The following is a 57,671-nucleotide window of genomic DNA, read 5'->3' as shown; positions in this document are numbered from 1 at the left end:
TGCCGCGACCTCACCCACACCGGATACGGCATCTCGGCGATCTCGCACATCGCCGAGACCAGCCGCATCCAGGGCCAGGACCTGTACGGCACCGACGTCGGCGAGCGGCTGCGGCACGCGCTCGGTCTCCAGGCGAAGTACGAGCTCGGCGAGGCGGTCCCGGGCTGGCTGTGCGGCGGCTCGCTGCACCTCGGGCTCGGGCCCGTCACCGAGGTCGGCCACAACGCCCTGCACAACCGGCTCGGGCACGCCATGACCAACACCGAGCTGCTGACCGCGCGGAACCGCCCGGCGGGCGGCAACAACCTGTTCGTCGCCTGGGAGACGCTGACGCACGGCGACAACCCGAGCTGAACCGTTGCAGGTCCGGGCGCCGGACGGTGATACCGGCGCCCGGTCCACGGGGGAGGGGCATGAGCACTCGGATCGGCATGGACGCGGTCGGCACGGCACGGCACGGATGCGGTCGGCACGGACACCATGGTGCGGGTCGAGGACGTCCACCGCTCGTGCGGGAGCGGCACCACCGCCGTACACGCCCCGCGCGGGGTGTCGTTCGACATCCCGCGCGGTGAACTCCTCGCCCTCAAGGGGCGTTCGGGGTCGGGCAAGACCACCCTGCTGAACCCCGTCGGCGGGCTCGACGAGCCGGACGCCGGGCGCATCACCGTCGACGGGCTAGACCTCTCCGGGCTCGACCTCTTCGGGCTCGACCTCTCCGGGCTCGGCGGGAACGGGCTGCTGGAACTGCGCCGGGACCGCATCGGCTTCGTCTTCCCGTCCTTCGGGCTCGTCCCCGTCCTGGCGGCCGCCGGGAACGTGGGCGTGCCCATGCGGCTGCGCCGGACCGACCCGCGTGCGCGCGAGGAGCGCGTCGAGCTGCTGCTCTCGCCGGCCGGACTCGCCGACCACGCCGCCCAGCGGCCCGGCGAGCTCTCCGGCGGCCGGCAGCAGCGCGTCGCCGTCGCCCGCGCTCTCGCGAACGACCCGGCGCTCCTCGTCGCCGACGAACCCACCGGCCGGCTCGACGCCGAGGCCGGCATCGGGGTCATGGAGCTGCTGCGGGCGGTCGTCCGCAGCGAGCGGGTCACCGCGCTCGTCGCCACGCACGACGCGGCCCTGCTGGACCTGGCCGACCGGGTCCTGGAGCTGAGCGACGGCGGGGTCGTGGAGAGCTGACGTCCCTGGCGTCGGAGCCCGCCCGGGCCAGGGCCCGGCGTCAGGGTTCCGTCAAGGAGGCCCGTACCCGGGCCTCCCGCCCCTTTCGTCCCGATCGCCGGCCGTAAGGTCTGATCGGCGTGCACGGGGTGTTCGGGAAGACAATGAGGCCATGGGACGCGGCAAGCTTCGGATCTACCTCGGTGCGGCACCGGGCGTCGGCAAGACGTACGCGATGCTGTCCGAGGCGCACCGCCGCCTCGAGCGGGGCGTGGACTGCGTGGTGGCCTTCGTCGAGCACCACGGCCGACCGCGTACGGAGGTGATGCTGCACGGCCTGGAGCAGGTTCCCCGCAAGGAGCTGGCGCACCGGGACGCCGCCTTCACCGAGATGGACGTCGACGCCGTCCTGGCGCGCGGCCCGGCCGTCGCCCTGGTGGACGAACTGGCGCACAGCAATGTGCCCGGTTCGCGCAACGCCAAGCGCTGGCAGGACGTCGAGGAACTGCTGGCCGCCGGCATCGACGTCGTCTCGACGGTCAACATCCAGCACCTCGAGTCGCTCGGTGACGTCGTCGAGTCGATAACCGGCGTGCGCCAGCGCGAGACCGTCCCGGACGAGGTGGTGCGGCGGGCCGACCAGATCGAGCTGGTCGACATGTCGCCGCAGGCGCTGCGCCGCCGGATGGCGCACGGCAACATATACAAGTCCGACAAGGTCGACGCGGCCCTGTCCAACTACTTCCGTCCCGGGAACCTCACCGCCCTGCGCGAACTGGCCCTCCTGTGGGTCGCCGACCGCGTCGACGCGTACCTGCGGCAGTACCGGGGCGAGCACGGCATCCGCTCCACCTGGCAGGCCCGCGAACGCATCGTCGTCGGCCTGACCGGCGGCCCCGAGGGCCGTACGCTGATCCGCCGGGCCGCCCGGCTGGCCGAGAAGGGCGCCGGCGGCGAGGTGCTCGCCGTCTACATCGCCCGCAGCGACGGACTGACCTCCGCCTCACCCAAGGAACTGGCCGTCCAGCGGACCCTCGCCGAGGACCTCGGCGGCACCTTCCACCACGTCGTGGGCGACGACGTCCCGTCCGCGCTGCTGGAGTTCGCCCGCGGCGTCAACGCCACCCAGATCGTGCTGGGCTCCTCGCGGCGCAAGGCCTGGCAGTACGTGTTCGGGCCCGGCGTCGGCGCCACCGTCGCCCGCGAGTCGGGGCCCGACCTGGACGTGCACATCGTCACGCACGACGAGGCGGGCAAGGGGCGCGGTCTGCCGGTCGCGCGGGGAGCGCGCCTGGGCCGGTCCCGGATCATCGCGGGCTGGCTGGTGGGCGTCGTCGGCCCGGCGGTCCTCGCGCTGCTGCTGATCAACTCCGACGCCGACCTCGGGCTCGCCAACGACATGCTGCTGTTCCTGACGCTGACCGTGGCGGCGGCCCTGCTCGGCGGACTGCTCCCGGCGCTCGCCTCGGCGGCCTTCGGCTCCCTCCTGCTGAACTACTTCTTCGCCCCGCCGCTGCATCAGCTGACCGTCTCGAACCCCAAGAACATCGTCGCCATCGTGATCTTCGTCGGCGTGGCCATCTCGGTCGCGTCGGTGGTGGACCTGGCGGCCCGCCGCACCCACCAGGCGGCCCGGCTGCGTGCCGAGTCCGAGATCCTCTCCTTCCTCGCGGGCAGCGTCCTGCGCGGCGAGACCAGCCTCGACGCCCTGCTGGAGCGGGTCCGCGAGACCTTCGGCATGGAGTCGGTCGCCCTGCTCGAACGGGCCGGCGACGTCGATCCGTGGACCTGCGCGGGCAGCGTGGGCCCGCACCCGCCGGCGCTCCCCGAGGCCGCCGACGTCGACATGCCGGTCGGCGACCACACCGCGCTCGCCCTCTCCGGCCGGGTGCTGCCCGCCGAGGACCGCCGGGTGCTCGCCGCCTTCGCCGCCCAGGCCGTCGTCGTCCTGGACCGCAAACGCCTGCAGAAGGAGGCCGAGCAGGCGCGCACGCTCGCGGAGGGCAACCGCATCCGTACCGCCCTGCTGGCCGCCGTCAGCCACGATCTGCGGACACCGCTGGCCGCCATCAAGGCCGCCGTGTCCTCCCTCAGGTCGGACGACGTGGCCTGGTCGCAGGAGGACGAGGCGGAGCTGCTGGAGGGCATCGAGGCGGGCGCCGACCGGCTCGACCACCTGGTGGGGAACCTGCTCGACATGTCCCGCCTGCAGACCGGCACGGTCACCCCGCTGATCCGCGAGATCGACCTGGACGAGGTCGTCCCGATGGCGCTGGGCGGCGTGCCGGAGCACAGCGTCGAGCTGGAGATCCCCGAGACCCTGCCCATGGTCGCGGTCGACCCGGGCCTGCTGGAGCGCGCGGTCGCCAACATCGTCGAGAACGCCGTCAAGTACAGCCCCGCGGACGAACGCGTCCTCGTCGCCGCCAGCACGCTCGGCGACCGGGTGGAGGTGCGGGTCGTGGACCGGGGCCGGGGTGTCCCGGACGAGGCGAAGGACCGTATCTTCGCCCCCTTCCAGCGCTACGGCGACGCCCCGCGCGGCGCCGGGGTGGGCCTCGGCCTCGCGGTCGCCCGCGGTTTCGCCGAGGCCATGGGCGGCACCCTCGACGCCGAGGACACCCCGGGCGGCGGCCTCACCATGGTCCTCACCCTCAGAGCGCGCCCCGCACGCCCGGCAGCCCTCGCGGCGGCGGCGGAACCCGCACAACCGGAAAGGCAGGCCTCATGACCCGCGTCCTCGTGGTCGACGACGAGCCGCAGATCACCCGAGCCCTCGTGATCAACCTCAAGGCACGCAAGTACGAGGTCGACGCGGCCCCCGACGGCGCCACCGCGCTGCAGCTCGCGGCCGCCCGGCACCCCGACGTGATCGTGCTCGACCTGGGTCTGCCCGACATGGACGGCGTCGAGGTGATCAGGGGGCTGCGCGGCTGGACGCGGGTACCGATCCTCGTCCTCTCCGCCCGGCACTCCTCCGACGAGAAGGTCGAGGCGCTCGACGCGGGCGCCGACGACTACGTCACCAAGCCCTTCGGCATGGACGAGCTGCTCGCCCGGCTGCGGGCGGCCGTCCGCCGGGCCGAGCCCACCGGCGGCGAGGACGACGTGATCGTCGTGACGGAGGACTTCACCGTCGATCTGGCCGCCAAGAAGGTCGCCCGGGACGGCCGCGACGTACGCCTCACCCCGACCGAGTGGCACCTCCTGGAGGTGCTGGTGCGCAACACGGGCCGCCTGGTCGGCCAGAAACAGCTGCTCCAGGAGGTCTGGGGCCCCTCCTACGGCACCGAGACGAACTACCTGCGCGTCTACATGGCCCAGCTGCGCCGGAAACTGGAGGCGGACCCGTCGCATCCCCGGCACTTCGTCACCGAACCGGGGATGGGGTACCGGTTCGAGCGCTAGTACGACGGGTACGTAGCAGACGGCGCCCTCCCGGTACGCTTTGTGACATGAGTGCTGTCCCTCGTTCCGAAAAGCCGGCGGGCCGGTTCCGGCGCATGATCGACCGGCTCTCCTCCTCCCAGGAGGACCTGGAGTCGGAGGAGCTGCGCGAGGACGCCGAGACCGCGGGATGTACCCGGATCGGTGACTGCCACGACCGGCAGGTGGTCACGGTTACTGGTACCTTGCGCACGGTCACGCTGCGTCCGAGGGCCGGTGTCCCGGCCCTGGAGGCCGAGCTGTTCGACGGTTCGGCCGCGCTGGACGTGGTGTGGCTCGGCAGGCGTTCCATCGTGGGGATAGAACCGGGACGCAAACTGATGGCGTCGGGCCGGATCTCGATGAGCCGGGGCCGCCGTGTGCTGTTCAATCCGAAATACGAACTCAGACCCCTCGGACGGGAGTAGCCGGTGACGTCGCTCGACAAGCCGACCGAAGACGCCCAGCGGGACGCGCAGGACTCGCGGGCGGTGACCGAGGCGGCCCTCTTCGAGGCCTTCGGCGGTCTGCGGGGCATGATCGAGACGGTCCTGCCGGGCCTGCTCTTCGTCACGATCTTCACGATCAACAAGGACCTGCACTCGGCGGCCATCGCGGCCCTCGGCGTGTCGATCCTGCTCGTCGTGGTCCGCCTGGTCATGAAGGACACCGTCAAGCACGCGTTCAGCGGTGTCTTCGGTGTCGCCTTCGGCGTGGTCTTCGCGATGATGACGGGCAACGCGAAGGACTTCTATCTGCCGGGCATGCTGTACACGCTCGGACTCGCCCTCGCCTATCTCATCACCACGCTCGCCGGAGTCCCCCTGATCGGCCTGATCCTCGGTCCGGTCTTCAAGGAGAACCTCTCCTGGCGTACGCGCAACCCGGGCCGCAAGAAGGCGTACGCGAAGGCCAGTTACGCGTGGGGCCTGATCCTGCTCGCCAAGTGCGCGATCCTCTTCCCGCTCTACTGGTGGGCCGACACCACCCAGTTCGGCTGGGTCCTGATCGCCCTCAAGATCCCGCCCTTCCTGCTCGCGGTCTGGCTGACCTGGGTCTTCCTCGCGAAGGCTCCGCCGCCGATCGACGTCTTCGCCGAGCTGGAGGCCGAGGAGAAGGCGGAGAAGGAGCGGCGCGCCGCCGCCCGGTCCGCCGACTAGGGCTGTAGGAGGAGAAAGAGGGGGCGCCCGGAGAAATCCGGGCGCCCCCTCTTTTCCTCGTGTGTTCCGGTGCCGGCCGGTCGGCCGTACGTCCCGGTGTCAGCCCGTCGCGTCCTCACGGCGGACCGACAGCAGGTCCTCCAACTGCTCCTCGCGGGCCTGGGCCGCTACGAACAGGAGTTCGTCGCCGGCCTCCAGGGAGTCCTCGCGGGTCGGGGTGAGCACCCGGGTGCCGCGGATGATGGTGACCAGGGAGGTGTCCTCGGGCCAGGCCACGTCGCCGACCTGGGTACCGGCCAGGGCGGACTCCGGCGGAAGGGTCAACTCGACGAGGTTGGCGTCGCCGTGGCTGAAGCGCAGCAGGCGGACCAGGTCGCCGACGCTCACCGCCTCCTCGACCAGGGCCGACATCAGGCGGGGGGTCGAGACGGCGACGTCCACCCCCCACGACTCGTTGAACAGCCACTCGTTCTTGGGGTTGTTGACGCGGGCGACGACCCGCGGGACGCCGTACTCGGTCTTCGCGAGCAGGGAGACGACGAGGTTGACCTTGTCGTCACCCGTGGCCGCGATGACCACGTTGCAGCGCTGGAGCGCCGCCTCGTCCAGGGACGTGATCTCACAGGCGTCGGCCAGCAGCCACTCCGCCATCGGGACGCGCTCGACCGAGATGGCGGTCGGCGCCTTGTCGATCAGCAGGATCTCGTGCCCGTTCTCCAGGAGCTCGCCCGCGATCGAGCGGCCCACGGCGCCGGCACCGGCAATGGCGACCCTCATCAGTGACCGCTCTCCTCTTCGGGGCCCTCGGCGAACAACGCCTCGACCTTGTCGACGGCATCCGTGCGCATCATCACGTGCACCAGGTCGCCCTCCTGCAGCACCGTCTGCGAGCTGGGCAGAACGGCCTCGCCCAGCCGGGTGAGGAAGGCCACGCGCACCCCGGTCTCCTCCTGGAGCCGGCTGATCCGCTGGCCCACCCACGCCGTCGACGCGTGCACCTCGGCGAGCTGCACCCCGCCGGTGGGGTCGCGCCACAGCGGCTCGGCGCCCGACGGCAGCAGCCGGCGCAGCATCTGGTCGGCCGTCCAGCGGACGGTGGCGACGGTGGGGATGCCCAGGCGCTGGTACACCTCGGCGCGGCGCGGGTCGTAGATGCGCGCCGCCACGTTCTCGATGCCGAACATCTCGCGGGCCACCCGGGCGGCGATGATGTTCGAGTTGTCGCCGCTGGAGACGGCGGCGAAGGCGCCGGCCTCCTCGATGCCCGCCTCGCGCAGGGTGTCCCCGTCGAAGCCGACACCGGTCACACGACGGCCGCCGAATCCGGAGCCCAGTCGTCGGAAGGCGGTGGGGTCCTGGTCGATCACGGCGACCGTGTGCCCCTGTTGCTCCAGGGTCTGGGCGAGAGCGGAACCCACTCTGCCGCAGCCCATGATGACGATGTGCACGACCGTCCTTCCGGTGTGAAAAGTTACTGCTCAGGCTGAAACAGGGTCTCAGACCGACGCCCAAGCTACACACGCGCGGTCCGTCCGCGGCACCCCTGTGCACATCCGCCCACGATGCCACGGTGTTCAGCGGCGGCCGATGCTGCGCACGCTGGCGAGGGTGAGGATCCCGAGGCCGACAAGTCCGGCCGCGGCGCCGATGAGTTCAGCGGTGGCGTGCATGGAACCTCCATGAATGGGCAAAGAGCGGCAAAGTTTTGGCTTTTTTCATATAGGCATGGGGATGCGTCCGGCCAGCGATTACATAAGCGGGCGCGCACCGTATTTCACTCATAGAGCAGATCGCGGTCACGGAACCTGCCGATCGGGCGCTCCGGTGGGCGGGGGAGGGTGGGCGGGGGCCTGTTCGAGCGCTTACGATCCTCACCGTGTCCAAACTGACCGACGTGCCCAAACGGATCCTGATCGGGCGCGCACTGCGCAGTGACCGGCTCGGAGAGACACTCCTGCCGAAGCGCATCGCCCTCCCCGTCTTCGCCTCCGACCCGCTCTCCTCCGTGGCGTACGCGCCGGGAGAAGTGCTGCTCGTCCTGTCCATCGCGGGCGTGTCGGCCTATCACTTCAGTCCCTGGATCGCCGTCGCGGTCGTCGTGCTGATGTTCACCGTCGTGGCCTCGTACCGGCAGAACGTGCACGCCTACCCCAGTGGCGGCGGCGACTACGAGGTCGCCAACACCAACCTCGGCCCCAAGGCGGGTCTCACCGTCGCCAGCGCGCTGCTCGTGGACTACGTCCTCACCGTCGCCGTGTCGATCGCCTCGGGCATCGAGAACCTCGGCTCCGCGATCCCGTTCGTCGTCGAGCACAAGGTCCTGTGCGCGGTCGCCGTGATCGTGCTGCTCACGCTGATGAACCTGCGCGGGGTCAGCGAGTCGGGCAAGCTCTTCGCGATCCCGACGTACGTGTTCGTGGCGGGCGTCTTCCTGATGATCGCCTGGGGCGCGTTCCGCGGGATCGTCCTCGGCGACACCATGCGGGCGCCGACCGCCGGCTACGAGATCAAGCCCGAGCACCAGGGGCTCGCGGGCCTGGCTCTCGTCTTCCTGCTGCTGCGCGCCTTCTCCTCCGGCTGCGCCGCGCTCACTGGTGTCGAGGCGATCAGCAACGGCGTCCCGGCCTTCCGCAAGCCCAAGTCCAAGAACGCGGCGACGACGCTGGCGATGATGGGCCTGCTCGCCGTCACCATGTTCTGCGGCATCATCGCCCTGGCCATGGCGACGAAGGTGCGCATGGCCGAGCACCCGGCGGACGACCTGCTGGAGAACGGTGTCGCGGTCGGCTCCGGCTACGTCCAGAACCCGGTGATCTCCCAGGTCGCCGAAGCGGTGTTCGGTGACGGCAGCTTCCTGTTCATCGTGCTCGCGGCGGCCACCGCGCTCGTCCTCTTCCTGGCCGCGAACACGGCGTACAACGGCTTCCCGCTGCTCGGCTCGATCCTCGCGCAGGACCGGTACCTGCCGCGCCAGCTGCACACCCGGGGCGACCGGCTCGCCTTCTCCAACGGCATCGTGCTGCTCGCCGGCGCGGCCATCCTGCTGATTTGGATCTACGGCGCGGACTCCACCCGCCTCATCCAGCTCTACATCGTCGGTGTGTTCGTCTCCTTCACACTGAGCCAGACCGGCATGGTCCGGCACTGGAACCGCCACCTGGCCACCGAGAAGGACCAGGCCAAGCGCCGCCACATGGTCCGCTCCCGCGCCATCAACGCGTTCGGCGCCTTCTTCACCGGGCTGGTCCTGGTGGTCGTCCTCGGCACCAAGTTCACGCACGGCGCCTGGGTCGCGCTGCTCGGCATGGTGATCTTCTACGCGACGATGTCCGCGATCCGCAAGCACTACGACCGGGTGGCCGAGGAGATCGCCGCGCCCGAGGGCCCGTCCGACGACAGCCTGCGCCCGTCCCGCGTCCACTCCGTCGTCCTGATCTCCAGGATCCACCGGCCGGCGCTGCGCGCCCTCGCCTACGCCAAGCTGATGCGCTCCGACACCCTGGAGGCGCTCAGCGTCAACGTCGACCCGGACGAGACGAAGGCCCTGCGGGACGAGTGGGAGCGGCGCGGCTTCGCCGTGCCGCTGAAGGTCCTCGACTCGCCGTACCGCGAGATCACCCGGCCGGTCATCGAGTACGTGAAGGGGCTGCGCCGCGAGTCCCCGCGCGACGTGGTGTCGGTGATCATCCCCGAGTACGTGGTCGGGCACTGGTACGAGCACCTGCTGCACAACCAGAGCGCGCTGCGGCTCAAGGGGCGCCTGCTGTTCACGCCGGGCGTGATGGTGACGTCCGTGCCCTACCAGCTGGAGTCCTCCGAGGTGGCCAAGAAGCGGGCCCGCAGGCGCTCGGAGTGGACCGCCCCGGGCTCGGTGCGACGCGGCCCGGCGGAGCACCGGCCGAAGGAGCCGACGACGCCGAAGCGCTGAGGGGCCCACCGGCGTGCAGCGAGTGCCCCAGCGATGGGCGACGAGTGCCCCAGCGGTGTGCGGTGAGTGCCCGAGCGGTGTGTGGTGAGTGCTCGGGCGGCGTGTGGTGAGTGCCCGAGCGGTGTGTGGTGAGCGCTCGGGCGGTGGCGACGTAGACTGGTGGGCTGTTGTCCGGCCGTCGTGGCCGTTCGTTCCCCTTTCGCATCTGGAGTCACCCCGCCATGCAGGCAGAACCGAAGAAAACGCCGGCGGGGTCGCTCGTGGGGCAGGAGTACGAGGTCGAGATCGGCCCCGTCGCGCACGGCGGGCACTGCGTCTCCCGTACCGACGCCGGCCAGGTCCTCTTCGTGCGGCACGCGCTGCCCGGCGAGCGGGTGATCGCACGGGTGACGGAGGGCGAGGAGGACTCGCGCTTCCTGCGCGCCGACGCGGTCGAGGTCCTGGAGGCCTCCAAGGACCGTATCGAGGCCCCGTGCCCCTACGCCCGCCCCGGGCGCTGCGGCGGCTGCGACTGGCAGCACGCCAAGCCGGGCGCGCAGCGGCGGCTGAAGGGCGAGGTCATCACCGAGCAGCTCCAGCGGCTCGCGGGCCTCACCCCGGAGGAGGCCGGCTGGGACGGCACGGTGATGCCGGCCGAGGGCGACAAGCTGCCCGCCGGTGAGGTGCCCTCCTGGCGTACGCGCGTGCAGTACGCGGTCGACGCGGACGGCAACGCCGGTCTGCGCCGCCACCGCTCGCACGAGGTCGAGCCGATCGAGCACTGCATGATCGCCGCGGACGGCATCTCCGAGCTGGGCATCGAGGAGCGCGACTGGGCGGGCATGGAGTCGGTCGAGGCGATCGCCGCGACGGGCTCGCAGGACCGCATGGTCATCCTCGAACCGAAGCCCGGCGCGCGCCTGCCCCTCGTCGAACTCGACAAGCCGGTCTCCGTCATGCGGGTCGAGGAGCACGACGGCGGCATCCACCGGGTGCACGGCCGCGGCTTCGTCCGCGAGCGCGCCGACGGCCGTACGCACCGGGTCGGCAGCGGCGGCTTCTGGCAGGTCCACCCGATGGCGGCCGACACCCTGGTCAAGGCCGTCATGCAGGGCCTCCTGCCGCGCAAGGGCGACATGGCGCTCGACCTGTACTGCGGCGTCGGCCTCTTCGCCGGCGCCCTCGCCGACCGCATCGGCGACAAGGGCGCGGTCCTCGGCATCGAGTCCGGCAAGCGCGCGGTGGAGGACGCCCGGCACAACCTGGCCGCGTTCGACCGCGTGCGCATCGAGCAGGGCAAGGTCGAGGCGGTCCTGCCGCGGACCGGCATCACGGAGGTCGACCTCATCGTCCTGGACCCGCCGCGCGCGGGCGCGGGCAAGAAGACGGTCCAGCAGCTGTCGGCACTGGGCGCCCGCAAGATCGCGTACGTGGCCTGCGATCCGGCGGCGCTGGCGCGGGACCTGGCGTACTTCAAGGAGGGCGGGTACCGGGTACGGACGCTGCGGGCGTTCGACCTGTTCCCGATGACGCACCACGTGGAGTGCGTGGCGATCCTGGAACCGGTGGCGAAGGGCGCCTGACCTGCGGTTTCGCGCGTGCGTGTTATGTGCGGTGTGGGCGTTACGAGCGATATCTTGACGCCGAAATGACGCCCGTGATGCTCATTTGACGCTCGTTCTGATGGGGCGTCAGGTGTGTTGCGTCGCTGGTCAGGCGGTTTGACGGGTAGGGCTGTAAGGCATGGGTGCCGGGAATTCCATGGTGCTGAGAAGCCATGCTCCGCCATATGGGTGGAGCGCCCAGGTCCTTCCTCCGTTGGTGACGTCAACGGGGTGCTGACCAGAGGGAATGGGGGAGTGAGGGGCAAGTGCTGAACTTTGGCCTGTGTGCGGTTCGGATTTTGATCGACCGGAGGGTTCGGCCGGGCGGGCAAAGGTCGTAGTACGTCGACGACGAGTCGCGCAGGCGGAGGCGAAGAGAGCTTCTTGAAGTCGTCGCCCTCGCGGCACCAACCTGCGGAAACTGGCTGCAGAGGGTGTGTGGCCTTCGGCGATCCGTTTTCCGGCCCTTCCGCCGTGCTGCCAGTTGATGCGCCCGATTCTCCCCAGCTACTTCCCCAACGGGCCTTCATTCTCCCCGGATTCTCCCCAGCCAAGATGCCTTCTATGGCGATTTGCCGCTGGTCAGAGGGGTGCCTTGAACCGCGAGCTGTCATGGTCGGCGACGCGTCAGTCCCCTCGTCTAGCCTGTGAACCGCACGTTGGCGCATGGATCGAGCGGGGGTTAATTCAGTGCGGTCCTCACGACAGCCCGTGGTAATCGACAAGAAGATCGATTTCCTCCCGTTCCATGACATGCCCTGGGGACGACTTCGAGCGGTTGGTCTGCGAACTCGTGCAGGCGGTGGAGTGTCTGTCGCCGTGCCACCGCTACGGAACGCCCGGGCAGGCGCAGGGCGGTGTCGACATTGTCGGGCGTGCACCGGACGGCGGCTGGCACGCCTTCCAAGTCAAGCAAGTGACCCGGTTCACGGACACAAACGCCAAGAAGGCGCTGGACACCTTCGTCCACGGTCCGCGCCCTCAGGGCGTGGCGCGCCTGGTCATCGTCACTTCGTGCAGGGGGACGCGCACCCAAGTGCGCGATCTGGTCCACGACTACCAGGATCGGTATCCGGGACTGTCTCTCGGTGAGATCTGGGACGCGGAGCACCTGGGGATCCTGCTGCGTAGTCGGCCGCTCATCGTGGCCCGCTACTTCGGAGACGAAGCGGCTCGCCGGTTCTGCGACCGCGAAGCATTGGGAGAGCTCTCGCCCACGGAGAGCGCGGGCGGCCTGGACCGTCCGGGCATCCCAATCGCCGCCGCCGACCCCTTCGACCTGGAGGTCCACGAGGCGATCATCGTCGACCACGCCACTGACGATGCTGGGCCACTGCCCTCATACTTCCGCAGGCCCTTCGACGATGAACTCGGCAGCGCCGTGAACCAGGCCCTCGCAGGGCGAAGCATCATGAAGGTGCTTCTTGGAGACTCCTCCACGGGGAAGACGCGAGCGGCATGGGAGGCGATTCAGCGGCTGCCCGGAGAGTGGCGACTGTGGCATCCGGCTGCCCCTGAGGACCTGCTCGCCGCGATCGACTTGGTAGGCCCTCGAACGATCCTGTGGCTCAACGAGATCAACCGCTACCTCCTCTCCGGCGACACCGATCGGGACGAGCAGGTCGCTTCCAGGCTGACGGGATTGCTTCGAAGCGCCCGATGCGTACCAGTGCTCGTCCTCGGTACGGCTTGGCACGAGCACTGGGCCACGATGACCACCGCGCCACAGGACGAACGCGCACAGACGAAATCCCTGCTGGCCAGGTGCCCGATCCGAGTACCGGAAACGTTCAGTGAGGACGAGCTCACCGCTCTCACCGTGGGGCCCGAGGCCGCCGATGAACGGATGCTGCAGGCAGCACGCCTCGCCGAGAGCGGACATGTTATCCAGTACCTGGCCGGTGGCCCGGCCCAGTTGGAGCGTTACGAGACGGGATCCCCCACCGCCCGCGCAGTGTTGCAGGCCGCCATGGACGCCCGTCGGCTGGGCCACGGCCTCGATCTCCCGCATGCCTTCCTCGAGAACGCTGCCGCGGTGTACCTCACCTCGCTACAACGCGACCTGGCACGGCCCGACTGGTTCACGCGAGCGGTGGAGTACCTGTCAGCTCCGTGTCGTGGTGTACGTGGGCCTCTGACGCCGGCCCCGGGCCCATCTCTGCCGGACCTACCGGAACCGAGCCATTATCGACTCTCGGACTTCGTCGAACTGCACGCGAGAAGGCATCGCCAACTGGAATGCCCGGGTGAGGGGTTCTGGTCCGCCGCCGTACGACATGCCGCCAGCGCGGGGGACAAGGTCACGCTGAGCCGCGCAGCCTTGGCCCGTGGCATGAGGGCGGACGCCGAGGCCCTGGCCATGGCGGCGGCAGAGGAAGGCGAGGGCGCGGCGCTGTCCACGTTCGCCCTATCGCTCGAGGACCGCGGCAAGGGCGAGGATGCTCTGTCCTATTTCGAGTTGGCCGCCGATCTCGGCGATGCCGAGGCTCAAGTCCACCTGGCCTGGCGGTACGAGCGTGCGAAACTGCTCGACGAGGCAGAACGTTGGTACCGGAAGGCCGTGGAATCCAGCGGCAGGTTCGACGCTGCAGCGGGGCTCGCGTCCGTCCTGTCCCAGCGCGGAGACGACACGGCCGCGGAGCGGCTCTACGAGGCAGTCCTCGACCGCGGCTTCTTCGGAGCCCGGGCCGTCGAGTACCAGGCTCGCTGGTTGGCAGATTGCGACCACCACGAGCGCGCCCTCCACCTCGCGACGCGATCGTTCGAAGCGGGCAACAGCGAAGCTTTCACCGGGCTTGCCTGGACCTATAGGTACACGGACACGCCTCGGGCAATCGAGGTGTTCCTACATGCCATGAAGTCGGGCGACACGAACGCTCCGCGCGAACTCGCCTGGGTGTATGAGGAGGAGGGTGACACGGCCCGCGCCGAACGCTTCTGCGAGATTGCCGTGTCCATGGGTGAGACGAATGCTCTGCGTGGTCTGGGCATGATCCGTCGTAGCAAGGGTGACTATCGATCGGCCGCTGGCCTTCTCTGGAGGGCTTACAACCTCGGCGTGGGCCACGCCTTGCCAGAGCTTGCCAGACTGCGGGAGGAGGAAGGCGAGCTCAAACGAGCGGAACGGCTCTATCGGCGCATACTCCAGGAGGGGGACCCGAGCGCGGAGGCGGATCTCGTCCGCATCCTGGAGGCGACGGGAAGAACACGCCAAGCTGAGGAACTGGCCGCTCGTTCCGTGCCCCTCATCGAAGCTCTCGCGCGCGCCTGCGCCGCCCGTGGAGAGCGCGAGGCGGCCGAACAGCTCCTGCTCCCAGCCATCCGCCAGGGAGACCCGCACCTCCTCTTGACTCTCGCTGCCCTCCGCCTGCAACGCGGCGACACCGCGGGCGCGGAACGAGCCCTGCGCCAGGCACAGGACGCAGGTATCCGCTTCGCCGCAGAGCGGCTGACGGAGCTGGAAGCCGAAGCCGCCCGACCGGAGGCGTCCTGAGGTTCGAGAACGATCAAGAGCGTTCTCCTGGAGTGGTACGAGCCATGGTCTTCGCGAGGAATGGCACGACGAGGTCGACGCTAACGCCGGTTGCGCATCGCCGGTTGAGTTGGACGAGCTTGTCCTCGGTCCCGGCGAGATCGATAGAAGTCCTTCGCCTTCCCCGAGCCATCCTCGGAGGTCGGCTCGGATATCGACGAGTCGGTCACGCTGAGCGGGTTCGGGCCAGAGCATCGGGCAGTGGATACAGGCTTCTCTGAACCAGTAACTACGGTCTGTTGAGGCAGTCGGCAAACCTGTGGCACATGAGTACCGTCCCGGGCCAGGATGCGGCTATGCGTGATGTCCGGAGCGATCCCGAGTTGCAGGATCTGGTTCGGCGGTTCGTCACGCCTGATCGGCGATACCTTCGGTTGGGCGGGAGCGTTTTCCGGTTGAGCCCGGTCGAGCGCTCCGCGTTTGTGCGGGATCTGGCTCAGGCTGCGTACGAAATCACTCCGGCGGAGCTCGGCGTTCTCTTCGAGGGTGGATGGCGCGAGCGCAAGACTGCCGCTTGGCTGGTTGCTGCGGCCCACAGGTCCGAGTTCCGCGAGCTCATAGGCCGGCTCCTGCTGGCCAGCGAGGGGCCGTATGCGGGCGCGGCATACTGCGTCGCCCTTGCGAAGTTCGGTACTGCAGCGGATGCCGAACTGCTCAGCGCATACCTTGATCACTACTTGTCGCGTCCCGACCTCGACTACGACCAGGCAGTCGTCCTTGGGACGCTTCTGTACCTCGATGAGATTCTCGGCTCCGAGTACACGACACGGTTCCTTGCCCCGGCCGGTCCCTGGGACCGATGGCTCGAAGTCCGGGCCGTGGCGGCTCTCGACCCGCATGACTGTCGGCAGGCCGTGCAGCAACTGTGCGCTTTCGTCGACGAGACCGCTGAGGTCTTCGCCTCGCTGGCCTGCGGGAGCTGATCATGACCGAGCGGGACATCATCCTCAACGAACTCGCCCAAGGACTGCGCCCGATGTCACAGGGCATCGAGTGGTTCGACACCCACAGCCCGCAGGAGCAGGCCAAGATACTCCTGTTCCTGCGCCACCACTGCGTGCAGGCGCGCGCCGTCACCGAAGACGGACCGGAGAGCATCCGACGTGCCGGGCTGCGCCCGACGCACACCCCGGCGGCCTTGATCACCTGCGGCCCGATCGACCAGCAACTGGGGAAGATCGCCGGCCTCACCCCTGTCGACGAACGACGCAAGGCGTTCCGGCTACTGGTCGAGGTCCTCGCGGTCGCAGACGAACGGCGCCGCGAACGCTTCTGCTCCGGCGGATGCGGTCACTGGTGGCACGACTTGCCCGTCGCCGACGGGTGAGGACGAGTCCCCCGCCGCTGGCCTCCGCCCCTGGACTCCATGTGCGGCAAGACGGACTGACGGCAGTGCTCATGCGCTCGTGTCGTCGGCGGCGGAGCCGATCACCGCGCTCAGGGCCTGCAAGGCGTCATCGTATTGGTGGCGGTCGAACTGGAACGGACCGAATGCCACGTAGTCGCGGGTCTTGCGGTGGGGTTGCTCGAAGGCGTTCCAGATTACGAGATCCGCTGTCGCGGTGATGTGGGCCATGAGCGGCCAGCACCCCCACTCACCGCATTCACAACCGAGGACGGGGGTCTTCGGCCCCATCGCGCTAGTGGACAGTCCGAGGAAGTGGTCCTGTATCGGGCCGAACCGGAAGAACTCCGGAATCAGACCACCGTAGGCATCACCTGCAGGCTGCATCCCGGCCGAGATCTCGTACTCATCGATCAGCTCGGTGAGTGGTGCTCCGTCGATGTGAGGGACGACCACGAGCGGACCCCTGTCGCCACGGTGCCGGCAATCGAACCGGATCTCCTTGCTGATCATCCCGCGATCGTCTCAGCGACCCTGCTCCCTCCTTCTGGGCGGGGTGAGCCGGGGCCTTGCGCGACATGCCGAGGTTGATCGCCACGCTGCCGGGCGCGGAGTCGATCTGGTCGATTCCGGATTCGGCGCCGGCGAGGCTGACGCGCAGGCCCTCGATTTCGCCGAGCCAACCCTCTTTCTCGGCTTCGGCGATCCGGTCGAGGAGGTTGTCGCGGATCTCCACCAGGCGGCCGCGCTGGGCGGGGTCGAGGCGCAGGAGGGAGCAGCGGACAGGGTCAGGAGCGCCCGTGCTCCCGGTTGAGCTCGTGGTAGCCGCGGAAGTCGAAGAACCGCAGGCCGTCGATCACCGCTCCAGACAGGATTTCCGGCAAGGTCCAAGGGTGGGGGGTGTAGTCGTCCGTTGCCACGCCTCCATACTCAAGCAACAGCGCGATCATTCGGTGAACCTCTGCGGTGCCGTCGATCCGCCCGGAGATGTCGATCTGCACCGCCCAAGTGGGGTGATGTCCGACAGCCGCTTCGAGGATCGCCACATCCTCGGGATCCCAATCGGAGAAGAGGTAGCCGGTCTGCTCATCGTCGATGTCGATGTAGAGGTTGCCGTGCAGAGTCCATGGATTGCGCTGCTCGGGCAGATGCCGATTGAGCGAGGCGACGGTCGCAGCTCGCTCACCTGCGGGAAACACGAAGACAGTTCGCATGGGTTGGAGCGTAGGCAGTTCAGCTTCGTGGCGACCATGGATTTCAGGGACGGTGCTGGTCCGTCGACGTAGTGGTGGTGCGGATGGCGACGTCGGCGAAGGTCGGCATGCCGAGATCGACTGTGGAGGGTCGGCGGGCTGCTTCGGCATCGAGCTGGTCCAGCTTGCCTTGCGCGCCGGTGAGGCTGACCTGGAGGCCCTCGACTTCGCCCAGCCATCCTTCCCGCTCCGCCTCAGCGATCCGGGCGATCAGGTTGTCACGGATGTCAGTTAGCCGTGACCGTTGGGCTGGATCAGGCCGGAGGAGCGAGCATCTGACACAAGCGTGCTCATGGATGCAAGGGGATCCGAAGGCGCGTGCGCATGTACCGATGGACACCTTCCGCTTCTCGAAGTGGGAGAGGAAGGCGTCCCACTCCTCCTCTGTCGGGATGCGGTACTCCTTCCCGGGGCGGGAGGCTCGTCGGCGGGCGATGAAGGCTCGGTGGGCCTCGATCGTCTCGGCAGGGTAGACCGCCTTGTATCCGATTGTGGTGTCGATGTTCTTGTGACCGCAGATGACCTGGGCAATGTGCGGGGGCAGTCCGTTCATGATGGCGTCAGTGACGAAGATCCTCCGGAAGTCGTGGGGAGAGAAGAACAGTGCCTCACCGTCGGCGTTGGTCAGCCCGGTCGCGGCCAGCGCATTGATCAACAGTTTGCGGATCGCGGTCGGTGTGAAAGCGCGGTGCTCGGAGCCGACGCAACGCTGGAACAGCAGTGGCATCGGCGGGTTCCGGACTTTCTCACGGACGTCGTAGGCGGCCACCAGCGGAACCATCCCGCTGGGGCGACGCAGCCGACTGATGATGGTGCTGAGGACGTCGGCGAGTTCCGGGCTGACCAGCAGGAGTCGCTCGGTGTCGGTCTTGGACGGAGAGATCTGCGGAGGAGGAGCGAGCCAAGGCGGACCACGAGGTCCGGTGGAAAGCGGCCAGGACGGAGGCGAGGGAGCAGGCTGTGCAGGCTCGGTTCGCCGAAGCGCTCCGTGAGCAGGCCGGCGACTGGCACGAGGCGATGTTGCTGCGCGCCTACTGCGACGCATTGGAGCGCCGACTCGTGAGCGTCGAGGAAGCGGACAGCGTCGACACGGAAGAGGCGAGTCGGTGGCTGGACTGGGCTCGACGGTACGTTCAGGCCCTCGACCCGCTCAGCCGGCTACCGGTCGTACCGAGTCGCCGCGAACCGACGCCGGACGACCTCAAGCCGTACCTGAAGGGCTGGACCCTTACGGCCCTGAGCCACGTCGCTTCGGACGGGATCCTCACCGAGAGCACCGTTGATACCAGACTGGTATCATGGGCGTATGGCGATGACACTTCGACTCCCCGACGACCTTGACGCGAAGCTCACCGAGCGGGCTCGCCGGGAGGGCCGCAGCAAGCAGGAACTCGCCATCGAGGCCATCCGTGACGCCCAGAACCGGGCGGAGCTGAAGGTCGATGACGTCCTGGTCGAGCTCATGGACAGCGATGCGGAGATCCTGGACTACCTGAAGTGACCGACGTGCGCTACATCCAGCTCGACGAAATCCTGGCCATCGCCCGTACGGTCAACGGTACGGAGCACAGCGTCCGTGACATGGGCCTTCTGGTGTCAGCGGTCGAGCGACCCCGGACGAACGTGTTCGGAGCCGAGCTGTATCCCACGCTGCACGAGAAGGCTGCGGCACTGCTGCACTCCGTCGCCCGCAATCATGCACTGATCGACGACAACGAGCGCACCGCTTGGCTGGCCATGCGCGTCTTCCTGCGCTTCAACGGCGTCAGTACCAGTACCGCCCCACCGCCCGTCTCCGTTGCCGGCCCATTCGTCGAGGACGTTGCACAGGACAACATCGATGTACCGGTCATCGCCAAGCGCCTGGCGGCCTGGTTCCCCGTTTCCTGATGGTCGACGACGTGAGGGCAGGGAACGCGCATGTCCTGCCCTCATGCGTGGCCCTGCCCTGCTCAGGTCAAGCCGGCATGGAACGCTGTGCACTGGAAGGCGTGGCTCCCTTGTCATCCGCGCCGGGGCAGGAACGGGTTGACAGAGCACAGGAGTGCGCGGTGCCCTGCCTGCACTGGCGCTACTGGCGCTACTGGCGATCGACGTGATCCACGTGGAAGGTCAGCCCGGCAACGGTGCCCGACTGGACGACGGGACCGTGCTGGACTCCTCCGCTGATGCGGTTGTCCACCGTGCGCCAGGTGCCTGTCGCGGACGCCGAGAGTTGCAGTAACGAGGTCAGCAGAGCGCGCAGGGCTTCGCCGCTGCCGTCGTCAGCTTCCGCGAATCGGCGCAGACGGTCACCGTATCGTCGGCTGATCTCGCGGGCGGTCCGTTCACGTTCCTTGACGTCGGCGGCGAGGAGCCGGGTCCTCGCGTCCTGCATGTCGTCGAACGTGTCGGGGTCCGCGCCTGTGCGGGTCAGGTACCGCCCGACGAGTTCCCGGGCGTGTGTCCAGGAGTCGGTGACCATCAGGGAGACCAGTGTGGTGGCGCCCGACGCCGCGAGTACGGCCAGTTCGCTGTCCATGTTTCTTCTCCTAGGCGAGGGCGGAGCCGGAGGCGGGCGCCTCGTCGTCGTCCGGAGCGAGGGACGCCGGCGGATCGAAGCGGTGCTGGATCTCCTCGGCGGTCTCGTGGCGGTTCTGTTCCTTGATGAGGCCGGCGATCTGCGCGGCGAGCATCGGACGGCGTACATCTCCGTCGGTGAAGCCGATGCTGTCGAGGAAGTCGGAGAGATGCATCGTGGCCGTCTCCCGTCCCTGCGGCGCTGAGGGAGGCTCCTCCCTGGGAAAGTCCGACGTCGTCGGCTCGCCGGCCTGCTGAGAGATCAGATCCCGAAGCCGTTCGGGAATGTCGGTGTCATTGGCCGCCGAGGTGAGCTGAGCGAGCAAGGCCAGGTCGTTCACCGTGTGTTCCACGTGTTCGTCGTTCTTGGTGAGCCACCAGACCACGGCACTGCCGGTGTTTTTGAGGACGTCCTCGCCCAAGTACCGGCGCCTGCTCTGCTCGTACTTGCGCTGGTGCGCCCAGACTTCCTCGTCCTTGCGTACGTCGGCGAGCTTGTCGAGGCGCTCCTGGTCCTGCTGTACCAGGACGAGCTGGACGTTCTCCGCCATCGCTTGGAGGTGCCCGGTGAGCTCGGGCAGCATCCGGCTGAGGGCACCGGACAGTTCCTGCTCGACGAGCGAAGCCCGGACCGGTTCTCGTTGCTCGGTGATGGCGCGGGCCCGCTTCAGGACCGCGTCGACGGCAAGGCCCGCCGGGTTGAGAACGGGGGCACTCGCGGGAGCGTCGACGAGGTACCAGCGCACCGTCGCGGAGAAGACGAAGTCGTAGTCGGCCCACTTGCTGGGCAGCACGACCTGACTGACGCGGTGGTCCGTGCGTTCCATGGGGGCGGCCGTGAGCTGCTCTTCGAAAGCCACAGGCACTGTGCCGCGGCGCATCGCGGCAATCCGGAAGACGGCTGCGGGGACGACGAGCAGCAGCACTGCCAGCAGTGGCCAGGCCCATGCGGGCCACCGCTGCGTCAGACCGATGATGCTCAGCAGGAGACCGCTCAGAACGGTGAGGAAGACGGTTGTGGTTTTCCGTGCGGTGGTCATGGTCGAGTCCCCCTGGGTGAGGTCGTCGGCGGTGTGGCCGGAGCGATGCCTTGAGCCGCGCTGATCTTGTGGAGCAGCAGACCGGTAGTCTCCGCGGCCCGCGCCGCATCCCCCGGGCCGGTGCGCTCGGCGTCGCGGGCGCACGCGTACAGCAGAGCGAAGACCTCGCCCCGTTTCTCCGTGCACCGCTGTGCCGCGTTGACGAGGAGGTCCAGCAGGAGCCCGCCGTGCGGTCCGGTGTCGACGGCCGCCCAGTGGAGCCAGCGTCGTGCTTCGGCCTGCCACTGCGGAGGCGGCAGCTCGGCCAGTACCGCGTGCCAACAGGTTGTCAGGGAGCCCTGTGCGCCCTGTTCGTCGACCAGCGTGTGCGAAGTGCCGGTGTGCTGCGTCAACAGTTCGGGGTCGCTGATCTGGAGGAAGATCCCGAGATTGGCGGGTGAGAGGTCGGAATGGGCGAGACGGTGGAGCAGCACGCGGTGCAGTCGGCGGCTGCGCGCCACCAGTTCGCACAGCGCCTGCCGGGCACGCGTCGTGCCGCGCTCACGCCGGGCCAGGTGGTAGAGCCTGACCAGGGCTTGATCGGGATGACTGGTCGCGAGGACGTCGGCGCAGACGCGGACCAGCACCTGCGCGAACTCCCCCTTGAGTTGCCGTTTGGCGCACCACTGGTAGATCTGCTCGCGGAAGTCCCTGGCGTGCACCGGGTCCGCCAGCCCGCGGGTGAGCGCATGAACGGCCGCTTCCAGGCGAGGGCGGCTCGTCCCACCGGTGCTCCAGCCTTCGATGAGGGTGCCCAAGCCGTCCGCACGTCCGGTCCGCAGATATTCACCGGCCACTCGTTCCACCAGGCCGTCGCGTACGACGGGGACGACGTGCGGGTCCCTCAGCTCCACCACGCTCGCGGCCCAGGTGCCCAGGTGAGGACGGAGATCGGGCATGTGGTCCCAGAAATGGGCACGAACGGCGGAGTCGAAGTCCAGCTTCTCGAACCGGACCTGTCCGTCGGGGGTGGCAGTGGCCGAGATCTCGAGGAGCCGCTCGGCGAGGTCCCGGTGCTGCAGCGGCGAGTCGCCCTCCGACGGAGGCCCGAGGGCGCTCAGCAGTTGTTCGGCCGCGCGGTGAACGACATCGGCATGCGCCCCGTGCAGCATGGACACCGCGATCAGCAGGGCTCGTTGCGGCGCCTCCCTCAGTTTGGTGACGAGCGCGGCGGCTTCCCGTCGGCCGTCGTTTCGAGCCCGCCAGGCCGCCTCGCACCACTGACCGAATCCGTCCCCGGGCTGACCGGCCTCGCGTGCTCGGCGCACCAGGTCGGCGAATTCCGCAATCTCCCGCATCGGCCTGTTCGCCGTCAGGAAACCGGTGACGGTGCCGTTCGACCGGAGGTATTCCTCAGGCGGCACACCGTGCAGGCGCAGATGCCGCTTGAGTACGCCGATACCGTGTGGCCGTTCGATTACCACGCGACAGTACTGCAGGTCCGGTTCGAGAACGCCGAGGTGCGGCATGACCACGACCAGATGAGCCCGTTGCTCGTGCACGGCCTTGCGCAGCGCCGGGAGGTCGGCCTGGGCCGCTGCCCAGCGGCGGTCGTCCGCGGCGGACAGGTCCAGCAGCAACTGATCACCGGTCCCGACCAGAGCGGGGTCCTGGAGGGACAGCTCCCCCTCCTCACCGGGCAGGAGTTCGTGGAAGACACCACTGTCCCGGTGATGTTCGTGCAGCAGTACGCGGGCCGCAGCCGCCCGGCCGCTGCCCGGGACACCCTCCAGGATGACGGTGCCGGTGTCGGCGAGTACGGCACGAGCCTCGCCCATACGCGGCGGAGCGACCAGTACGTAGCGCAGCCGGCGGAGTTGGTCCTCGGCGACGCGGCGGAACGCCGGCCTGTCCGAGTCCTGCAGTTGCGTTCCGATGTAGACGTCGCCAGGGCCCGTGACCGTGACGCCCGAGTCCCGGACCCAGGTGCCGGTGCGCTGGTTCACCGGTCCTTGTCCTCGTGACCGTCCCGTTCGCCGAACCGGTGCTGGACGGCACCGTGGTGGTCACCCTCGGAGTACGTCATTCCGTCACCGCCCGAGACATGACGTGAATGCGAGTAGATGTTGCCGTTCCCGGTGTGGACAGGACCGTGGGCGCCCTTGACGACCGTGCCGACGTCACCGGTGAAGTCACGGCTCTGTACGGCTGTACCGCTCACGGTCCCGATGGAATTGGTCACGCTGCCCGGCGCGGGCGTCCCCGCCTCGGTCCCTGACCGGTCGTCAAGGCCGGGAATCAGGTCGGCCATCAGATCACCGATGCGCGCGACACACACGTCGGTGTCACCGGAGTCGAACGCGATGGACTGGAGATCGGCGAGCCGTTGCAACGCGGGCGGGAGATCGGCCTTGCTCAGCCGGCTGGTTTTGCGTCCGTCCAGAACGGGGACCACCGGGACCTCACAGGTGAAAGCCTCCTCGATCTCCTTGCGCACCCAGTCCTCGGGGTCCTCCAGCCGGGTACGGAAGTTCGTCCAGTCCGGTCCGATGACGGCCAGGAGTACGGAGCTGCGCCGTACCGCGGCCAGTAGCCGTTCGGGCCAGCTTTCACCGGGGACGATGGACTGTGACGCGTGGAACGCGTGTCCTGGACCGAAGCGGTGCGACAGCCCTTGACGCAGTAGGGCCGCGGTCTTCTCCCCGTCCCCGGTGCGGTAGTTGATGAAGATCTCGCTCATGACGGTGACTCCTCAAGAGGGGTGGTCGGGCGTGACAAGGTGCCGAGCCGCGGTGCCAGCCGGCGTACCGGTGGATGGTCCGGGTAGCGGCCCAACACCCGGACGAGCCGTCGGAGATCGGTCGTGACGGTCGCCGAGCGCACCGCCGTCACGCCGTCGAGCAGTGGCTCCGTCAGCGCGCAGGCGTGGTCGATCTCGCCGGCGGAGGCATAGGCGAGCGCGCGGCGTACGCCGTACCGGACCTGTGTACGCACCGCGTCGGGGCCGACCAGAGTGAGCTGCCGATCCAGTTCCTCACCCGCCTCGCGCGGCCGCCCGAGATCGACGAGGCACCAGCCGGTGATCATGCCGACCGAATCGGGAAGATGCATGGAGCCGATCACCGGGCCGTCAGCGCCTTCGGCGATGTCGTTCCGGCGGGCGAGCAGGGTACGAGCCCGGTCCAGGGCACGTAGACAGGCGCCGACATCACCGGCGAGGGCATGACCCTGCGCTTCGCGCTGTGCGGCGAGACCGCGGATCCGTGGCGGCAGCACGCCGCTCTGCGCCCGGCGGGCCAGCGCGATCGTCTGCTCGGCGTCCTCCCGGTACAGCGTGACCAACGCCCTGCGGACCAGCGCATAACCGGCCAGTGCCTGATCACCGCCGGCGGCGGCCAGACCGACCGCTGTGTCCACCACAGCGCCGCACGCTCGTCCCCGGTCTCCTGCACCAGCCAGCCCACGTACTCGGCGTACCGGGAACCGAGCGCCAGCAGGCGGCGCCTGGTGGAGCTGTCGCTCTGCGCCGACAGCTCCCGCAGCGTGTGTGTCTGCGCGATCAGAACGGGCAGGAGCAGACCGGGTTCCACGGTCTGACCGAGTCTGCGGTAGTGCGTGAACAGGGAGCGTGAGGCTTCCAGCATGCCGGCGCCGGCGGCCGGGGAAACCGGACCCGATCCGTCCGACCTCCAGGTCATCAACGAGGCGACACCGGCGTTCATCACCTCACGCCGGCCCACGGGCCCGAACGAGTTCGGGCCGTCCGGTGACAACTGCATCATCCAGTTCTCCTCCTCGACCCGGCCTGGCGCCGACACGGCAGGTGAGTCGACAGCGGTAGGGATGCTCAGGGCGATCAGTGCCCCGTCGGCACCGAGTGCCGGGTCGCACAGCCGCGCGAGATCACGGCTGGGTGCCTTGATGCCCCGCTCGACCTTGCTGAGCTGCGCCTTGCTGTAGTGCACGAGAACGGACAGGTCCGTAAGGCTCAGTCCGGCCTCCAGACGCCGCTTCCTCAGTTCCTCGCCGAACGGGGTGGACGGATGTGGCACGGGAACCTCCCAAACCCGGTCATCCGGGTCGAGGCGGTGCTGCACGAAAGAGTGCGGCACCAACTCCCGGACGGACAAGGCGATCGAAGCTGTTTCCCGTTTCCTTCTCCGACGGCGGGGCGCGGCAAGCTCGTGCGGGGCAGTCGACTTCCCCAAGGGCCGGTGCTCGTGTCTCCGGCGGACGGCTGGGCCGCCTTCGTTCCAATGAGCGCGAGTGGGCGCTTGGGTGCCTGAGCCGAGACGCGGTCCGTCCGACACCATGGATCCGCTGCGCCGAACAGGCGACACCGAGGAAGGCGACGGTGTCGCCGAGGTGTGCGGGCTGCTGAAGACGAGCACCTACGGAGCTGACTTCGTCACCGAACGCACCGCCGCCCACCCGGCCATGGGGACGTCCTGCATGAAGGGGAGCACCAGCTCCTCCCCGACCCGCACCAGGTCCGCGCGGTGACCGGCACGCGCCGCCCTTGTGATGCTGGTGCGGAGCGCCACTCCGGTGTGTGAACGCCGTCCGGCCAGGCTTTTTTCGGGGCGTGCCGGATCGAAGGAGCCGCCTTCCGGCTCTTCGTACGGGCGGGGTGGGCTGAAGATCCGGATGCCGGTCGAAGGTCCGCATCCCCGGTGCGGGGGGATGCGTGGCGCTCGGGAGAACACGGCCTCTTCACATGCCAGGCATGGTGTGGGGTGTGCTGCTCCTTTCGTACAGGGCGCGCACCACCGCCAGCCACGCCGCCTTGGGCAGTTCGGGGATCCGGTCGTGGCGTGCGTGGATCAGTAGCTCCTCAAGGATCAGACGGGCCGTGTCCTTCTCGTCCGACGCGAGGGTGCGCAGGTAGTGGGCGATCGCGGCCGCGTGGGCCTCGGCGCGTGGCTCGACGAGCCACTGGAAGAACCAGCAGACCATGCGGGCGACACGGTGCCCGTGCAGGTCCGCCAGCGACTCCTCCTCGGGAGCGGGAGCGATCTCGAACCCGATGTCCAGCAGCCGGCACAGCAGGTCGCCGGCCGCGTCGTCCGAGCGCGCGGCCCCGGGGAGCCGTTCCAGGACGATGTTCTGGGCTTCGTACGGCATACGGTTTTTCAGCAGGATCAACAGGTCCTCGTGGTGGGTGCGGTCCAGGCGCACCTCGACCGCGCGGCGGAGGTCGCTGGTGTAGCTCATCGGGTTCGCCACGCGGGTCAGGTTCTCGACCAGGGTCTGGATCTCCGCCGCCGAAGTACGCTCCCGGCGCTCCTTGCGGGACAGGGACCGTCTCTTGGGTGCCGTCGACCGTCCCGTGGAGTGCTGGTCGAGGAACGACGGCAGGGCGTCCGACTCCAGCGCGGGCAGACGCGCCGCCGTCAGCCGGTCCGCGGGTGCGCCGGTCGGTTGCTGCACGGGCGGCGGCGGTGGTTCCGGCGGGCCGGTGACCGGTTGGGGTGGTGGCACGTGCGCCGGTGGCGCGGTGGGCGGTGGTGGGCACGCGGCTCGTACCGCCTCGGGCATGTGGTGCGGGGGGCCCGACGTCGGTGCGAGGACGGTACGGGCTCGGAAGGGCCCCCGGCTGTGCGGGGGTTGGGGGCGATGACTCGGCGAATGACGCTCCGCCGGACGGTGCCGACTGTCCGACGGGCCGGAAGTGCCCGCCGTGCGTGTCGCCGTACTGCCCGTCGTCCCGCTGCCCGTCAGGGGCCGGCGGCTCCGCGGCCGGGGCCGGGGGCCGGTTCCATGAGGAGGTCAGGCTCTGCTGTCGATACGCCGAGCCCGCCGTGGGGATGACGCCGCTGGGTGCGCCCGGTTCCTCACCGGCGCCCACATCGTGGGCCGGGTCCGGCGCCTCGACCGGTATCGGTCCCGGTCCCTCGACGTGACCGGGCGCGTGCGGCGGCGCGTACGACGGGTTCGGCGCGTACGACGGGTTCGGCGGGTACTCGGCGTACGGCTGGGATGCCGGAACGTCACCGGTGGGAGCACGGCCGGCGGAGGCGTGACCGGTGGCGGGTCCGTCGCCCTGTGAACCGCCCTGTGAACCGCCGTGCGACGGGCCGGTCTCCGTCTGCGACCGTGCGTCGCCGCTCCGGATCCTGGCCGGCCCGGCGTCCGGAACAGCGGGCGGTCCGCCGTCCCGGCCCGTCTCCCTGTCCCGCCCCGTCCCGGGAGCAGCAGGACGGCCGGCGTCCCGGGACGGGGCCGGGTGGGCCGGCGGGAGGTGGGGGACGGAGGGTTCCGTCGGGGGTGACGCGGTGTACGGGGGTGTGAACTGACCGGCTTTCGACGGCCAGAGCCGGCTCACGATCAGATGGATCCGCTGGTGGTCCGGGGCTGCCATCGCCTCCCGCACCTGGTCCAGCGGACGACGGTATTCGCCCGAGGCGGGAGACCAGCGCAGGTAGTGGTTCACCAGGATGCCCGCGATCTGGGCCGCCTCGTCCCTGCCGGGGGTCAGCAGGTCGATCCGCTGCAACCGTTGGTCCTCCTCGGCCGAGCCGCGCCAGGAGGGGACGAACACGACCCGGTGCGGATGGTCGTCCACCGTGTCGAAGGTGGCGAACGTCCAGCTGTCCTGACCGCCCAGCCAGGAACCGAAGACCCGGTACAGGCCCCACAGCGCCAGGAACGCCGGATCGGGCAGCTCCCCGGCCGGGATCCCCCCGGGATCCGGGGCGGGCTGTGCGAGCGCGTCCGTGAACGCCCTGTCGAGTTCCCCGGCAGGAGCCGACACCCGCCCCCTGGGCGTGCGCAGGAACTGTGCCACCAGGCAGCGCAGCGGTTCCTCGACCAGTCCTACGTTCCCCTCCATCCGGGCTCTCATCCGGCCGGCCAGCTCACGCAGCCGCTCCCGGGGCATCGGGTCGATGCCACCGACGACCCGGTCGACCCAGCCGGCCTCGGCCCAGGGGACGGCCCCCAGGCTCAGGCAGTACAACGGGGGCAGCAGCTCGGGCGGTCCGATCAGGGCGTGGCAGACGGTGGTGTCACGGTTCTGGTCGTCGAAGCCGGGGGTGCGGCGCAGCAGCACCACCCGGTCGCCGTGGCGGTGCCGGACGATGCTGGGCCGCTGCTCGCTGCCGCGCACCACCCGGAGCACCGGGCCCAGTTCCACGGCGAGTCCGCGGGCCTCGGGCTCCGGGCAGGAGTGGGCGACCGCCGCGATACCGGCCCCGCGCGACCCGCGGTTGCCCGCCCACCGGAACACCACCTGGTCGATCCGGGGCGTCTGCCGGGGCTCACCGGTGGGGGAGTGGGACTCCATGGCCGCCGTCACATCCCCACCGTGGCCGGCCCGTCCCCGGCCTCGCTGCCGAGCAGACCGCACATGGCGAGCACCGAGACCAGCGGTTCCAGAACCCGTAGGGGCCGGATGCCGTGCGGGAAGGTTCCCTGGTGGTCGTGGCTGCCCGTGGCCGAGGCGAAGTGCAGGGTGCAGCGCAGCACACTGTCGAAGGGCCTGACCCAGGCCGGTCCGGAGTGGGCCCGGAGATACGCGTAGGCGTCACGGCTCTCCGCCTGGAGCCGGGTGGCGGACAGCCGGCCGGGCGGTGGCTCGCCGAGCCAGCGGTCCACCGGGGGTTCGAAGCGCAGCAGATCACTCTTGTTGATCACCATGGCCGCGGCCACGCCCAGGTAGGGGCTGCCGGTACGGGGCAGCCGGTCCAGCACCGTCTGGAACGCCGGATCGCCTCCCCGGGTGAAGCCCAGCTGGCCGCGCAGGGGGTCCAGGTGAGGCATGGGCAGGGCACGCAGCGGGTCGACCACGAAGATCAGCGCGTCGACGCCCACCATGAAGCGCAGCACACCGTCCGTGCGACGGAGGTCCTCACCGCTGAGGTCGAAGAAGGCCACGGGCCGGGTGGTCCCGTCCGGCCCGGTCAGCAGCAGGGCGTCGACGAACGCGGCGAACGACCGGGACGGGGTGTGCTCGAGCATCATCCCGGAACGCAGCACGTCGACCCGCTCGTCCATGAACGTCTTATGGTCCTGCGGATTGACGGACTGCCAGGTCATGCCGTAGCGGTCCAGCCCTCCGTCGGTGATCTCGGCGATCATCTGGGTCAGCAGATGCGTCTTGCCGGTCGCGGAGTCCCCGACCATGGCGACGGTCAGCGGACTTCCGTGGGTGAGGTAGGGCACGGGAATGTAGTGCGCCTGTACGTCATCGGCGTTGCTGCACCGCTGATAGGCGGAGCGGAGGGTGTCCGCGAGGCGCAGCGGGCTCGACTGCCGGTCGACGTGCAGCTGTTCGTACTTCTGCTTGTCGTTGCGGACGTACAGCTGCCGCTCGTCGTAGGAGGCGACCTCCAGGCAGTACGGGCAGAGGATCTCCTGGGCGGCGACGCCCGTCACGGGTACGGTCATCGGCGGCTGTCTCCTTCGGGTCGGCCCTGCTCGGGGCCCGTGGTGCCGGAGGCGCGTCCTCCGCTGATCCAGGTACGCAGCCTGCTGCGGTCGGGTCGGGGCCGGTATTCGTAGCCGGTGGACCCCGCGGGCGGTGCGTCGGGGTACGACGGCGTGCCGGACCCGGCGTCGAAGCCACGGCCGTCACCGGTCCGGCCCGCGTCAGGGAGCCGGGGCCCGTGGACAGGGGGACTCGGGGCAAGGGTGGCGTGCTTGCGCCGCCTGGTGTCGTCGAACTCGCGGCGGAACTGTTCCAGCGGATCCGGGAGCAGTACCCCGGCCACCTCGGCGGCGACCTCGGGCACCAGGCTGCGCAAGAGGGCGTCCGGAACCGGCCGGTCCTGCGCGCGGCGTGCGAAGAGCGGGCCCAGGGTGTCGGCGATCGACCGGTGCGCGGTCAGGTCGGGCGGTGGTCCGTCAGGGCTTCCGGGCCGGCCGGTGACGAGCTGGTGCATCACCTGGGCGACGCTCCACAGCGCGTCCCGGGGATCGGCCGCCCCGACGCCGGCCCGCTGCTCGGGCGAGGCGAACGGAGGGACCCCGTACGGGACACGGGGCCTGCCGGCCCGGACGACGGACCCCAGGTCCCACACCTGGACGCCGTGGGCGTCCCAGCGCACGGCGCCGGGCACGATGCCGCGGTGCACGAGACCGACCTCTTCCATCAGCCGCACCGCCAGCACCAGATCCCGCTCGACGACGCGCTGGTCGCCGAGCGAGACCCGCTCGGTCGGCCCGGACAGGGGACGGCCCCTGGGCACGGCGTAGAGGATGAACGGTGCCGGAGTGTTCATGTCGTGGCCGACCGGTGTGGGGAAGAGTCTGCCGAAGCGCGTGCCCGCGTAGGCGCGGTGCAGGGCGAGAGCGGCGGTGATCTCCGCCTCCAGGAGGGTGTACGCGGTCCGGTCGGCAGCGGCTTCCGCCGGCAGCCGCACCTGGAAGCCCTGCCAGCCGTCCTCGAAGCGGACGGGCCGGGCCATGGCCGGCGGCCGGACCAGCCGGGGACGGTCCGGTCCGAAACGGGCCCGGACCCGGTGTGTGTCGCCCTGCGGGGAGACGAAGCCGAATTCCACGGCGGCGTCCTGGCGTTCGGAGGCCGCGTGGGTTCCCTGCTCCGGCTCGGTCCCTTGCCACCCGGCTGCCCCGCGGCGTTCTGGCTCTCCGTCACCGGGGTCACCGCGTTCCTCGCGCGCCGGCGGTTGTCGGGGCGTCGCGGGCGGTCCCGCCGGTACGCCTACCCGGTCCTGGTGGTGCGGTACGGGCCGGTGGTCGTTCACCATGAGTTACCCACTGCCTTGGTTGTCCGGGCGTTCGGCGTGCGGTCCTTCGTGTGCGTTCGGGTACGGGTCACCGCTGTGCCCTTTCCTGGCCCGGGTCCGGGGCGGTCCCGTGGTCCCGGCCGGGGTACGTCGTGTCGTCGGCCCAGGTGCGGACGCGCACACTCTCCACCACCCCCGTGCGCAGCGGGATGAGCCGCAGCATGCCCGCGAAGCGCCCGGAGGCCGTCCACACCATGGGACCCGGCGCGACGTCATGGGTGCGGCCGCCCCGCGGGGTCTCGACAACGGACCGGACGGCCTGCGGCGCGAAGGTGATGGACCGGGCCTCCGCCGGGTCCCGGCTGAGCAGCGAGAGCTGGGCCGGGGGACAGAGCAACAGGGGCCGGCCCCGGCTCCCGGTGTTCAGCGCCTCGTTGACCCGCTGCGCCCCGATGCCCAGCAGCGCCAGCGGGTCACCGCGCAACCGGTCCCGCCGCGCGAACGACGGGGTGGGCACCACCCCGTTGTCCCGCAGGTGCAGACGGGCGGCGGCGATGGCCTGGCTCACGGCGCCTTCCAGCGTGGTGGGGGCCCCGGCCGCCCCGGCGGAGCCGTCACCCGCCCGCCCGGCCGTGCCGGTGTAACGGCGCAGCGCGTCCACGGTGGCGTCGGCCAGGTCGGCGACGAGGGTGGGGACCAGGTCCGGTCCGCCGTCGCCCGCGCCCCTCTCCAGCCACGGCGGGTCGGCCCGCTGGTCGAGGACCCGCGGCACGCGGCCGGGACCGGTGGAGGTACCCGGCCCCGTGGCGCCGGGACGCGAGGCTCCGGCACGATCGGCCGGCGGTGTGCCCTCGGGGCGTGGTGGTGCCGACGGGCCGGGGAAGTTCCCGGTTGCCGCCCACTCGTCGGCCGACGCTTCGTCGGGCCAGTCCGCGTCCTCCCACCGCGTGTCCGTCCCAGGGGCACCGTCCCACCGGCCGCGGTCCCGCGCACCGCTCTCCCAGGAAGGGGCCGTCCACGACGAGTCGCCCCCGGGGGTGTCGTCCCAGCCGGGATCCACCCAGCCGTCCTGCCCGGTCCGGGCACCATCGTGTCCGTACGGCACACCGGAGGCGGGGTGGCCCGCCTCCGCCTCGACCGCCGCCCCCCGCAGTACGGCCGCCAGGGTCCGGGCGCCGTCGGCGCAACGGGTTCGTTCGTCCGCCGCCCACCACTGCCGGCGCAGTGCGTCGGCCAGCACGGCGTCGATGCCCGTCAGGCGCGTACCGAGTTCTGTGGAGCCGGTGGCGTCCCACCAGTCGGCCACGCCTCGTCGCCACCACGTGGCGACGCACAGGCCGGAGCCGACGACACCGAGCAGCACCCCCGCGAGCCCCACCTCCCGGGGCACCGCGACCAGTCGGCCCAGTCCCACCGCCGCGGCCGTCCCCAGCAGCAGGGCGGTGGCCCGGGCCGTGTCCGCCCGGTGGGCCCGGCCACCGGCCGCACGGCCAGGACGGGCGGCTGTCGCGAGTGCGCCGCCGAGGTGGAACACGGCCGCCGTCACCAGCACGAGCAGGGTCCCGGGCCAGGGCCACAGCGCGGACAGGAAGCCCAGGGCCGCGGTGGGCGCCAGGACGTCGGTACGGGCCCGGGCGAAGTACAGGGGCGGCCCGGCGGACACCCTCCGCAGCGACTCCTCGGGACAGGCGCGCTCAAGGTCCCGCAGCCGGGCAGCGGCGGGCAGCGGGGCGACCCGCTCCGCCAGCGCGGACAGCCGGGCCGCGACGGCACGCAAGGGCAGGCCCGAGGTGAGCAGTTGCGCCGTGCAGCGTTGCAGCCCCTCGTCCGTGGAGCCGACGCGGGACCGGCCGTCCGGTGCCGGGAGTTCGATGCCCGCGTCGGCGAGGCGCGCGAAGGCATCGGTGGGCGGGATGCCGGGCGAGCCGCTGTCGCGCAGCACACCGGCCACACCTTCCCGGTGACGGCGCAGGGTGTCCACCGCACGGTCGATGGTCCGGGGGACCTGGTCGGCGGTCCGGCGCCCTGTCAGAAGAGCCGATGCCGAACCGAGTTCGGTGCGTGCCGCGGCGAGGTCGTCCAGCGCACGGACACAGGTCCGGCGGGCGGTCTCACCGGGGCCGCCGGGGCGCAGCAGGTTCGCCGTGAACTGTTCAGGACCCGGCCCGAGCAGTTCGGCGAGTTCCGAGGGCAGATCCCGCGCGGCCGGTGGGGCGGCCACCGGTGCCTCGCCGCCGGCGAAGCGGGTCAGCGCGGTGCTCCACGCGTTGTCCCGTACGGCGGCGGACAGATCGTGCTCCAGGACCCGCAGGGAGAGGACGGCGACCGAGACGGGGGCGTCGCGCAGCTCGGACAGCACCTCGTCGAAGACCTCGGGGACGAGCAGCAGGTCGGTCAGCGCGGCCAGCGCCGCCTCCGTCTCCCCGGCCGGATCGTCGGTCCGGGCATCGTGTCCCGCGCGGGGATCCGCGGCCCAGAGCACTCCGGTGCCGGAGGACTGCAGGACCGACGCCAGCCGCAGTCGCCGGCCGGCGCCGTCCGCCGGCGATCCGCTGTCCGCGGGCGAGGCGGTCCGGCTGCTCGGGTGGGGCAGGCACCCCACCACCAGGCAGAGCAATCCGACCGCGCCGAGTGTGGGAGTGGCTGTCACCAACTCGTACGCCTCGGCGTGGGCCGTCAGCCCGTCCGGCTCGTCGACCACCAGGAAGCGCAGGTTCCCGACGTCGGCGCGGCCGCTGTCGGGCTGACGCTCGCAGATCCGTCGGCGCAGCTCGGCGCTGTCCACCGGTACGTCCCGGCCGCCGCGGAAGTCGAGCACGACCACCGGAGCTCCTGTCACGCTCACGTGCGGTTCTCCCAGTTCTCTCGTCCGTCACCGCTGTCGCCGCCGTCGCTGTTCGGCGCGGTCTCCTCGTCGGGCCAGTCGGCCTCGCCGTCCGTACCCGCGATGCCCCAGGGCGTCGGGGAGCCGGCGCCCGGCCAGCCCGGAGCGGGCTCCGTCTCAAGGGGATAGGCCGGGTAATCGGGTGCCCGGGCGGTGACCTGTCCCGGCGCGGGGCGTCCGGCGGGGGCGGCGGCCGGGGTCGGCCGGACGGCCGACCGGCCTGCGGGAGGGGCGGCCGGAGTGACGTCGCCCGGATCCGGGCGCCACGGGTCGGGCTCGCCGTCGAACCCGGTGGCCTCCGCCTCGCCGCGGTGGTGGCCCGCGACGGGCGCCGCCCGGGGCTCCGGGCCCGGCCCTGCGTCCGGCCACGGGCTGGTCCGCCGGCCGTTCGGCGGGGCGGACGGCCACGGCGCATCGACGTCACCGCCACCCGGGTACGGGGCAGGGCCGGGATACGCGGCTCGGCCGCTCCCGGCGACCGAAGGGAAGGCATCGGAGTAGCCGGCCGGGCCGGGCGAGGAGGTGGGGCGGGTCTGCGGCACGTCGCCCGGCCGGCCGTCGGACCGGGGCCTTCCGTGCTGCGTGAGGGCCTCCGGGCCGTCGGCGTGGTGGGGAACGGGGCGCGGCGCACCCCCTTGGTGTGCGGGCCCGGCCGACCGGTCCCACCTGCCGCCTGCCGGTCCCGGCAGCGGCGGCCGTCCCGCGGTGTGCTCCGCCCGCTCCCGCTGTTCCCAGGACTGGTGGTGGTCCCACTCGTCCCGGCCGCCGTACCCTCCGCCGCCGTACGACGGGCCGGCGCCGGGGCCACGGCCCTCGCGCACCCATTCCTCCAGCTCGCGCAGGGTGGGATGGGCCGCGTGCTCACCCTCGGGGAACGGCAGGTCGAGTGCCCCGGGCAGGGTCTCGGCCCAGAACTCGCGCAGTCTGCGGGCCCAGTCGGCGACCCGGGCGCCGTAACGGCGCTCCCTGTCCTCCAGCAGGGCCAGCTGACGGGGCGCCACCTCGTGGACGAGCTTGAGATAGAGCTCCGAGGGCTCGCTCCCGGAGGTCCCCAGGCCGTGGGGCAGCGTGTTCATCACCACCTGGCAGTAGCTCTGCACGACGTTCTCCTCCGCCAGCAGCGCCCAGCGTTCGTACGCCCGCAGCAGCCCCTCCCAACTGGAGACCTCGTCCTGGTACTCGTCGAGACGCAACTGGATGCCGGGCGCGTCCGGGCTCCGGTCGTCGTGCAGCCGGATCCGCAGCCGCAGGGGGGACGCGGGGTCGCCCTGGTAGTCGATCTGGCCGTTCCACAGCGCGCACAGCAGCCGGTTCAGGATGTGGGTGCGGTCGTCGGCGGTGCTGGCCAGCCAGTCGTCGCGGTAACCGAGCCGCTGCCGCCAGCGCAGGACGTCCTCGTCCCGGCGGCTCTCCTGGGCCCTGGCCCACTGGCGCAGCACCTTGCGGGCTTCGGGCACCTCGGTGAGGCTCATCTCGCTGCGGAACAGCACCACCGTGATCGAGTCCGTGTCCACGGCCCGGAACTCGATGGTGCGGCGGCTGTCCGCGGGCAGCCGAAGCTCCTTCTCCAGGTAGTTGTCGACGGCCACGCGTCGCGCGCCCGGGTAGGTGATCAGTACCTTCAGCCGGCCGTTGCCCTCCGGGGTGAAGGCGGCCGGCAGCAGACCGGCGAGCTTGTAGCGGAACTGTTCGAGTGCCCGGTTGCTGACCTGGTCGGCGGCCTCGCCGTCACCCGCCGCGGCCGACAACAGGGTGCTCATCCTCGGCAGCAGGGCACGGGTCCGCTGCCCGTCCGGGCGCTCGGCGAAGAGACGCTGGACGCGGTGCTTGAGAGCGGACTTGACCTCGGCGACCGCTGCGTCCGGCGTGTGCCGCCCCGCCACCAGAGCGGCCCGCCGCAGATCGGGGTCGACCAGCTTGAGCAGGAGAGCGGCCTCGTCGCCGTTGGGCCCGAGCTGATCGCTCTCGACCAGACGTTCCATCAGTGTCTGGTAGAAGCGGCCCAGATTGCCCTGCGGCGGCAGCAGGTAGGAGACGCCGGTGCGGTCGTCGTACAACTCCTTGACCTGGGCGGCGTGGAGGCGCGGCTGGTCGTCCACGTGCTTGCGGAACGCCTCACCGATGACGTGCACGTCGTTCTGCAGCAAGCCGGCGGCCGGTCGCCACCGCGCCTCCTGCTCGCTCCACGCGCGGTGCCAGACGGTGCGCGCCCGCCACTTGTACCAGCGGTCCTGCTCGGCGATGACCGCGGTCACCTCGTCGTCGGCCCAGCGCGGACGCGGTCCCACCGCGCGGCCTCTGATCCGCGGCACCGGCGGCGGCTGTACGTCCACCCCCGGGGGGCGGGCGGGGTCCTGCCGACGGTTGTCGAGCATGCCGAGGAAACCGAGCCGTGCCACAGGGTCGCTCTCGCCGCGTACCCCGGTGACCACCCGGCCGAGGGTGAAGAGGTCGGTCCCGTGCAGCAGTTGTTCGGCCGCGGGGCGCGGCGCGAAGCCCTCGACCAGCAGGGGCATGCGGTGGGCCACCTGCCGTTCGAGGTCCGCCAACAGCCGCCGCATCTGCTCGACGCGGTCGCGCAGGGCGCTTTCGATGTCACGGCTGCCGCGCGGCAGCGGGTCGGGATCGACCACCTCCAGCGGGTCGCGCCGCCACAGCTCGCCCAGTCCGGCCGCGGTGAACATCTCGCGTACCAGCGGGGCCGTGTCGTGCGGCCCCGGTGCGGAGGTGTCGGTCAGCCGCTCGACGGCCTGGGCCAGCATCCTGGCGGCGACCAGCTCCGCCAGTTCGTCCAACGGAGCCGTCATCGACGCGACCAGGCTGGTGGAGATGCCCTGCCGGCCGATGCCGGTGGCCGAGCGGGTACGGCGGCTGATGTCGCCGTTGACGAAGTTGCTGGCGAAGGTCTGGTAGTCGTCGTCGCGTCCGCCGCCCCCGGCTGCCCCGAGCTCCAGATCGGTGCCGACCAGGGACAGGACGAGGGAGACGATGGACCTGCGCAGGTCGTCGGGGCGGATGCCCGCTGTCGGGCTGAACAGGAAGGCCGTGGGTACGGTGCCGGGCCGCAGCGACACCGGGTGGATCTGCGGGTAGCGGATGCGCAGGGAACCCTGCACGTCGATGTCGCCCAGTTCCGTGCCGGCGTCGGGCGCGTTCTGCTCGTCCACCAGCCGGGCGAGGTCCACCACGGCGCGTGCGGCGTTCAGGTCGGCCTCCCGGCCACCGCCCTTGGCCTCGGGGAAGGCCGAGGGCATGACCACGAGGGGGTAGATCCGCGCGCCCTTGAACCGCTTGTCCTTGAACGCCTGCCCGATCAGGTGCAGATAGTCGAGGAAGATGCCCGCTCCGGTGCCGCCGGCGACCGAGAACGCCACGAAGACGTCGCAGCCGTTGATGGTGCCGCCGCCCACCTCCTGCAGTTCCCCGCCGGAGCCTGCGATCGAGTCGATGGCGCGGTGGAGCGGCGTCGTGACCGGGGCCGTGCCGTCGGCCAGGGTGGCGAACAGCGCGGCGCGGCCCACCGTGGGCAGCTGGCCCGCGCCGTTGCGCAAGGGGTTGATCTTGGGCTCGCCGGTGTGCGGCGGCAGCCAGTCGGCCACCTCCTCGCGCAGCACGGCGCGCAGCATCTGCGTCACTTCGGGGGAGCTGTCGAAGTCGGCCGGCAGCAGGTCGTGGGTGGCGCGCGAGGTGCGGCTGTACGCCTGGCGCCGTGCGGTGTCGGCGCTCAGGTGCGGCAGCCGGGCCAGTTCCGCTTCGCTGTAGTCGGCGTACACGAACTGCAGACAGCCCGGCAGTTCGTACGGCAGGCGTCCGCCGTTGCCGGTGAGTGCGGTGCCGTCCGGCCCGCAGAGTTCGGCGCGCAGCCGGCGTTCCAGTTCGGCGCCGACCAGGCCGCCGGTACCGCCGAGGCCGACGAACAGCATCGGCTGGAAGATCTTCATTGCTTGATTCCCCCCTGCCGGGTGCTCGCGCACTCCGGACGTTCGGTAAATCCCCGGGTCCGCGTGGCGGACCCGGCGTGGGCTGTGGGGTGAGTGCCGGGGCCGGACGGGCGTGGCGCTGGTCCGGCCCCGGGATCAGAGCGCGTCGCTGAGGTCGTCGTCGTACGAGGACCTCGGGAACGCGCCGTGCGGCGCGGACTCCGGATCGTCGCGGCGGCCGGTTCCGGTGGACCCGGCCGAGGGCCTGCGACCCGGCAGCAGATCGGCGAGCCACCGCGGGACGGTGGGCCTACGGGCGGTACGGCGTGTCCCGGTCGTGGTGCCGCGCTCGACGCGCAGCCGTACCTCGCCGCCCAGCGGGATGTCCTGGCCGAGCGGGAGCGCCCGTTCGGCCCCGCCCGGGGTACGCAGCCGGACACCGGCCCGTGGATCGCGCTGAAGGGCGTACTCGCCGCCGGGGCGCGGGTCCAGCCGGGGGTCCGGACCGTGCTCGTCCAGGACGTCGAACCGGTACCAGGAGCCGCGGCCGTAGGGCACCACGATCTCGCTCGCCGTCCGCTCGCCCGAGCCGCCGGGCACCGTCAACCGGAGCCGGAGACCGCCCGGATCCATGTCGGTCGCACGCTGCCGCCGGCTCCACACCACATAGCCGATCAGGCCGAGAACCGCGATCGCGGCGGGCACCAGTGCCCACCACCAGGCCGCCCAGAGCCGCTGCCACCAGGGGGGCACCGGCGTGATACGGACGGCGACCAGTTTCGCGTCGAGCGGGCGGCCACGCTCGTCCTGGTCCGTGACCTCCAGCCGGGCGTCGAGCCGGTGCGGGCGCTGTCCGGCGCCGATCGTGAGCCGCCCCCCGCGGTTCAGGGACTCGCCGGGCGCCAGGGTGACCTCCGCCGGGGAAACCGTGACCGCGCCCGGTTCGGTGTCCCGCGGGGACAGGCGCAGGGTGCGGGGCTCACCGGAGTCGTTGGACGCCATCAGGACGAAGGGGATGCTGTGCCCGGGGTGCACCTCCGCGTCGTCGACGCGGAGTTCGGCCCGGACGTCCGGACCGACGGGGGCGGTGCGGGTGAGGAAGGGGCGGTGGTCCGCGGTGAGTCCGATCGCCCCGAGCACGCCGACGGCCTTGAGCGAGCCGTCGGCCCCTTTCGGGATCCGTGCGGTACCGGTGAACCGGCCGTCGCCCGCCTTGCTGTCGCCGTTGTCGCCCCGGTCCGCGAGGCCGAGTTCCCGGGGCCGGAAGCCGTCGCCGGTCAGCCTGCCGGAGACCCGCAGCCTGCGCAGGTCCCTGGGGTCGCTGACACCTTCGTCGTCACGGGTCTGCAGACCCAGCTCGATCCGGACCTTCTCACCGGGCCGGGGCGAGGCGGGTGTCATGACGATCGAGGAGCGGACGGTGCCGCGCCACTGCACCGACACGCTGGCGAGCCGGTCCCGGTGTCCTTCCGGGGCGTCCAGACGGACCTGCCACGTGCCCGGCCGCGGGTCGGTGATCCGCAGGGACTCCACGTCGCCGCCCGCCCCGGAGAGTACGAAGGTGGAGCCGTCGCCACGGGTGCCGTGCTCGACCTTCTTGCCGCGTGGGTCGTAGTAGGTGGCCTTCACCTCGGGGTCGCCCTTGGAGACGACGATGGAGGCGAGCGTGGCCAGTGGGGACAGCCGCAGTGAGATGTCGGCGGGCGGGGTGTCCTCCACGGGCGGGTCGGTGACCAGGCAGCGGGCACCGGCGAAAGCACGCTGCAGCGCGTTGCCCAGCGTCCTGGAGTCGGGCACGACCGCGGCGCGCGGATGGGCCGCGGGAAGATCGGCGCATCCCCCCTGATAACCCCCGGCCGCCATGGTGTCCAGGGCCCGCTCGTCGATGCCCTGGCCGAAGCCGAGCGGCCAGATCTGTACCTTGGCGCGAGCCGCCTCGACCAGGGCCTTCTTCAGTTCGCGTTCACCGTTCTCCCGGCGGCTCTCCTTGTCCGTGCCGTAGGCCGGGCTGTCGGCCACGTCGAGTTTGCCGTCGGTGAGCAGGAAGAGAATGCGCGGCCGGCCGGTGCCGTGCTCGCCGAGCCGGGTGACCGCCTGCCTGATGACGGCGGGGAAGTCGGTTCCGGTGCCCGCGTCCTTCTCGCGCCGGGTGAGGCCGGCGATGCACTCGCCCGTCTTCTCCCGGGCCACCGCGTCGAGTTCGGTGGTCGGACACACTTCGTCCACCGGACTCTGCTCGTCGTTGTCCGCGCTCGCGAAACCGAGGACGGTGATCCGCGAGGCTGCGGATATCTCACCGACCGCGATCCGGCCGGCCGCGTCCCGTTCCCTTTCGACGTCGGACGGCCGCAGGCTGCCGGACTCGTCGACCGCGATGGCCAGCTCCACCTGGTCCGACGCGGTCCGCGCGGCGACGGACCCGGCCGGGCCGGCGAGGGCGGGTGGTGCGGGCTGGGCCAGCAGGAGGACGGCGAGGAGCGCCGCGGCTCGACGGGCGGTGCGCGCCGTGTGCCCGCCTCCCCTGCGTGGCCCGGGAACCGGCCCCTCGCGAACCGGTGCGGTGATGTGTGTGTCCACGTCCTCCCCCTTCTCCGTGACTTCCTTTTTGCGTAAATGTCGGGTGTACGAGCCGCAGAGGGGCCCGTTCGTCGGTCCCGTCGGTCCCGTCGGTCTCTCGGGCGGTGCGGCCGGATCAGCCGAGCAGCAGCCCGGCCGTGGTCAGCAGCGCGCCCGGAAGCAGCCAGCCGACCCCCCACCGGATGCACCGGTACTTGTCGGCGAGGATCTGGCTGGCGTCGACGATCTGGGTCAGCAGCCAGGCCGTGACGTCCTCGCACGCTCTGGTCACCGCGTCCGCGACTCCTTGTGCCCCCGACGCCCCGTGGACCGCGACGACATCCGCGAAGAAGGTGATGCCGGGCCCCACCCGCTCAGTTCCGCTGCGCGGCAGCATCGCCCGAACGAGTGAAACGGAACCGAGTACCCACATCAGGGCGCCCGCTCCCACCAGCGCCAGGCACGGGGGCGAAAGGCGTGCCGGCAGCCGTTGCCCGAAGCCGGTCACCAGGGCCGGCACCCCCAGCGCGACGGACAGCAGCACCGATGCCTTGACGTCCGCCCGTCCCATGTCCTCACGGACGACGGCGAGCAGACGCTCGGTCACATACCGCGCCTCCGCACCGATGGGGACCGACGTCGCCGGGGAACTCCCCGCCCCGGTCATCGGCCGCCGCCCGCGGAACCGTGCCCGGGCCGGTGCGGGCCCGAACTCCACGAGCCGTCGGCGGGGCCCTCCGACCAGAAGTCGTCGTCCTCGTCCTCCGGCGGCCGGGACCGGGGCTGTGCGCCGGAACCGGCCGGAGCGGGCGCCGGGTCCCTGTCCACCTGATACACGGTCACCTCCTCGGGCTCGCCCCACCAGTCGTCCTCGTCGGGCCGTGTCGCGGGACGCGAGGCCCGGACATCACCCGCGCGCCGTTCCTCCGGTCCGGGGCCCCGGGCGTCCGCGGGCTGTTCCCCGCCGGACCGGTGTCCCGTGTACGGCGGGTCCGTGCGGTCCGCGTCCGTGACGGGACCCGGCGGTACGGGCCGCCGGTCGGGCCAGGCGGGCTCCAGCGCGGGCACCTGCCCGGTGCCGCCCGGACGGGCCCGGGTACCGGGGGCCGGCGGCAGGGCCGCCCGGGTGGCGTACTCGTCGCGGGCCGGGTAGCCGTACGGCTGTTCCGGCAGCGCCATGCTGCGGATGTAGGCGTCCAGTTCCGGGGTGTTGACCCGCCCCTCGCGCGCCATACGGACGAGGAAGTCCCGATTCTCGCGCTGCCCCTCCGCCTGGTTCTCGATCATCATCTTGACCAGCTCCGCGACGTCCCCGCTGTCACCGGAGGCCATGAGGTAGGCGTACTTCTCGGCGTCGGTGCCATGGGTGACCGAGGTGAAGCCCGCGAAACGGGTGGCGACCCGCTGCGCCTCGGCGTCGTCCGACCGCGCCTGGCCGAAGATGCGGATGTGTTCGGGGTCGGTGCCGACTTCGACGAACACCTGGGCACGCAGACCGACCTCACGGCCGAGGTCGGCCCACTTCCCGGCCGCGACCTCGGACCGTACGGCCCGGTTGGCCTCCTGCGCGTGGTGCACGGCGTAGCGCCCCGAGACGTCCCGGAGCCGGTCGACGATCTCCGGGCCCAGGTCCTGCTCCACGCTGGACAGGCGCTTCTCCGCGACCAGCCGGTAGTCGGTCACCTCCCAGCGCAGTTTCACCCTCGTCTCGAAGAACGTGGCGGCGCCCAGGGCCGGCAACTCGACGTCGAACGCCGTCACATGGCGACCACGAGCGATCTGGCAGACGCTGGTCGGACGGGCCCACCTGCTGCGCCGGTCCCGGTGGTCGGGGCCCTGCGCGGTGATCACGCTGCAGCCCCCGTCCTGGTAGAAGAGCACCGAGGCCACCTGCACGCCCGCATGACGGAACCCCCGGTCACGCAGAATCCGTTCGTTCAGGAACGGCCCGGCGATGTTCTCCGGGATGATCAGTTCTTCCTCCGGACCCACCGTCATCCGTGTTCCTCCTCCTGGCCACTGGGGCCACTGCCCGTCGTCGCCATCGAGGCCAGCACATGGCGCTCGAAGACGTCGGTCATCGGTTCCTGGGGGGCATGGGCCATGGTCGCCAGCAGCCAGCGCAACCGCTCGGCGTCGCGGCGTCGGCGGATCATCCGGGGCAGCAGCCAGAGCAGTGCCTGGAGGATCTCGCCGGGGGATGTCGCCACCCCGCCGTCCGCCGCGTGTGCGTCGTGCCGCCCTGCTCCTGCGTCCGCTCCCGTTCCTGCGGCTCCGGGCTCCCGCTCGAAGACGTAGGTCCGCCGTTCGTGGCCGGGGAGCGTGGCGTCCGCCTCGGCGGCCCGCAGCCACATGGTCAGGCCGTCGGTCGCGGCCTCGGACGACAGATGGTTGTCCAGGGACCGCCACAGCAGGTCGGCGAGGGGTTCGGCCGCGCTCTCCACCACCACCGCGACCGCCAGGGCGAGCGGCCAGTGGGTACGGCGGGCCAGCTCCGCGTCGGTCGGGGCGGTGGGCGCCCGCGGCACCGGCGGGCGGTGGGCGGACCAGGCGCGGCCGGCCACGGCGCGCGGGTCGGGACCGCGCGGTACCGCGGGCACACGGTGGGGGACCCGGTCGCCCATGGGCGACCCGGCCCGGACGACGGACACCGCTTCGGCCGGCGGTGCGGGCACCGTCGGTGAACCGGAGGCCGACGGGCGGAGCTCGTCCGCCCCCTCCGGCTGCCACATGTCGTCCGTGCGGGCGCAGAACAGCCGCACGGCGCACAGCATCGCCAGCTGAAGCCGTTCGCCGGAGGCGTCGTCCGACCACTCCCGCAGCACGGTCGCCGCCTCGCCCGCCCGGCTGCCGGCGGTGAGCCGGGCCGCGCCGTAGGAGGCGACGAGCGCCTGGGCGCCCTCGTCCCTGCTGCCGATACCGCACAGCAGGTCGAGGGCAGTGCGCGTGTCGTCCATGACACGGCCGAACCCGAGCGTCAGCGCCGCGGTCCACCGCAGCGCCGCCACGGGGGCGTCCGCCCAGTCCGCGACCACGGCGCGCACTGCGGAGCGATACGGTTCACGGCCGGCCGCCTGCCCCAGTGCGGTCGCGGCGAAGAAGCGGCGCCGGGCGTCGCCCGCGACGGCCGGAGGCCGGATCAACTCCGTGAAGCCGTACCCCAGATCGGCGGTGGCCAGTTCGCCCGCCACCACGGCGGCACGTACCCACACCTGCGGACGGGGGTCGCCCGCCAGCTCGCGCAGCCAGCGCACCACGGGGCCACGTGCGGCATGGTGGCGGTGCCAGACCTCGGCCAGGACCGAGGCGGCCAGTGCCTCGCCCCGGTATGCCACGGTGCGCACCGGCACCGGCACGCCGCCCACGGACTCCTCCTCACCACTGCGCAGTTCGGCCCGGCAGGCGGAGAGCAGGCCCTCAAGGTTCTCGGCGAACACCGGCCGCCCGTGCGTCCGGTCGGGAGCGCGCGCGGTGAGGATCTGTTGCGCGAGCAGTTCGGCGGCGTCCGCGACAGCGCTGAAGGCCTCCCCGTCCAGTACCGCGAGCGCGATCCGGAACGCGGCTTCCCGTACGCGGCGCTGGGCTTCGTCCGGCCGGTCGCCCACCGCGGCGGGGCCGCGGTCACCGACCGGCTCTCCGGCCGAGGGCATGGGGTCGGCCGTCCCGGTGAACCACTCACGCGCCTGTTGCCGCGCGATCTCGGCGCAGACGTCCAGAAGTTCCTCGCGGCGCATCTCGCCGCGGACGTGCCGGGCCACCCAGAGCGCGAGCAGTTCCGCCTCGGACGGGCGCAAGGCCTCCGGCCGGATACCCAGCGAGGTCAGGAAGAGGGGGTGCGCGAGGATCTGCTCGCCCCGGGCCACGGCCTCCGGGCCGGGTTCGTCGGACAACTGCCGCAGCAACTGCCATGCCAGCAGTTCCCCGGCGGGGGCCGGCGGGCAGGACCTCCCGTAGCGTCCCGTCAGCAGGTGTCCCGCCGGTGAGGAGGGGGAGACGACGAGCACCGCGTACGCGTTCCGCACGGCCAGGCGCGCGGCGAGGGCGTCGAGATGCAGTTCCTGCGGTGCCGTCCAGCCGCCGGGGAGTTCGGGGAGCTGGACGATGAAACCGCCTCCGTCCGGAACGCCGCCGACCACCGAGTCCGGATCGCCCGACAGCAGTCCTAGGTCGGACGGAGCCAGTCGGGTGACGCGTCCTCGGACCGTGACGCCGGTGCGGGCTCCGCTCCCCGTGCCGGCCTTCTGCGACTCCTGTGTGGGCACCCCGGAGGGCTCCTCGCGGCCGGCCGCGGTGGTGCGGGCGGCGACGGTGAGTTCATCGAGCAGGCAGAGCCCGGTCGTCAGCCGTCCGGTGCCGGGCGGACCGCCCAGCACCACCACCCGGCGCGTGCGCAGCACCTCCTTGAGCGCGGGGTAGCCGACCGGGGGCCGGTAGACCTGCCGCAGCCGGTCCAGCTCGTCCTCGGGCACCTCTCCGAAGACCGGGACCGCCCCGTCGCGCGCTCCGACGTAGACGTCACCGAAGTGTGCGTGGGCGAAGCGGCTCCGGTCGAAGACGCTGCTGTTGCCGTGTACGTCGAAGCGCGCTTGCGCGGTGCGCTGGGCGCGGGTCGCGGCGCGAGCCTCTCCGGGCACGCCCCCTTCGGTCAGCGGATCCCCTGTCGCCTCGCGGAAGCGCTCCTCCTGCTGCGCTCTCTCGGCGCGGTCCTGTTCGGCACCTTCCGTCCCGGCGGACGCGTCCGGATCCTCGCGGTTCTCGTCGCGTCCCGAGGCCTGGTCGTGTCCCTGGTCCCGGTCGTGCTCCCAGGCATCGTCGCGCCCGGCGCGACCGGGGTTCACGCCCCCTCCGTGCTCCTGGCCCGACGGCCCCCGCGGTTCCCGGCCCGGAGCGTCGCCTCCCCGTACGTTCCGGTCGGGCGCTCCCCACCCGTCGCCGCCGACCGGTGAGGCCGCCCGGTGCCGCGGCCGGTTCTGTGGAGGGGACGCGCCCGCGGGCCCCTGCGCGCCGGGGCCCCCGCCCCTGCCGTCGCCGTTCACCGCGTCCCCTCGGTGCCGTCGTCGGCCGGGGGCCGGGCCGCGCCACCGAAACCGACGGGCCCGTGGAACGTGGCGCGGTCCTGGACGACGTTGGTCCCGCCGTGCACCCGGATGTCCCACCGGGCGCCGGCCTCCTCGCTGACCGGCCAGTCGTCGCAACCACCGGCCCGGCGGCGCCCGGTGGCGGAAGCCCGGTCCCCCGCGGACGGGACGGTGTCACCCGTGTCCGTCTGCGGTCTCCGGCCCTCAGCGCCCGCTCCCGCGGACCCGCCACCCCCGTGGCCCCCGGTGGGCGCATCCGCGGGAAGCGCGCCGACGCCTTCGTCCCCCGGCATCGTGGGCCTCGGCTCCCCCGGTACGTGGAACCATGCGCTGGACTGTCCCTCTTTCAGGGTGACCTGAGCCTGGCGGTAGGACGAGGGCTCGACGAAGCGCCCGCCGTGCCGGACCACGTCGTGGTGGAGCGAGTGGGAGACCACACAGACCAGATCACGCCCCGAGTGCTCCAGCACCGAGCGAGCCGTCGACGAGTCCGCGAGGCGGCAGACCAGGTCCATGGCCTCGCCCGACAGGCCCTCGTCGTCGTGTTCCACCGGACCCACGTGCAGCCCGACGCGCAGCCCGAGCCGACGCGCCAGGTCCTCGTTCTGGACCCGCTGGCGCTGGTGCATCTCGGCCAGCCAGGTGCCGCAGATCTGGACGGGCGGGATCCGCGCGTCCACCGCGGCGATGAAGCCGTCCCCCCGGTCCTCGAGATGGAGCATGCCCGACGCGATCCCGGAAGCGGTGAAGGAGGCATGGGCGAGGTCGTAGATCTGCGCGCGCATCCGCCGCTTCGCGCCGTTGAGGTATGTCCCGGATCCTCGTGCATCCACGCTCATCAAGGTCTTGTAGACAGCACCGCCGGTCATCCGGCCCTCCCCTGTTGTTCAGTGACTGCACGTCAGCATGTCGGCTCCCGCTGCCGCGGGATGTGGTCGTTTACACATCCGGTCGCAGCACATGGAGCGGGGACGAGAAACGCGCGCCGTGCAAGAGGGAGGCGCACTTCGCTCCGCACTTCGACACAACCCCTTGGTGCTCTTGACGGAGGTTCTGTCGATGTGGAAAGGGCGTGAAGTGCCCCGCTGGCGCCCCGGCTCGGGAGCGGCGCACGTCAAGTCGATGTCGGGCAGGGGGGAACGGACCGAACGGAAACGCGGAGCAGGATCAGCGGGCCGGGAACCCGATGTTCCCTCCGGCCGCCAGCAGTCGCAGCGCGTCGCGGTCGATCAGCTCGATCCGTCGGGGCCGAGTCCGTACGACGCCGGCGCCGCGCAGCAGCCGCAGCGACTTGGCCACCGCCTCACGGGTCGCTCCCACGGCGTCCGCGAGGTCGTGCTGGGCCAGCTCCGCGAGCACGGGGGACTCGTCGCCGGGCGGGTGGGCCCCCGCCGGACCCTGGTCCGCAACACCGGACACGGGGACGGCTCGCGGACCGTCCGGATCCGCCGGGCGTCCCGGCGTCCGCGCAAGGTGAGCACCGGCACCGGCGGCGGCCGAGTGCCTCTGAGCCGGCTCCGCTCCGCCGGGCGTCCGCTCTCTTCCGCCCGCTTCCCCTGCTCCTCCGCCGAACCCCCGCGCCCGGGCGCCCGGCACCGGACCCAGGGTCGCCGGCGGCTTTCCGCTCCCGGCAGCCGTACCCGTATGCCCGTGTCCCGGATCCGGGGCGCTCTGCAGTTCCCCCAGCTCCAGCAGCTTGGCAGCGACGCGCTGCATCACCGTCAACGAGGCCAGGGACCGACGCTCCTCGTCGGAGGAACGGAGCCGGGCCACGAGCTGGGCCATGAGCAACGCCCCGACCCGCGGGTCGCGTCCGGCGAAGGCGCGGAACCGGGAACCCGACACCACCAGGGCTCGTACCGGCCCCAGGGCCGTGACGGTGGCAGTCCGCGTGACGCTGCCCAGAACGGCCATCTCGCCGATGAGTTCGCCTCGTCGCCGAAGGGCGAGGATCAGCCGGGCCGACGAGCGGTCGGTCGCCGTCGACACGACGGCCCACCCCTCCAGAAGGACCAGCACGTGCGTGCTGTCGTCCTGCTCCAGCAAGAGGTGCTCACCCGGCCGGAAGGCGCGTTCCGCGCTGATACGGAGGAGATCCTTCCGGGCTTCGGTGTCAAGGGCTTCCAGGAACGTACGGTCCGGCACCACCAAACCCATAGGAGCCCGTCGCTTCCGGCAGGGGGAAGGGGATCGAAACGAGGTGTCACCTTACTCGCGTGACGGAACACACACGCGGGTTTGCGTCAAGGGTTGCTTCCGGCGGGGATCCCGTACTCACGGATCCGGTTGCCCAGAGCCCGTAAGGGCGGGCAGCGGGACAGCGGGCCCGTACGGCATACCCACCGACGAGGACCAGGGGACCGCTGCGGACCAGCGGCTACGGGGCGCCGGGGGGCACGTCAAGCGGACGAGCGTCTCCGGGACGGGCCAACTGGTCCTGGGTCCCGTCGAAGACGCGAGGCCGGTCACTGGCTGGGTCCGACCCCGGCGGGACTGCTGTCGAGGTGTTCTCCGGTCGCAGGCCCCCGCCGGTCGGGGGCGTGCGTTCCTCCCCGCGGGAACACGGGACGGATCCGGGCGTCTTGGAATGAGACGGGCGCGAGACGGCTCTTACCCCGGACGCCACACCGTCCGCCCCACCCGCCGCATTCCACACTGCGAACCCAGCCCTTGCGAGGCGATCCGCGTCCCGTATCCGGTGGCGAACCACCCCCGCGTCCGCCCCGCCTGCGTCGGCGTGATGCGCTTCACCGGCCCCTCATCGCACAGCTTCACCGGCTGCCGCGTCTGCTCGATCCGTACGCCGGGTCACGGTTTGCGAGCGACGCCTGCGTAGCAGGCGGCTTCGGCGTCGGCGAAGGTGAGGTGCGCTTCGTCCGGATCGGGGTGCCAGCGCAGGATGGGCTGCAGGCCGGCGTCGAGGAGTTCCCAGCCTGCGAAGAACCGGGCGATCTCGTCGCGGGGGCGGGCTTGCACGGCGGTTCCGGCCGCCTGGTAGACGGCGGTGATGCGGGCGAGGGCCTCGGGATCGAAGTCGGGTGTGGCGTGGCTGATGACCAGCATGCTGCCGGACGGCAGGGCGGCCTTGAGGACTTCGACGACGGCATGGGCGTGGTGCTCATCGGTGACGAAGTGCAGCAGGGCGTTGAGGCTGAGCGCGATCGGCCGGTCGAAGTCCAGGGTGGAGCGCAGGACGGGGTGGGCCAGCAAGGCGGTGGGGTCGGTGACGTCGGCCTGCATGTAGGCGGTGGCGCCCTCGGGACGGCTGTGCAGGAGGGCGCGGGCGTGGGTCAGGACGATGGGGTCGTTGTCGGTGTAGACGACGCGGGCCCGCGGGGTGATGCCCTGTGCGACCTCGTGAAGGTTGGGGGAGGTCGGGATGCCGGTGCCTATGTCCAGGAACTGCTCTATGCCCAGCAGGGCGAGATGGCGGGTGGAGCGGCGCATGAAGGCGCGGTTGCTGCGCGCGGCGATCAGGGTGGAAGGGAAGGCGGCGATCGTTCTGGCGGCGGCTTCGCGGTCGGCGGGGAAGTTGGTGATACCGCCGAGGAAGTAGTCGTACATGCGGGCCGAGTGGGGCCGGTCCAGTTCCAGGTCGATGACGCCGTGCTGCTCCTGTGCGGTACCGCTCTCGTCCACGCTCGCCCCCGTTGTCGATTCGGATGTCCTTCGGCAGCGCACCACGCTGTGTCGCTTTGTGCCGGGTAGAGCTTCCCTTTCCGTTCCTCTTGCAGGCAACCAAGGGATCGGCCAGCTTGTTCTTCCCCCTTGTGCCACCGGATGGGCATTTAGCCGGTCGAACCGCCCGATGCCGCACGAGCGGATGATCGCATTACGGCCACCCGCGCAAAAATCTTCAAAATGCCTTGCACGGGACGGCCCTGATTCCAGTTGGCTGATGAGTGGGAGAGCAGGGGTCCCACACCGATGCCGCCTCAGCGTGGGGCGGTGCGGTGCACAGTTGACAAGGAAGCCCGTGGAGATCGATCTGGTCACCCTGGCGGTCTGGGGGAGTGCCGCCCGGCTCCCCTTACCCGACTCGCGCCGAGCCGGATGCAAGCTGCTCGCCACCGCGGTACACACCGGAGCTCACCACCCTCACCAGCAGATCACCTCTGCCGCCCGCGCGGCTTCGTCCGAAAGGGAGACGTGATGCAGCCGCCTCCCGACGCCTCCCGGGCGAGCCAGGCCGAACTGTCATCTCGCGCTGGGCGGCTGATGTTGACCTTCGATGCCTTCCACGCGTATCACCGCAAGCTCTGGATGCGCTTCGCCCATACGCAGGTGGGCAGCCGTGCTGCCGCGGAGACGGTGGTGGATGCCGCCTGCGTCCGGTTGAGGAGGACCTGGCCGCATGTGCTGCTTCAGGATTCGGTTCCACGCTACGCATGGACGGTGCTGAAGGAGGAAGTGCACCGCTGGCTCGCCGAACGCAACCTGCAGCCGCAAGTCGGTGACGCCGCCTACCTGACCGCAGTCCAAAAGCTGCTGTTGCACGAGATGCGCGACGAACTGCGGGTCATATCGCAGGAGATCGGCCTGTATACCGCGATAGCCACTCTCCCCGAACGGCAGTACGACGTCATCATGCTGCGCTTCCTCCTCGGCAAGGAGGAGGCAGAAGTGGCCGAGTACCTCGGGATCGACGCCGCGACCGTTCGCTCCCACATCCGGCACGCTCGGCGCTCTCTTGCCAAGCAACTGAACATCGCCTACCAGGACAAGGAGACGCGACACTAGTGGAGTGCACCGACCACGAACCCGCGGCCGACATCGACGCCGTCCTCGAAGCCGCCGAAACCCTCACCGACACCTACCGGGACTACGACGTCGACGCCGCTCTCGAACGCGTCACCGCCCTGGCGCAAGCCGGCACCGAGCAGGCCCCTGAGGTGTGTGTCCCCACTCCGTATCCCACCATCCACGAGCAGGCCGCCCACGACCTCGACCTGGCCGTCAGCCTCATCGTGGATGCTCCTCAAGCCTGTTCCAGCCTCACCCGTCTGCTCGACACCGACCCCGTCGAACCCGAGGGCGCCCTCGTCTTCGCCGCACTGCTCCACCTCGCGGGATACCGCGAGCCTTCCCAGTTCTGGTTCGAATTCGCCGCCGGCGCCGGCAACCGCACGGCAGCCTTCTGCCTCTTCCTCCTGCACCAGCAACGCTCCGAACACCGCACCGCCACTTACTGGCGTACCCGGACGAACCCTCCCGCGCAGCCCCCCATGCCTTCACCGGCCGGCACACTGCGACACCCGCACCTGCTGCCCGACGCCGTACGCCGCGATCTCATCAGGCGATGCTGGAAAGGCCTCCGCCCTTCCCTGCCGCCTCGTTTCGAGGCCGTCATCCACAGTCTTCCCGTCGAACCGCACAGCGAATTCGGGGGAATTCCGCGTCCCGATCACACTCTCACCGAGCTCCCCGCCTTGACGGTCCACTGACCGGCGTCAACCACACGGCCTGCTTACCGGATCCGAGACTGCCGGAAACCGGGGAAGAGCGGGCAGATCTTCGTGGTCGGTTCACCGTGGGAGCGGCCGGTGGCGTGATCGTCCGGCTCACGGTCCGGGCTCCTCTTCCGCGGGCCCCGGCCGCGTGCTGGTCGAGCGCGCACGAGCGTGGAATCCGCCGGCACGGCCACCCCGCCTCGGCGTCCGGTCCGGAAACGACGGTTCAACCGGTCCGGAAACGACGGTTCAATCCGTGCCCACCGCGCATCGGTCAACGGCACATCCGGACCAACGCCCGACTGATCCGAACGAAACCGCCTAGGCGGCCTTGTAGCCGGACGTCTTGGCGATCCACGCGATGAAGTCGCCGGCGTCCTCGTTGGCGCCGTGGCCCGCGTCCCAGTAGTAGAGGTGGTTGACGTCGTCGCCCAACTGGTCCGCTGCGGCGGCCAGGTTGGCGGAGACGGTGAGGGAGGTGTCGGAGTCCGCGGTGCCGAGGCGGATCCACCAGTGCCTGGTGCGGCCCGGGTTGGGCTTGTCCACCAGGTGGTACATCGGGTTCATCAGCCGCAGCTTCTCGGGGATGTCGCTCGCCGGGCGGGCGCTGTTCCCCCTGTCCTTGCGCAGGCTGTAGAGGGTGAAGTGACGGAAGGGAGCGGTGCCCAGACCGAACTCGTTGTTGATGTCCCCGGTCATCGTGTCGGAGGTGTCGGTGGGCAGCGGGAAGAGGTCGAACGCCGGGGCGTCCTTCTTGCGCGCGCCCACGTGGGTGAGGAAGCCGGTCCAGGTGAAGGTCGCCTTCTCGCCGTCCCACCTGAGGAACGTGTTCTTCGCCAGGTACGTCTTGCGGTCCGTCTCGGACAGCGCCGCGAGGTACGTGGTGGCCGAGGGCCGCAGGTACGTGGTGAGCAGGTACTCGTCGTAGTTGCGGGCGGTGAGCGTGCCGTAGCCGCCCAGTCCGCGCAGCTTCCGTCCGGCCTGGTACTCGGCGAACTGGGACCGCAGTTCCCTGGAGACGGTCTGGTCGACCTGCTTGCCGGTGCTGAGCTTGTTGGTGCCCCAGCACCACTCGTAGGCGCCGTCGGCGTGCTCCAGGTCGGTGATCGGGCACCAGGCGCCGGTCGCGAAGATCGCGTCCGAGGCGTCGGCGGCGCCGATCTCCTTCAGGTACTTGTCGTAGATCGGGCTGTCGCCGGACGCCCCGAGCAGCGCGGAGAGGGCGCCGCCGGCGCTGGTGCCGGTGGAGAAGATCCGGTCCACGTCGCCGGGGACGCGGCCCTTGTTGGCGCGCAGGTAGCGGACGGCGGCCTTCAGGTCGACGACGGCGGCGGGAGCGGTGCCGTAGTACTCGCCCTCGGAGTTCTTCAGGGTGCGGCCGCGTGCTCCCGGCTCCACGACGACGTAGCCGGCGGCCAGGCCCAGTTGGGGCAGGCTGACCATCTTGCCGCCGCTGAGCTGGGCGGAGCTGCCGGACTCGGTGTCGGAGGAGGAAGAGGAGGCGGACGGAGCGGCCGGGGCGCTCGGCGCGGCGCTGCCGCCGGTCCCGCCGCCCATGGCGCCGCCGCCCACGCCGGTGGCGTCGGCGACCGACGCGGGCATGTAGCCGCCGACGGAGTTGGCGAAGAGGATCGGCGCGCCGGTGGCGTCGACCGCCTTGCCGTCGATCCTGACCGGGACGCTGATGTTCAGACTCTGGTACTTCTCGTCGACCGGCTCGGTGACGTAGGTGATCGCCTTCCAGAAGCGGTACGTCACCTCGTGCCCGTCACCGGCCGCGTCGGTGACGGTCGTCGTGAGGGTGGTGTAGCCGTCCTCGTCGAAGACCAGGGCGTCGGAGGCGGAGGAGGCGCCGCCCGTTCTGCCGCCGGCCTGTGCGGTGAGGGTGATGCCGCCGACCGCGGCGGCGCCCGCGGTCGCGCCGATCCCCACCACGACACTCCTGCGCTTGACTGCCCTGTGCTTCACGTCGAGGCCCTCCTGGCTCTGTGGCGTTGTTGCACCAGCGAACGTAAAGCAACTGTCGACGAGATTGCCAACAATCCGGGGGATTCACGGGACACGCACAGATTCATGGTGTGGGCACAGGAAGGGTTCGCGTCTCGGAGGCCCCTGCTGCCCGCCGCGCCGCCCGCGGGCCCCGCGGATCTGCTCGGCGGAGCGCGGTGGTCGAGCAGTCGGGGGCGATACCTCAAGGGTGGGCCGCGGTGACTCCCAGTCCGAATCGGTGATCCGTACGGCCCCGGTGGCACGGTCCGTGCCCCGGGTACGGCCGGCTTACTGAAGGAGGAGCGCGGCGGCCGGGGGCGGGTTCCCCCGGGGCGCCGTGGCGGCGGCTCTCACCCTGCTCGATCCCGTTCAGGCGGGTGTGCGCCGGTGATCCCTGGTCAGCGGCGGCCGGTGGCGAGGGTGACGAGGAACTGCCCGCCGCCCGGCTCGATGTCTGCGGTCACCAGCAGCCCGGGTACCAGTCGGGAGAACCGGTCCACCAGCCAGTCCGCCGCTTCCTGGGCGTCCCGTCCGGTCGGGCAGCGCCCCACCATCTCGCGGCCCCCCTTGCGCTCCAGCCTCGCGGCAACGGTGATCAGCGGCGCGGGTTCGACCACGTACAGGCGGTCCGGCCAGGCGATGACCACCTTGACCGCGCCCTTGCGGCTGTTGCATCCGCGGTGCGCGAGCCGCTCGGCGACCTTGGCCTTCCGGTCGGCCGTCCGGCTGTCGACGCTGGGCCCCCGCGGGTCGTTCACCGACTCGTCGGGGTCGACCGCTTCGTCACACACCCAGCATCGCCAGCCGTCGCGTTCGGCCACGTCATCAAGGAGACTCATCCGAGCAAACTAGCCTGCCCGGCCGCCCCTTCGCGCACCAGGGCCCCGGCGAAGCCTGCGCACCGGCCGACCGTGCCGCAATGCCAGGCGACCGGCGCGCGGGGTGTCTTGACCTGTGTGAACGCCGGCCTCTTGACGGTTCACGAAGGTATCGGGGCGATGGGGTCAAGGACCGTCAAGGAGTGACCTGGTACGACAAGCCGGGTCCGTGTCCGCCCGGGCGGCAGGGCTCTCGCTCGATATACGGCCATCAAGCCTTCCCGACGAACCCCGCCCACGCCTCACGTGACACCCGGACGGCAGGGCCGGTCGCGGACGTGGAGTCCCGGATGCGCACGGTTCCGGCGTCGGCCGCGACCTCGACGCAGTCGCCGCCCTCCGCTCCGCTGTAGCTGCACCTGAGCCAGCCGAGGTGGGACGCGACGGCCGTGGACCGAGCGGTGTCCACAGCTCTCCCAGCAACCTCTCGATGAACTCCGGGGACTCTCGCAGAGTGAGAGCCTGTGACCGGATGATCCCGTGACGGGCGGCTGAGGGTGCTGCCACCCGCTGCTCGGTCGTCTCCTGGTCCGGAGACGGTCGCCGCATGGCCGGCACCACCCTCATGCACTCCTCGGCCTGAAGCACTCCCGTGACTACCGGCGTGTCGTACGAGAGCCGTTCGATGGCCCCCTTCTCCAGCGCTGCCATCCCCGGTAAGAACACCGGATACCGAGCCCGCTCCACCTGCTCCTTCCTCACCGTCAGCAGGCCGCCCGCGTCCAGGACCTCGTCCGCCCGCTCGATGGTGGCGGGCGACGGGATCCGTCGTCCCTGCTCGTACGACGCGGCCGTGGCCGCCGAGTGTCCGATGCGCCGTCCGAACTCCTCGCGTTCCAGATCGGCACCTCCCCACCCACGCGTCCCGACGACGACTTGTGTCACACCTTCGAGATGCGGTTCACCTCCACCCCACGCGGTGCCCGCCTTGCGCGCCGACTGGCCGCGCACCGGCTGGACGTCTGGGGCATCCCGTACGGCACCCGCCCGCACGGTCAGGATCGAGGGCACCGACACCCGCGCCGAGCGCATGCCGCCCGTCCCGGCGGTACTGCCCGCCCTCGGCGTCGAGGACACCGGTGGCCGGGGACTGCTTCTCGTCGCGGCACTCGCCACCCGCCGGGGCCGGCACCTCCGGTGTGGAGGGCCCGGCAAGACGGTGCGGGCGCAGTGCGTGCTCACGACCCCCCTGTGAGGTCGTGGGCAAACCCGGCAGCCCCTGCCCGCCCGATCGGCAGACGCGGTGGTGTCGCGGTGGGTGGTTGGTCCTCGGGGCGGTGGGCGGTCTGTCGCCTTGTTATCGGGCTGTGACGCGCAGGGTTTCGGCGGTGGGGTCGGCGGCGTCGGGGATGAGCATGCCGGCGGCCACGCCGCTGGTCAGGTAGTCGACGGCTTCCCGGGTGATGACCTCGCCGGGGGTGACGACGGGGACCCCGGGCGGGTACGGGCTGATCATTTCGGCTGCGATGCGCCCGACGGCCCGGTCGGCCGGGACGTGCTCCGCGGTGGCGAAGAAGGCGTCGCGGGGCCGCATGGCCTGTTCGAGCTGCAGCGCGCGGGGCTCGGGCAGGCGGACCGGGGGCTGCTTGCCGATGGTGTCGACCTGCTCGACGAGGCGGTGCAGCGAGTCGACCAGGAGGCTCTCGGTCCGGTCGTCGTCGGCGTGGGTGATCTGTCCGCTGATCCGGCAGGTGTCGGAGGACCCGACATCCACGTGGCAGTGGGCGCGCAGCCATTCGGCGGCCTGCATCCCGCTGATGCCCAGCTCCCGCACGTCGACGGTGATCTTCAGCGGGTCCAGTTCGGCCGCCAGGCCCTGGTCCACCACTTCCGGGCCCATCAGGCGCAGGCCGTCGAGGCCCGCCACCGCCTCGCGGACACGCGCCGCTCGCCGCAGGGCCGCGTCCAGCAGGTCGTGGCCGTGCTCGGCCATCTGGCGGCGCCATCCGTCGAGGGTGGCGTATACGAGGGAGGAGGAGCTCGTGGTGCCCAGCAGGTCCTCCCGCTGTTTGAGCACCTCGGGCGAGATCCGGTCGCCCTGCAGATGGAAGACGGAGCTCTGTTCGACGGCGCCGCCCATCTTGTGGACGCTGGTGACGACGAGGTCCGCCCCGGCGTCCATGCCCCATGCCGGCAGGTCGGGGTGGAAGGGCAGATGGGCTCCCCAGGCTTCGTCGACGATCAGGGGGATGCCGCGGTCGTGGCAGACGGCGGCGACGCCGCGGATGTCGGCGCACGAGCCCCAGTCCGTGGGGGTGATCAGCAGCATGCCCTTGGCGTCCGGATGCTCGTCGAGCGCTCGCTGTACGTCGTCCGCCTCCGGCGGGTGGGCCAGATGCCGTTCGGCGTCGAACTTCGGATGCACCCACACCGGGATCACGCCGTTGACGATCACGCCGGCGATCACGGACTTGTGGGCGTTGCGCGAGATCAGGAGCTTCTCGCCCGGTCCGGCCGCCGCCAGCATCGCGGTCTTCACCGACAGGGAACTGCCGCACGTGGAGAAGAAGGCGTGCTCCGCGCCGACCGCGTCGGCCATCAGTTCTTCCGCCTGGGTGAGCACCCCTTGTGACTCACGGCGGTCGTCGAGCCCGTTCAGGGACAGTACGTCCGAGGCGAAGACGCCCTTCCCCACGATGTCGAGGACCCGGGGATCGGCTCCCAGCCCCTGCTTGTGGCCGGGAGGCCCGTACACCACGTCGCCGCGACGGTGGAACTCCTGCAGCGCCTCCAGTACAGGGACACGAGAGTGGTCCATCCTTGCCCTCCTCATAGGTGCTCCGGACAGGTGCTCCGGCGACGGCGGGCCGGGCCCGTGCCCGGGTGCGGTACGTACCACGACCGAGTTGCACGGGCGCCGGAACCGAAACGACGAGTCCGCGTCGGACGACGGCCGGCCGCCCTCGCCGCCGGCCGACCGGTGCACGCCGCCCCGGCCGCAAACCGTGCCCGGCTCGTCGACGCGAGCCGCCCGCTCGGGCCGGCGTTCAGGCCGGCGGGCGATTGTCCGGAACGACCTCGTTATGGCGCGGGACGTCTGGGAACACATGCCGCATCGACAGGACGTGGCCTCGACGCGAGCGCAACGACGCCGGCGGACCGTGGCCGCACAGACAGGAAAGACAGACAGGAAAGGAAGACGTGATGACGAAGGCGCGGGACATCATGACCGGCGGAGCCGAGTGCATCGGCGCCGAGGAGACGGTGCTGGACGCCGCCCGCAAGATGAAGGACCTCGGTGTCGGCGCGCTGCCGATCTGCGGCACCGACAACAGGCTCAAGGGCATGCTGACCGACCGGGACATCGTGGTGAAGATCCTCGGCGCCGGCAAGGACCCCGCCACCTGTCCGGTCGGCGAACTCGCCCAGGGCGAGGCCGTCACCATCGGCGCCGACGACGAGGTGGAGGAGATCCTGCGCACGATGAGCGCGCACAAGGTACGCCGCCTGCCGGTGATCGACGGGCACGACCTGGTGGGCATGGTCGCCCAGGCCGACGTCGCCCGCGCCCTGCCCGACCCCGAGGTCGGCGACCTGCTCCAGGCTCTGTCCACCGGCTGAGCCCGGTCGGCATCCACTTCCCTCGCGGCTCGAACCGGCGCGTCGTCCGCGGCGCGCCGCCTTCCCGGCCGACTGGCAGAGGCTGCCGGGCTCCGGGCTCCGGGCCCTGGGTTCAGGGCCCGGAGCCCGGCAGTCAGGCGCGGTACCGCGAGCGGCGCGCAAGCCGGTGGCCGGCAGCCAGCGCCGAGCACGCCGTGTGAGGGCGCCCGGCGAGGCGCCCGACGGCAGGCCCACGGGGCGAATGTCCCGGCTGAACGTTTGGGGCGGAGCCCGTGAGCCACCCGTGTGATCGGCAGGTGTTCCGGTACGCAGGTGAAGCGAGGAGGAGAGCCGATGTCGAACCCGCAACAGCCCGAACTGCGCCGCAGTGACAAGGGGGCGGGCACTCCGCAGGACAGCCAGGCCCGCAAGGCGGCACAGCCCGCCCACGGGAGCGGCGGCCGTGCCCATGGCACGGACCGCGGAGACAAGGGCGGAGGGGAAGGCGGCGGTACGCCTCCCGAGCAGCAGCCCGACCACCCGGCCTGAGCCCGCCGCACGGACCAGCGAGGAGAAGTCATGACCGTACCCGAGGAGAGCCGTCCGAAGACGACGTCCACCAACGACGTCATCGAGGCGCCTGGCGAGAAGACGACCGGTGAGCGGGAGGACGGCGCCACCGGACGCACCATGCGGGAGGCGATGGAGGAAGCCGGGCTCAGCCCGG

47 protein-coding genes and 2 pseudogenes (2 of these 49 cut by a window edge) are annotated in these 57,671 nt (G+C 71.1%); 21 read left to right on the top strand and 28 right to left on the bottom strand.

Features of this window, described 5'->3' with window-relative positions:
• The 6 genes from QFZ75_RS10520 to QFZ75_RS10495 all read left to right on the top strand — a co-directional run.
• Window positions 1-354, top strand: the 3' portion of a protein-coding gene (locus tag QFZ75_RS10520; protein ID WP_307535858.1) for an alginate lyase family protein. The gene continues 864 nt to the left of window position 1, outside the view; only the last 354 of its 1,218 coding nucleotides appear in the window; its start codon lies beyond the left edge, outside the window; the stop codon is at window positions 352-354.
• Window positions 355-480: 126 nt separating this feature from the next.
• Window positions 481-1,179, top strand: a complete 699-nt coding sequence (locus QFZ75_RS10515) for an ABC transporter ATP-binding protein (protein WP_307535856.1) — start codon at window positions 481-483, stop codon at window positions 1,177-1,179.
• 151 nt (window positions 1,180-1,330) lie between these two features.
• The gene (locus tag QFZ75_RS10510) at window positions 1,331-3,889 is read left to right on the top strand and encodes a sensor histidine kinase KdpD (protein ID WP_307535854.1); all 2,559 of its coding nucleotides are present in this window, start codon (window positions 1,331-1,333) and stop codon (window positions 3,887-3,889) included.
• Window positions 3,886-4,566, top strand: coding sequence for a response regulator (locus tag QFZ75_RS10505; protein WP_307535852.1), 681 nt, complete (start codon window positions 3,886-3,888; stop codon window positions 4,564-4,566). The genes QFZ75_RS10510 and QFZ75_RS10505 overlap by 4 nt, the downstream gene beginning before the upstream one ends.
• Before the next feature lie 47 nt (window positions 4,567-4,613).
• Window positions 4,614-5,012, top strand: coding sequence for an OB-fold nucleic acid binding domain-containing protein (locus tag QFZ75_RS10500; RefSeq protein ID WP_307535850.1), 399 nt, complete (start codon window positions 4,614-4,616; stop codon window positions 5,010-5,012).
• 3 nt (window positions 5,013-5,015) lie between these two features.
• Window positions 5,016-5,744 (top strand): DUF3159 domain-containing protein, encoded by a 729-nt coding sequence (locus QFZ75_RS10495; protein WP_307535848.1) that lies wholly within the window; start codon window positions 5,016-5,018, stop codon window positions 5,742-5,744.
• A gap of 99 nt (window positions 5,745-5,843) precedes the next feature.
• Here the strand turns inward: QFZ75_RS10495 and QFZ75_RS10490 are convergent, their stop codons facing one another.
• Window positions 5,844-6,521, bottom strand: coding sequence for a TrkA family potassium uptake protein (locus QFZ75_RS10490; protein WP_149515218.1), 678 nt, complete (start codon window positions 6,519-6,521; stop codon window positions 5,844-5,846).
• Window positions 6,521-7,192, bottom strand: coding sequence for a TrkA family potassium uptake protein (locus QFZ75_RS10485; RefSeq protein ID WP_307535846.1), 672 nt, complete (start codon window positions 7,190-7,192; stop codon window positions 6,521-6,523). Before QFZ75_RS10485 ends, QFZ75_RS10490 begins: the two co-directional genes overlap by 1 nt.
• 428 nt (window positions 7,193-7,620) lie before the next feature.
• Here QFZ75_RS10485 and QFZ75_RS10480 point away from each other — a divergent pair, with 428 nt between their 5' ends.
• From QFZ75_RS10480 to QFZ75_RS10460, 5 genes are all read left to right on the top strand, one after another.
• The gene (locus QFZ75_RS10480) at window positions 7,621-9,672 is read left to right on the top strand and encodes an APC family permease (protein WP_307535845.1); all 2,052 of its coding nucleotides are present in this window, start codon (window positions 7,621-7,623) and stop codon (window positions 9,670-9,672) included.
• Window positions 9,673-9,893: 221 nt separating this feature from the next.
• The gene (locus QFZ75_RS10475; protein ID WP_307535843.1) at window positions 9,894-11,234 is read left to right on the top strand and encodes a class I SAM-dependent RNA methyltransferase; all 1,341 of its coding nucleotides are present in this window, start codon (window positions 9,894-9,896) and stop codon (window positions 11,232-11,234) included.
• A 769-nt stretch (window positions 11,235-12,003) separates the two neighbouring features.
• The gene (locus tag QFZ75_RS10470) at window positions 12,004-14,748 is read left to right on the top strand and encodes a lipopolysaccharide assembly protein LapB (protein ID WP_307535840.1); all 2,745 of its coding nucleotides are present in this window, start codon (window positions 12,004-12,006) and stop codon (window positions 14,746-14,748) included.
• Window positions 14,749-15,053: 305 nt separating this feature from the next.
• Complete coding sequence (locus QFZ75_RS10465) at window positions 15,054-15,710, top strand: DUF6000 family protein (RefSeq protein WP_307535839.1); 657 nt, start codon at window positions 15,054-15,056, stop codon at window positions 15,708-15,710.
• A gap of 2 nt (window positions 15,711-15,712) precedes the next feature.
• Entirely contained in the window at window positions 15,713-16,114 is a 402-nt protein-coding gene (locus QFZ75_RS10460) for a DUF5958 family protein (protein ID WP_307535837.1), read from the top strand.
• A gap of 69 nt (window positions 16,115-16,183) precedes the next feature.
• Here QFZ75_RS10460 and QFZ75_RS10455 read toward each other — a convergent pair whose 3' ends face one another.
• The 3 genes from QFZ75_RS10455 to QFZ75_RS10445 form a co-directional block, all read right to left on the bottom strand.
• On the bottom strand, window positions 16,184-16,645 hold the full coding sequence (locus tag QFZ75_RS10455) for a hypothetical protein (RefSeq protein WP_307535835.1): 462 nt from the start codon (window positions 16,643-16,645) through the stop codon (window positions 16,184-16,186).
• A 275-nt stretch (window positions 16,646-16,920) separates the two neighbouring features.
• Complete coding sequence (locus tag QFZ75_RS10450; RefSeq protein WP_307535833.1) at window positions 16,921-17,346, bottom strand: hypothetical protein; 426 nt, start codon at window positions 17,344-17,346, stop codon at window positions 16,921-16,923.
• A 43-nt stretch (window positions 17,347-17,389) separates the two neighbouring features.
• Window positions 17,390-18,154 (bottom strand): tyrosine-type recombinase/integrase, encoded by a 765-nt coding sequence (locus QFZ75_RS10445; protein WP_373465837.1) that lies wholly within the window; start codon window positions 18,152-18,154, stop codon window positions 17,390-17,392.
• Between the two features lie 537 nt (window positions 18,155-18,691).
• Here QFZ75_RS10445 and QFZ75_RS10440 point away from each other — a divergent pair.
• Window positions 18,692-18,886 carry a ribbon-helix-helix protein, CopG family gene (locus QFZ75_RS10440; protein ID WP_121749681.1) on the top strand — a complete coding sequence of 65 codons (195 nt, stop codon included), beginning with the start codon at window positions 18,692-18,694 and terminating at the stop codon, window positions 18,884-18,886.
• Window positions 18,883-19,275, top strand: a complete 393-nt coding sequence (locus tag QFZ75_RS10435; RefSeq protein ID WP_307535828.1) for a type II toxin-antitoxin system death-on-curing family toxin — start codon at window positions 18,883-18,885, stop codon at window positions 19,273-19,275. Before QFZ75_RS10440 ends, QFZ75_RS10435 begins: the two co-directional genes overlap by 4 nt.
• A gap of 190 nt (window positions 19,276-19,465) precedes the next feature.
• On the opposite strand, the gene QFZ75_RS10430 is transcribed toward QFZ75_RS10435, so the two are convergent.
• The 6 genes from QFZ75_RS10430 to QFZ75_RS10405 are packed head-to-tail and all read right to left on the bottom strand — an operon-like array spanning window position 19,466 to window position 25,015.
• Window positions 19,466-19,906 (bottom strand): hypothetical protein, encoded by a 441-nt coding sequence (locus tag QFZ75_RS10430; protein ID WP_307535826.1) that lies wholly within the window; start codon window positions 19,904-19,906, stop codon window positions 19,466-19,468.
• 10 nt (window positions 19,907-19,916) lie between these two features.
• Complete coding sequence (locus QFZ75_RS10425; RefSeq protein ID WP_307535825.1) at window positions 19,917-20,984, bottom strand: hypothetical protein; 1,068 nt, start codon at window positions 20,982-20,984, stop codon at window positions 19,917-19,919.
• A complete protein-coding gene (locus QFZ75_RS10420; protein ID WP_307535824.1) occupies window positions 20,981-22,969 on the bottom strand; it encodes a hypothetical protein in 1,989 nt (662 codons plus the stop codon). Before QFZ75_RS10420 ends, QFZ75_RS10425 begins: the two co-directional genes overlap by 4 nt.
• Complete coding sequence (locus QFZ75_RS10415) at window positions 22,966-23,703, bottom strand: toll/interleukin-1 receptor domain-containing protein (RefSeq protein ID WP_307535822.1); 738 nt, start codon at window positions 23,701-23,703, stop codon at window positions 22,966-22,968. The genes QFZ75_RS10420 and QFZ75_RS10415 overlap by 4 nt, the downstream gene beginning before the upstream one ends.
• On the bottom strand, window positions 23,700-24,074 hold the full coding sequence (locus tag QFZ75_RS10410; RefSeq protein ID WP_307535821.1) for a hypothetical protein: 375 nt from the start codon (window positions 24,072-24,074) through the stop codon (window positions 23,700-23,702). The genes QFZ75_RS10415 and QFZ75_RS10410 overlap by 4 nt, the downstream gene beginning before the upstream one ends.
• 8 nt (window positions 24,075-24,082) lie before the next feature.
• Window positions 24,083-25,015, bottom strand: coding sequence for a helix-turn-helix domain-containing protein (locus tag QFZ75_RS10405; RefSeq protein ID WP_307535819.1), 933 nt, complete (start codon window positions 25,013-25,015; stop codon window positions 24,083-24,085).
• Window positions 25,016-25,241: 226 nt separating this feature from the next.
• Here QFZ75_RS10405 and QFZ75_RS10400 point away from each other — a divergent pair, with 226 nt between their 5' ends.
• The gene (locus tag QFZ75_RS10400) at window positions 25,242-25,466 is read left to right on the top strand and encodes a hypothetical protein (protein WP_307535818.1); all 225 of its coding nucleotides are present in this window, start codon (window positions 25,242-25,244) and stop codon (window positions 25,464-25,466) included.
• A gap of 210 nt (window positions 25,467-25,676) precedes the next feature.
• Here the strand turns inward: QFZ75_RS10400 and QFZ75_RS10395 are convergent, their stop codons facing one another.
• Window positions 25,677-26,393 (bottom strand): hypothetical protein, encoded by a 717-nt coding sequence (locus QFZ75_RS10395; protein WP_307535816.1) that lies wholly within the window; start codon window positions 26,391-26,393, stop codon window positions 25,677-25,679.
• Between the two features lie 1,007 nt (window positions 26,394-27,400).
• Here QFZ75_RS10395 and QFZ75_RS10390 point away from each other — a divergent pair.
• Window positions 27,401-27,562 (top strand): hypothetical protein, encoded by a 162-nt coding sequence (locus QFZ75_RS10390; protein WP_307535814.1) that lies wholly within the window; start codon window positions 27,401-27,403, stop codon window positions 27,560-27,562.
• Window positions 27,563-28,256: 694 nt separating this feature from the next.
• On the opposite strand, the gene QFZ75_RS10385 is transcribed toward QFZ75_RS10390, so the two are convergent.
• The 11 genes from QFZ75_RS10385 to QFZ75_RS10335 all read right to left on the bottom strand — a co-directional run bounded on the left by QFZ75_RS10385 (window position 28,257) and on the right by QFZ75_RS10335 (window position 48,726).
• Window positions 28,257-29,351 (bottom strand): hypothetical protein, encoded by a 1,095-nt coding sequence (locus QFZ75_RS10385; RefSeq protein WP_307535812.1) that lies wholly within the window; start codon window positions 29,349-29,351, stop codon window positions 28,257-28,259.
• On the bottom strand, window positions 29,348-30,463 hold the full coding sequence (locus QFZ75_RS10380; RefSeq protein ID WP_307535810.1) for a hypothetical protein: 1,116 nt from the start codon (window positions 30,461-30,463) through the stop codon (window positions 29,348-29,350). Before QFZ75_RS10380 ends, QFZ75_RS10385 begins: the two co-directional genes overlap by 4 nt.
• A gap of 274 nt (window positions 30,464-30,737) precedes the next feature.
• Entirely contained in the window at window positions 30,738-33,494 is a 2,757-nt protein-coding gene (locus QFZ75_RS10375; protein WP_307535808.1) for a hypothetical protein, read from the bottom strand.
• Entirely contained in the window at window positions 33,491-37,474 is a 3,984-nt protein-coding gene (locus QFZ75_RS10370; RefSeq protein ID WP_307535806.1) for a tubulin-like doman-containing protein, read from the bottom strand. The genes QFZ75_RS10375 and QFZ75_RS10370 overlap by 4 nt, the downstream gene beginning before the upstream one ends.
• Before the next feature lie 135 nt (window positions 37,475-37,609).
• Window positions 37,610-40,030: a vWA domain-containing protein gene (locus QFZ75_RS10365; protein ID WP_307535804.1), complete on the bottom strand. Its 2,421-nt coding sequence runs from the start codon at window positions 40,028-40,030 to the stop codon at window positions 37,610-37,612.
• 115 nt (window positions 40,031-40,145) lie between these two features.
• The gene (locus QFZ75_RS10360; protein ID WP_307535802.1) at window positions 40,146-40,616 is read right to left on the bottom strand and encodes a Pycsar system effector family protein; all 471 of its coding nucleotides are present in this window, start codon (window positions 40,614-40,616) and stop codon (window positions 40,146-40,148) included.
• Between the two features lie 56 nt (window positions 40,617-40,672).
• Window positions 40,673-42,007: a hypothetical protein gene (locus QFZ75_RS10355; protein ID WP_307535800.1), complete on the bottom strand. Its 1,335-nt coding sequence runs from the start codon at window positions 42,005-42,007 to the stop codon at window positions 40,673-40,675.
• Window positions 42,004-44,847 (bottom strand): hypothetical protein, encoded by a 2,844-nt coding sequence (locus tag QFZ75_RS10350; RefSeq protein ID WP_307535798.1) that lies wholly within the window; start codon window positions 44,845-44,847, stop codon window positions 42,004-42,006. The genes QFZ75_RS10355 and QFZ75_RS10350 overlap by 4 nt, the downstream gene beginning before the upstream one ends.
• 194 nt (window positions 44,848-45,041) lie before the next feature.
• Complete coding sequence (locus QFZ75_RS10345; RefSeq protein ID WP_307535796.1) at window positions 45,042-45,956, bottom strand: hypothetical protein; 915 nt, start codon at window positions 45,954-45,956, stop codon at window positions 45,042-45,044.
• A 298-nt stretch (window positions 45,957-46,254) separates the two neighbouring features.
• On the bottom strand, window positions 46,255-47,232 hold the full coding sequence (locus tag QFZ75_RS10340; RefSeq protein ID WP_307535794.1) for a Crp/Fnr family transcriptional regulator: 978 nt from the start codon (window positions 47,230-47,232) through the stop codon (window positions 46,255-46,257).
• Between the two features lie 663 nt (window positions 47,233-47,895).
• Window positions 47,896-48,726: an SAM-dependent methyltransferase gene (locus QFZ75_RS10335; protein ID WP_307535792.1), complete on the bottom strand. Its 831-nt coding sequence runs from the start codon at window positions 48,724-48,726 to the stop codon at window positions 47,896-47,898.
• Window positions 48,727-49,239: 513 nt separating this feature from the next.
• Here QFZ75_RS10335 and QFZ75_RS10330 point away from each other — a divergent pair.
• Window positions 49,240-49,827 (top strand): RNA polymerase sigma factor, encoded by a 588-nt coding sequence (locus QFZ75_RS10330; RefSeq protein ID WP_307535791.1) that lies wholly within the window; start codon window positions 49,240-49,242, stop codon window positions 49,825-49,827.
• Window positions 49,827-50,531 carry a glycoprotein gene (locus tag QFZ75_RS10325; RefSeq protein ID WP_307535789.1) on the top strand — a complete coding sequence of 235 codons (705 nt, stop codon included), beginning with the start codon at window positions 49,827-49,829 and terminating at the stop codon, window positions 50,529-50,531. The genes QFZ75_RS10330 and QFZ75_RS10325 overlap by 1 nt, the downstream gene beginning before the upstream one ends.
• 327 nt (window positions 50,532-50,858) lie before the next feature.
• On the opposite strand, the gene QFZ75_RS10320 is transcribed toward QFZ75_RS10325, so the two are convergent.
• The 4 genes and pseudogenes from QFZ75_RS10320 to QFZ75_RS41105 form a co-directional block, all read right to left on the bottom strand.
• Window positions 50,859-52,505 carry a subtype B tannase gene (locus QFZ75_RS10320; protein ID WP_307535787.1) on the bottom strand — a complete coding sequence of 549 codons (1,647 nt, stop codon included), beginning with the start codon at window positions 52,503-52,505 and terminating at the stop codon, window positions 50,859-50,861.
• 419 nt (window positions 52,506-52,924) lie between these two features.
• Entirely contained in the window at window positions 52,925-53,365 is a 441-nt protein-coding gene (locus tag QFZ75_RS10315; RefSeq protein ID WP_307535786.1) for a hypothetical protein, read from the bottom strand.
• A 250-nt stretch (window positions 53,366-53,615) separates the two neighbouring features.
• Window positions 53,616-53,813 (bottom strand): DUF397 domain-containing protein, encoded by a 198-nt coding sequence (locus tag QFZ75_RS10310; protein ID WP_307535785.1) that lies wholly within the window; start codon window positions 53,811-53,813, stop codon window positions 53,616-53,618.
• An 89-nt stretch (window positions 53,814-53,902) separates the two neighbouring features.
• A pseudogene (locus QFZ75_RS41105) lies at window positions 53,903-54,289 on the bottom strand (helix-turn-helix domain-containing protein); the annotation flags it as partial.
• 9 nt (window positions 54,290-54,298) lie between these two features.
• Between QFZ75_RS41105 and QFZ75_RS10300 the strand changes: the two are divergent.
• Window positions 54,299-54,599, top strand: a pseudogene (locus tag QFZ75_RS10300) (hypothetical protein).
• Window positions 54,600-54,701: 102 nt separating this feature from the next.
• Here the strand turns inward: QFZ75_RS10300 and QFZ75_RS10295 are convergent.
• Entirely contained in the window at window positions 54,702-56,162 is a 1,461-nt protein-coding gene (locus tag QFZ75_RS10295; RefSeq protein ID WP_307535783.1) for an aminotransferase class I/II-fold pyridoxal phosphate-dependent enzyme, read from the bottom strand.
• Window positions 56,163-56,548: 386 nt separating this feature from the next.
• On the opposite strand from QFZ75_RS10295, the gene QFZ75_RS10290 reads away from it, so the two are divergent.
• From QFZ75_RS10290 to QFZ75_RS10280, 3 genes are all read left to right on the top strand, one after another.
• Window positions 56,549-56,965 (top strand): CBS domain-containing protein, encoded by a 417-nt coding sequence (locus tag QFZ75_RS10290; protein WP_307535781.1) that lies wholly within the window; start codon window positions 56,549-56,551, stop codon window positions 56,963-56,965.
• A 333-nt stretch (window positions 56,966-57,298) separates the two neighbouring features.
• Window positions 57,299-57,493, top strand: coding sequence for a hypothetical protein (locus QFZ75_RS10285; protein ID WP_307535779.1), 195 nt, complete (start codon window positions 57,299-57,301; stop codon window positions 57,491-57,493).
• A gap of 30 nt (window positions 57,494-57,523) precedes the next feature.
• Window positions 57,524-57,671, top strand: the 5' portion of a protein-coding gene (locus QFZ75_RS10280) for a hypothetical protein (protein ID WP_307535777.1). The gene runs 23 nt beyond the window's last position; 148 of the gene's 171 nt are visible here — the first part of the coding sequence; it begins with the start codon at window positions 57,524-57,526; the stop codon falls past the right edge of the window.

The organism is Streptomyces sp. V3I8, assembly GCF_030817535.1.
Classification (GTDB): Bacteria; Actinomycetota; Actinomycetes; order Streptomycetales; family Streptomycetaceae; genus Streptomyces.
The sequence above is the reverse complement of the archived record's forward strand: the minus strand, read 5'-3'. Positions and strand labels throughout refer to the sequence as shown.

Bases quoted from the DNA above. Each gene is read 5' to 3' on its own strand.
- QFZ75_RS10515 (WP_307535856.1), top strand. From the start codon at position 481: ATGGTGCGGGTCGAGGACGTCCACCGCTCGTGCGGGAGCGGCACCACC.
- QFZ75_RS10510 (WP_307535854.1), top strand. From the start codon at position 1,331: ATGGGACGCGGCAAGCTTCGGATCTACCTCGGTGCGGCACCGGGCGTC.
- QFZ75_RS10505 (WP_307535852.1), top strand. From the start codon at position 3,886: ATGACCCGCGTCCTCGTGGTCGACGACGAGCCGCAGATCACCCGAGCC.
- QFZ75_RS10500 (WP_307535850.1), top strand. From the start codon at position 4,614: ATGAGTGCTGTCCCTCGTTCCGAAAAGCCGGCGGGCCGGTTCCGGCGC.
- QFZ75_RS10490 (WP_149515218.1), bottom strand. From the start codon at position 6,521: ATGAGGGTCGCCATTGCCGGTGCCGGCGCCGTGGGCCGCTCGATCGCG.
- QFZ75_RS10475 (WP_307535843.1), top strand. From the start codon at position 9,894: ATGCAGGCAGAACCGAAGAAAACGCCGGCGGGGTCGCTCGTGGGGCAG.
- QFZ75_RS10470 (WP_307535840.1), top strand. From the start codon at position 12,004: ATGACATGCCCTGGGGACGACTTCGAGCGGTTGGTCTGCGAACTCGTG.
- QFZ75_RS10465 (WP_307535839.1), top strand. From the start codon at position 15,054: ATGAGTACCGTCCCGGGCCAGGATGCGGCTATGCGTGATGTCCGGAGC.
- QFZ75_RS10460 (WP_307535837.1), top strand. From the start codon at position 15,713: ATGACCGAGCGGGACATCATCCTCAACGAACTCGCCCAAGGACTGCGC.
- QFZ75_RS10455 (WP_307535835.1), bottom strand. From the start codon at position 16,645: ATGATCAGCAAGGAGATCCGGTTCGATTGCCGGCACCGTGGCGACAGG.
- QFZ75_RS10450 (WP_307535833.1), bottom strand. From the start codon at position 17,346: ATGCGAACTGTCTTCGTGTTTCCCGCAGGTGAGCGAGCTGCGACCGTC.
- QFZ75_RS10440 (WP_121749681.1), top strand. From the start codon at position 18,692: ATGGCGATGACACTTCGACTCCCCGACGACCTTGACGCGAAGCTCACC.
- QFZ75_RS10430 (WP_307535826.1), bottom strand. From the start codon at position 19,906: ATGGACAGCGAACTGGCCGTACTCGCGGCGTCGGGCGCCACCACACTG.
- QFZ75_RS10425 (WP_307535825.1), bottom strand. From the start codon at position 20,984: ATGACCACCGCACGGAAAACCACAACCGTCTTCCTCACCGTTCTGAGC.
- QFZ75_RS10415 (WP_307535822.1), bottom strand. From the start codon at position 23,703: ATGAGCGAGATCTTCATCAACTACCGCACCGGGGACGGGGAGAAGACC.
- QFZ75_RS10410 (WP_307535821.1), bottom strand. From the start codon at position 24,074: ATGCATCTTCCCGATTCGGTCGGCATGATCACCGGCTGGTGCCTCGTC.
- QFZ75_RS10390 (WP_307535814.1), top strand. From the start codon at position 27,401: ATGCCCGCGATCTGGGCCGCCTCGTCCCTGCCGGGGGTCAGCAGGTCG.
- QFZ75_RS10385 (WP_307535812.1), bottom strand. From the start codon at position 29,351: ATGACCGTACCCGTGACGGGCGTCGCCGCCCAGGAGATCCTCTGCCCG.
- QFZ75_RS10370 (WP_307535806.1), bottom strand. From the start codon at position 37,474: ATGAAGATCTTCCAGCCGATGCTGTTCGTCGGCCTCGGCGGTACCGGC.
- QFZ75_RS10355 (WP_307535800.1), bottom strand. From the start codon at position 42,007: ATGACGGTGGGTCCGGAGGAAGAACTGATCATCCCGGAGAACATCGCC.
- QFZ75_RS10345 (WP_307535796.1), bottom strand. From the start codon at position 45,956: ATGACCGGCGGTGCTGTCTACAAGACCTTGATGAGCGTGGATGCACGA.
- QFZ75_RS10330 (WP_307535791.1), top strand. From the start codon at position 49,240: ATGCAGCCGCCTCCCGACGCCTCCCGGGCGAGCCAGGCCGAACTGTCA.
- QFZ75_RS10315 (WP_307535786.1), bottom strand. From the start codon at position 53,365: ATGAGTCTCCTTGATGACGTGGCCGAACGCGACGGCTGGCGATGCTGG.
- QFZ75_RS10295 (WP_307535783.1), bottom strand. From the start codon at position 56,162: ATGGACCACTCTCGTGTCCCTGTACTGGAGGCGCTGCAGGAGTTCCAC.
- QFZ75_RS10290 (WP_307535781.1), top strand. From the start codon at position 56,549: ATGACGAAGGCGCGGGACATCATGACCGGCGGAGCCGAGTGCATCGGC.
- QFZ75_RS10285 (WP_307535779.1), top strand. From the start codon at position 57,299: ATGTCGAACCCGCAACAGCCCGAACTGCGCCGCAGTGACAAGGGGGCG.